This is a genomic window from Thermoflexus sp. (assembly GCF_042408815.1).
Classification (GTDB): Bacteria; Chloroflexota; Anaerolineae; order Thermoflexales; family Thermoflexaceae; genus Thermoflexus.
Genome location: NZ_JBHOQR010000021.1, coordinates 1 through 41,476, shown reverse-complemented (window position 1 = coordinate 41,476; position 41,476 = coordinate 1). Strand labels below are relative to the sequence as shown.

The window sequence follows — 41,476 nt, the reverse complement described above, 5'->3', positions numbered from 1 at the left end:
GTAATCCGGTTCCACTTGGACATAGGCAAAGCCAAGGTTCTGGACCTCACAGATCCGACCATTGCTAAAGCATGGGGTTATGTTCATGATCCGGCTGCTAAAGACCTGCATCAAGCTATTGCCCAGAAAGCCTTGGAAGCGAGCTATGATGTGATCAAGTTTGAGAGCTACCCAGGTGCCAGGAACTATCAACTACGCTGTACTCCGCCGATTCGAGGAGTTGTTGATTCCACAAACGGATAGCCGGAAGCAGAGGGAATGCCCCAACTGCCGACGGCTCCAGGCTAAGATCAAGGAGCTGGAAGCTAAGATCGAAGAGCTGGAGGCCCAGCTGCGCCGCGGGCGTCGCCAGGCGGCTCCCTTCTCCAAGGATGCCCCCCAAGCCCGATCCCAAACCGCCGGGCCGCCGTCCTGGACAAGGGAGGTTCACCCATAAGGAGCCACCTCCCGAGGAGGAGATTCAGCGCACCCTCGAGGTCCCCCTGGAGCGGTGCCCCGATTGTGGTGGGGAGCTTGCGGAGCGCACCTGGCACGAGCAGATCCAGGTCGATCTGCCTCCGGTGGAGCCGGAGGTGGTCCGCTTCCGCACCCAAAGCGGCTACTGCCCCCGCTGCCGCAAGCGGGTGCGGGCCTGCCATCCCCAACAGGTCTCGCGAGCCACCGGGGCCGCAGGCGTGAGCCTGGGCCCGCGGGCCAAGGCCTTGACGGCGGACCTCAAGCATCGTCTGGGGATCCCCTACCGCAAGATCACCGAGCTGTTCGAGACGGCTTTCGGCCTGGAGGTGAGCCCCGGCGGGCTGTGCCAAGCCGACGCCTGCCTGGCCGAGAAACAGGAAAGGAGTGATGTTTCAGGATTGAAACACGATGTTTCAGGATGGATACCGGTTTGAAACACGGTGAAACATGGGATGTGGTAGAATAGGGGTAGCCAATAATCGATACCTGAGAATTTGGCATTTGGCTCGTGGAGCAGCCTTTCCAGGCTGCTGGCAGGCTAGAAAGCCGGAGCAGTTTTATCAAGTACGGATAATTTCAAGTTCCAGTGCCGGCTGATTGGTAGGAACTCTTTTACCAGGAGGTGACAAGATGTTCAAACGAAAAGTGCACATTACCGGCCCTGAGGAGATATGTCAGTCTATCTACTTGTAGCCGGGTCAGGGGATATTGAAGAGTTGAGTGTGGAGGAATACAACAACATTCTCACGTATCTGGGAATTCAAGCACCAAGTTCTCCAACTCCTCTTCAACCTTAGGCCTGAATTTGTACTCTAACTCGATGTCCCTTGAGACTTTGTTGGGCATTGCTCAAACACTGCACTAAGCGGCAAGTACCTCTGTGGGAGTAGTGGGAGGTGGAATCATGGCTTACTACTACGGTAGTGCTTCGTGGTTCTGCTGTGGCCACGCGGGAAGCTGGTCCAGTCGTTGCGCGGACACTGGGCATGGCTCGTGCGGGAACTGCGAGAGCTACCTGGACCACGCCGCCTGGCCCAAGCTTAAGCGACCGGGATATCCCGACTGCAATGTGTCCGACAATTGCCTGCCGCTACCCTGGAAGTACTGCGGCGACACTCTGGTAGTCTACAACCGCTGCAATGGAAAGCAAGTCATTGTAGAAGTTCATGATTGTGGACCTAACACCAATAACTACTGCAACTGGCCCTGTGGGTGTGCCTATCCCAATTGTCCAGCGATCATCGATCTGACCCCCAACGCTTTCTCTAAGATTGCCGACCTGGACGTTGGGCGCATCCCGGTGCGAGTGACAGCGTGAAGGAGGGATGACCATGACACGTGTCACGCGTCGTCAGTTCCTGCAAGGTATCGCCTTAGGCTCTGGGGCCTTGGCTGCCCGGCTAGCTCTTGAACCAGCTCACGTGCTGGCCGGACAAGAGGACCAGGCTATGGGAGACGGGACTATTTTCCTGGAAGGAGAGATCATCACCGTTGACCTGACCCAGGGCACACTGGTAATCAACGAGCGTGGCGAGGTTGCGGTTACCCTACGGGTATCGGGCAGCACCCGGATCTGGAAGGGAGAGGTGACCGACCTGGCTGCGCTGGAGCCGGGGGATTTCCTCTATCTGCGAGCGCTGCCTGAGCCCGATGGCACGTTTACCGCCGCTAAGATTTGGGCCAACATCGCCAATCTGATGGGAACTGTGAACGCCTTGGAGAGCAATGGCTTTGAGTTGCGAATCGATGGTCACGCTCATACAGGCCCTGAACGCCGCATTGTCGTCCGGTTCCACCCGGGTATGGTGGTGAACGACAACCCAGTGGTGACACCGAGCCTACGACCTGGCCAGCCGGTGCAGGTTCTAGGCGTGATGGAACGGGACGGGACATTGAAGGCCACCCGAATGTGGGTAGCAGAGTGAGGATGACAGCCTGTTCTGAAATGGAATATGGGAAGTGAATCATGAGCCAACGAGTAGTAGGGCGAAGGCGTCGTTGAAGTGAGGATCAAGCCGCTCGGGGAGCCGGCACACCAGTACCCCTCTGTTGTCGCTTGATCGAGGCTCTAAAGGTGCTCAAGCGGTCACCGTACTATCGAAGGCTGCGTCGGGAGCTCCAGACCCCCTTTCCAGCCGATGCCTGGCATGATGATAAATGGGCTTTCTTTGTCTTCAACCTGCAAAATGGGGAGGCAAAGGATGGTAAGTCGGACAGCAGTTCGAGGCTTGTCGTTTTCGCCGTGAACTTAGAGAGGCAGCGTTTGGAAGGGGTGAAGGTGGTGGCTATCAACGCTGATCTGGACAGGGCAGAGGTCACGGATCTTCAGGATGGAAACAGACGATTCTTCATTCCACTGCCGACCGGTTGGTGAGAGCGCTTCTTAAAAGAGCAGCTGGTATTCAGGCAATAGCGATTTCGGTAATAAGGAAAGAAGTTGCATCATGGAATATTACTTGCTTTTCGACTCAGAGTGCTCGACCTGCACGGCACTAGCACATGCGATCGAGATCGAGGCCGGCGGTCGGTTGACAGCTCGCAGTCTGCACGAACCCAAGGTCCAGGGGCTACTTAATCGAGGTAGGCCGGGGTGGCGTTGGGAACCCACGCTATTAGAGGCCAACGATGCACAGGTACAGGTTTACACCGGTTTGCGCATGCGTTTGCGCCTGGTGCAGGTTCTGGGGCTCCGGCGGGCGTGGCGGGTGGCGCGGCTGGTGTGTTTATCTTTATCACAGGAAAATCCCCGCGAAGACACGGTGAGACGGCTGCAATACGGCTGCAATACTGGAGTGCTGGCTGGCAAGCCGCACCGTGAGAATAGGAGCACACCCGGTTACCTCAGCGATCAGGATTGCAACTGTACACGTTACACGGGAGGTACTCCAAATGGACCAACGAGTAAGGCAAGATAGCGCTCTTTTGCTGACCTTTCTTCTTCTCACGTTTCTCCTCGCCGCCTGCGGCACATTCGAGGTCAACGCCCGCCTCATGCGGCCGGCAGAGGTCACCGCGACGGCCCAGGCAGCCCTCACGCCGTCCCCTACACCGGCGCCCCGCCTGGGCAAGATCGCCTTTGTGCGCGGGGGTGACCTCTGGGTCCTCGACCTGGACACCGGCCGGGAGCGGCGTCTGACCCAAAGCCTGGGGATTAAACGCCCCGCCTGGTCGCCCAGCGGCCGCTGGATCGCTTTCTTCAAAGACCGCCAACTGTGGATTGTGTCCGTCGAGGAGCAAGCGCCCCGACGCATCTCGGAGGTCGCCGTCACCCAAGCGGTCTGGTCCCCCGTCGAGGACCGGCTGGCTTACGTGACCGCCAATGGCGGGCTGTGGGTGACCGATGTGGGCACAATGACCTCCCAGGAGCTGGTGTCCGCACCGGGCGTGGAGGGGAGCGGCGTGGGACACATCGCCTGGTCCCCCGATGGCCAATGGTTGGCCTTCGAGTGGACAGACGCCCGGCCCGGCGAGCCGCCGACGTATCAGGGCATCCAACGCATCCGGCTGGACCGCACGCACCGGAGCGAGGTCTTCTCCGCCTATCACCCGCCTCGCCAGGCGGACACGGTGGTCCTGGCCGGATGGTCGCCGGACGGTTCCCGGCTGGCCTTCTGGCGGTTCCCGGCGGGTTCGGCCTCCCTGGCCGCCGACGGGGCGCCCCTCCAGGTGGTGTCGGCAGGGGGCGGCACCCCCGTTGAGATCGCCGAAGCGGTGGTGCCGCGCCCCGACTTCGTGGCCTGGTCGCCGAACGGAGCACGGCTGGCCATCGTGGCCGGCAGCGGGCGGGAAACATGGCAGAACAAGCGGCTGATGGTCGCCACCGCGGATGGCCGCCGCCGCTGGTTCCTGACCCCACCCACGGTCGCGGTCCTGGCGCCGGCCTGGTCGCCGGACGGGCAGCGCCTGGCCTACGTGGGGGCCCCTGCTGGTCCCAATGTGGCCGGTGGGGAAGCGGCCCGCGGTCTCCTGGCCGGCCGGCGCATCTGGGTGACGGGGGCCGACGCCCCGGAAGCGCGGCCGTTGACCGATGACGCTGCCTTCCGCGATGAGCGGCCCCTGTGGTCGGCGGAGGGCACGCACATCCTCTTTGCCCGCCTGCAGGGCCAGCAGGCCAGCCTGTGGCTCATGGAGACCGCCACCGGCGCATTGCGGCCCGTGGTCAAGGACCTGGGGCCTTTCCCGGACTCGTCCGGCTTCTACGGCGACCTGGACTGGAGCGAACTCTTTGACTGGTGGACCGGACCGCCCCAACCGAAGGAGGCCGTGCACGTCCCGCCCCCCGCGCTGCCGACGGCACCACCGCCCGCCCCTCCGCCCACGCCGGTGGTTGTGCCATCGCCCACCCCGACACCGCCCCCACCCGCCCTGGGCCCCACCCGACCGTACACCGACACCGTCCTGGGCCTCGCCTTTGACGTGCCGGCGGCCTGGGAGATGGAAGGGGTACCGGGCGCGGAAGCTCACCTCACCGTCCGTGACGAGGCGGGTAACCCCCGGCAGGTCCTCGACCTCTCGGTCCTCAGTCCCGAGAGCCGCACCTTGGACCGGGCGTTGGCCGAGGTGGAGCAGGGGGCCTGGGGGCGGTACCTGCGGGCGGCGGAACCGGTGCGTCTGGGGACCTTTGAGGCATTGCGCCTGACCCTGATGCCAGGGGAAGGCCGGCCAGCAACGGTCTGGCTGGTCATCGCCCCTTCCGGTCGGGGGGTGGCCTTTGTGCCTGGGGAGGACGTGGCGACGGTGGAGGTGGTGCTGAACACCCTGCGCCCTTTGGACATGAGACGTTAGCTGTGGGGCGGATTGACAATCCGCCCCACCCACCTCACACAACCAGGGCGACCCACTGGGTCGCGCCTGCTCAGCCCATGAAACCCTCCGGTGATGCGCTATGTCACCTTACGGGTATAATGAACAACGCACGCGCCATGCAACGCCTGGAGTCATCGCCAGAGGTGCTCATGTCTCCAGACGACCCCGCATCCTGCTGGTGGATGACGAGCCGGACCTGCTGGCGGAGCTGAAGCCGCTGGTGGAGCGGGCCGGTTTCCAGGTGCTCACCGCCGGCGACGGCGAGGAAGCCCTGCAGCGCATCGCCGCGGAACGGCCGGACCTGGTGGTGCTGGACGTGCTCATGCCCCGGCTCGACGGCCGGGAGGTGCTGCGCCGCCTGCGCCAGGCCGGCGACTGGACCCCCGTCATCCTCCTCACCCAGGTAGGCACGCCTATAGAGCGGGCCTTCAGCCTGCAAGAAGGGGCAGACGACTATCTCAACAAACCCTTTGAGCCGATGGAACTGGTGGCCCGCATTCAGGCCGTGCTGCGCCGCGCGCGGCAAGGGGAACTTCCACTGACCGCTCACCGTCGCCTGGTGTGTGGAGACCTGGTGCTGGACCGTCAGGCGCGGCGGGCGCAGCGCGGCGGGAAGGAGCTGCCCCTCACGCCCCGCGCCCTTGCCCTGCTGGAGTTCTTGATGTTGCATCCCGGCGAAGTGCTCTCCCGGGAGCGATTGCTGGACGAGCTGTGGGGCTGGGCCTATCCGGTGGGGACGCGGGCAGTGGATATCCGCGTCGCCGAACTGCGGAAGGTGCTGGGCGATGACCCGGACGCGCCCCGCTACATCGAGACGGTAACGGGCCAGGGGTATCGGTTTATCGGGGAGGTCAAAGGAGAGGTATGAGGCGTTATCTGGCGGTGGGGCTGGCGAGCGGGCCGGCCCTGCTGGGACTGGGGCTGTCCGTGTTGCTGGCGCGAGAGGTGGTACCCAATCTCGTCCTTGTGGGCACCTTTCAGGCCGACCTGGCCGCGCTGGCGGCGGGGACCGGGGTGCTGCTCAGCCTGGGAGGGTGGGGCGTTCTGGGATTGCGGGCTTGGGTGCAGCGGGAGAGGGCCAGGGTCCGGGCGGCAGAGCGGGAGAGGCACGCCACGGCCCACCGTCGTTTCTTGCGGCGACTGGACCACGAACTGAAGAACCCGCTGGCGATCATCCATCTGGGGGTGGCGAACCTCCAGGATCGCCTAGTATCCTCATCGGAAGAGGCGGACTCGCTGGCCCGTGTGGCTGAGCAGGTCCGGCGGCTGGAGACCCTGGTGGCGGAGCTGCGCCGGCTGGCCGAACTGGAAGAGCTGGCGCTCGAAGGGGAACGGGTGGACTTGCAGGTGGTCCTGGAGGAGGCCATCGCCCTGGCGTGCGAGACAGAAGGGGCCACCGCGCGGCAGGTGGACGTCCATGTGCAACATGTGCCCTGGCCGGTGGCGCCAGTGTGGGGGGACCGAGACCTGCTGGTGGTGGCCTTTCGTAACCTGCTGGACAATGCGCTCAAGTTCACCCGCGCCGGCGACCCGGTGGAGGTGCGGGTCAGGGAGGAGGAGCGGTGGGCGGTGGTGGAGGTGGCGGACGGGGGGCCGGGCATACCGGCAGAGGAATTGCCCCACATCTTTGAGGAGCTGTACCGGGGAAGCAACGCCCGGGATATCCCCGGCAGCGGGTTGGGGCTGGCATTGGTGCAGCGCATTGTGGCCCTGCACGGTGGGGAAATACAGGTACGCAGCCGAGAAGGCCAAGGGACGGTGGTCACGGTGCGCTTGCCGCTGGCAGCGGGGGAAAGAGAGGTATTTCAAGATTGATACCCGATGTTTCAGGATAGGTACCAATTACAAGGTGTGGTATGAATTTAGAGCCTGCCGTCGCCGGCCGCGGCACGACATGGTCGGCCAACGGGGAGGGTTCAGTCCTACGCCCCCTCAGGGCCGTGGCGGCGCGCCCGGGGGCCCATCGATGGTAGGGGCGCACAGCCGTGCGCCCCCTACTCGGGAATTTCCCGAACCCCTTCCCAAAATCAGCGAAAGAGGAGTACATCATCGTTCTTTCCACCCCCATTGCAGACTACATGACCCTCGAGGACCTAAAGCGACTTCTGGAAGTGATCGACCGGGAAATGGCCGATTTCCTGCAACATTCCACGCTGCATCCCGGCCCGCGCAAGGTGCCCACGTCACTGGATGAATGAGCCATACACTCGCACTGTGCACTCGGGAAAAGCCGTGAGACGCAAGTTCGTTTTCCTAGTCTTCTGGGTTCTGGGCATGCTCTTCCCCATGGCCTGGTTCACCCGACTATCCGCCACCTACAATCGCGCCTTTCGATACGTTTTCACCCCCACCTGGACTCACGTGGTCATGCACGCTTTTCTCTACGCCGTGCTAGCCTATCTGTTGGGGCAGGTTCTCGGTCCCCGGCTGAGGCTTCATCGTGGCAGGTGGTAGCTCAGGATCATTACTAGTCCTGATCCTGGGCGTGGCACTTTTGCAAGAGGGTGTTCAGTTGTGGTACACGGCTCAGCCCCCTGGAGCAGATGAGATGCTGGACATCGGGGTGGACCTGGTCGGTGGCGGCCTGGGGATGGTGGTGCTGTGGTGGCATGCACGGCGCAGTCGCAGGCGAATGGCTGGGTAGTTGTTGAGTAGACAAAAGGGCATCTATCAACTTGACCTACGATGCGGAACCTGTCCTGGCCGACAAACCGGAGAACCGGCTGGTGGGGGTGAGCGGTGCCGCGAGCGTCAGCTTCACGTATGATGGGGACGGCAAGCTGGTGAAGCGGGTGGTGAACAACCAGCAGACCACGGTGTACGTAGGCGACCTGTACCAGAAGAACACCGGCACGGGGCAGGTGACGAAGTACTACTATCTGGGGGACCGGCGGGTGGCGGTGCGCATCGGGGGCACGGCCTACTGGCTGCTGGTGGACCATCTGGGTTCGACGATGGTGGTGCTGGACGGCAGCGGGAGCAAGGTGGGGGAGAAGTGGTACTACTCGTTTGGGGAGGAGCGGTACACCAGCGGCAGCCTGTTCGTGGAGCGGCGCTTTACGGGACAGCGGTGGGATGGTACCATAGGGTTGTATGACTACCAGGCTCGGTTCTACGACCCCGCCCTGGGCCGCTTCCTGCAACCGGATCCCATCGTGCCCGAGCCGGGGAACCCCCAGGCCCTCAACCGGTATGCATATGTGAATTGGACCCCGATGGGCACGGAAGCCATCCGAGGGATCACTAGGCGCTGGCTCATGGGCCGGCGGGGTAACGGCCCCTTCCCAATAGAGGCTACGATGGGGCAGCCGCCCCTCCGCGATCCCCTAAACCCACATCGATCGCCCGCAAGAGTTTCCACACAAAGTCCTCCGTGCGAGCCACTACCTCCGGATCCACGTTCTCATATACGTCCGACGGCTGATGCCAGTGGGGAAGCACGCCGTCCGGCCGTAAATTGACGAAAGTGAGAACCCGCCAGCCCGCCCGAACAGCCGGCGCCCCATCGGTGTAGGCGCCCCGGAAGTTCGGCCAGCGGTAGGCGCCGAGCTCCGGATGGCGGCGAGCGATCCCATCGGCCAGCGCGAGCAGCTCCGGGTCACTGCGCAGAGGCCACAGCATCGTCTCCTGAACGAGATAACACGGGCCGCTCCCTGGACCGCCCAAGGTGTCCAGGACGATGAAAATGGGGCGCCCGAGGTCTGCATGCTGTCGGACGAAGGCGGCAGCGCCATATGCGCCGACTTCCTCGCAACCCGTGCACAACGCCCATACCTCTGTGCGCTGAAGAGGCTCCCGACGAAGCCGCTCCGCCAGCGCCAGGACCATCCCGGCGCCGGTGGCGTTGTCGTTCGCACCGCACGTGTAAGGCGTGAGGTCCGCCTGGATGGCGATGGCAAAAACCGCGGCGAGCAGCAGCCCTGGCAGCAGCGACGGCAGGCCCCAGTTCGGGTTCCCGGTGATCGCGCCGATCAGGAATAGCCCCCCGACCCCCACCGCCCCAGGAAGCCCTAAGGTCACCAGCATCCGGTAGATCGCCAGTGCTCGAAGGGAGGAAAACGCCCACGGCGTGCGATGGGTGTCCAGATGACCGCACAGGATCACCCGTTGCTGGACCGGCCCGGCCGGCTGCAGGATGGCATAGACGTTCTGGCTTCGCCCCTTGGGAACTAGCCAGCGGAGGGGATTCGGCGTAAAGGTGAGCTCCAGCACCGTGCAGAGGACCAGCAGGAAGAGGCCGAGGGCGGCGATCCATCGGCCGCCGAGGAAGAAAACCGGGAACATCAAGAGCATCCCCCCGGTGGCGATGGCAAAAGGACGCCAGGCCGAGGTGGCGCTTACGAAAGGCTCCACCCGGGGCTCCAGTCCCAGCTCCCGGAACACGCGAACGGCATATTCCGCAGCTTTCCGCTCCGCGTCCGTGGTGCTTCCCCGGGGTCCGATGGTCACCGCTAGATAGGCCACGTGATCCATTGTAGAAGCCATGGGCCCTCCTCGCTTTCGAGGGAAGACCCTCCTATAGAAATCGCTTCTCCTAGGAGTGAGCCGTTCTGGAGGGCCCACGCCCGACCCAGCGCGAAGCCCTGCCTACTGCGCCAGCAGCCATTCCAGCCCCAGCTCTCGAAGCTTCGCGGGCGTAGGTACCCCTTCCCGAGTCCAGCCCGCCAGCTCGTAATAACGATCCAGGGCTCGCTCCATGGCTTCCCGATCCAAGGCCATGCCGGCCGTGGGGCCTGTTCCCTGCAGGGCTTTAAAGAATTTCCTCGGGAGCTGATCCGCCCGGCGATCCAGGCCCTCCCGCACATTGAACCACCGCAGCATATTCAGACGGCGCTCCCCGATCCGCAACAGCTCCTCCAGGGTGAAATCTGTCCAGCCGGTCACCGCGCGGACCATCCGCACTGTCTCCTCAGGCCCGTATAGGGTCCAGGCCGGGCCATACACGAACTGGCACAACCCCGCCGAATCCAGAAATGAATAGAACAGCTGGGTGAGATAAGCGAAGCGGATTTTCTCCTCGCTCAAGCTGTGGGGAGGCTGAGGCTGTGTCAGACCCAGGAGCGCCAGGCGCTGGAGGTAGAGATCCGAAGCGCCCTCCTCATACATAGGATCATGCTCGCTGGATTGATGGTCCGCGCCGAAGGGGTTCACCGCGTAGATCAGGCCGAGGGAGCGCTTGGCGTGGGGCATGTGGGCCGGGGCCTCCTGGTTCTTCACGGTGATCAGGAACTCATGGCCCTTCCCCAGCCGGTCGGCAGCCCGGGCGGAGCCCTCGGCCAGGGCATCACCGATGCCCTCCCGCTTCAAGATCATCTCCAGGAGGCGGAGCATCGCCTCGGCGTCGCCGAAGCGCAGCGGGAAGCCGATCTCTGCCTCGGTGAGGATCCCCTTCTCGAAACACTCCATCGCCCAGGCGATCGTCGCCCCGCAGGAGATGGTGTCCACCCCATACTGGTTGCACATCTGGTTGGCCAGGGCGATCGCATCCAGATCATCGATCCCGCAGTAGGAGCCGAAGGTCGCGATGGTTTCATACTCTGGACCGCCGTAGAACGGATCCACCTTTCGGCCATTCCATTCTGTTTCCACCACCCGCTTGCAGCGGACGACACATGCATAGCAGGTATCGCGTTCTTTCAGGATCGTTTCGGCCATCCGTTCACCGGTGATCTTCTCAAAACCCTCGAATTGCCCGGCGTTGTAGTTATAAGCGGGCAAAGTGCCAGCCATCTGCTGCCAGGCGACCACGCTGGCCGTCCCATAGAGGGCCAGCCCCTGGACGTCGGGGTTGTCCTCGATATGGCGGGCCCCCCACTGAGCCAGCTCCGCCAGCGCCTTCGGATCAGCGATTGCCACCTTGCGACGGCCCCGAACGGCGATGGCCTTCAGGTTCTTGGAGCCCATCACCGCCCCCATCCCGGTGCGGCCGTTGGCCCGATTGGACATGTTCATAATCGCTGCGAAACGAACGAGGCGCTCGCCGGCCGGCCCGATCTGAGCGATTTCGATCTGATCGTCCCCCAGCTCCTCTTGCAGCATCCGCTCTGCCTCGCCGGTGATCCGACCCCACAGGTGAGCGGCATCTCGCAGCTCCGCCTCACCGTCATGGATCCAGAGATAAACAGGCTTCGGAGCGCGGCCTCGGATCACCAGCCCATCGAAGCCCGCGTATTTCAGCTCCGCAGGGAAGAAACCCCCACTCTGGGAATCCCCAATGGCGCCCGTGAGGGGGGATTTGGCGTTCGCCATCAGGCGGGATTGCCCGGAGATCGGCGCCCCAGTGAGGGGACTGAGGAAGAGGGTGAGGATGTTGCGCGGATCAAAGGGGTCGACGCCTGGAGGCATCTCTCTCAGGATGTAGTAAAGCCCCATCGCGCTGCCGCCCATATAGGTGCGATAAAACGATTCCGGCGGCGTCTCCACCCACAGGCGGCCTTCCGTCAGATCCACGTGGAGAACACGGCCCGCATATCCGTAAGCCATGGCCACCCTCCTGGTTTACAGGGTGAAGCATGCGAATCCTGTTCAAAATCCGCGCGATGAAATTTGATGGAAGGGAGGCTCTCGTCGGCGAACCTTTCCCATCAAATCCCGAAGGGCTTCCCGCGCGGACGCGTAGGCCTGTGGATCCCGTTCATGCAAACTCAACGCCTCAAACTCCTCCTCATCCAGAACCAGGACCTCCCCCGTCGGCGTCACGAAGAGATCCAGCGCCAAGTCCCGAATCTCGATCTCGTCCTCTGAGACCTGCGGAGGATATGTGATGTCGCAATACCAACCCTTTAACCGATCGTCCCCATGGCCATGGATCTCATAGATCACAAACCAGCGGCCTGGGAAGAAATACTCGACGAATCGATCCTGGGTTTCCAAACGCACGTAACCCAGATCCAGCGGAGGACGCTCCCAGAAGGCCTCCACCACCAGCGCCTCGGGAGCAGCGCGGGTGAGACGCCCGGCGTAAACCACACGCAACCGGCCATCCGCCGTCAGTCGCCGCACCCGGACGGGCCGAGGAGCATGGGCGCTTAATCCGGGCCCCACCCCCGTTCCTCCACCGCTTGGAAGATGTCCGTATCGCTCACGATGCCAACGGGCTTCCCATCCTGCATCACCACCGCCCGCCGGATGTTGGCGTCCAACATGATCAGGGAGCACTGCCGGATGGTGGTATCCGGGGAAACGGTGATCAGGGGCGCGCTCATCAGATCCCGCACCTTCAATCCTTTCAGGGGCCGATCGGCGGCCACCACCTTCTTCAGGATATCCCGCTTGGTCATGATCCCCCACGTCCCATGAGGTCCCTCCGGCTCCACCACCACGCTGGAGATGCCCTTCTGAACCATCAGATGCAACGCGTCCTCCACGGGCATATCTGGAGGGACGGTCACCACGGGGGAGGTCATGATCTCGGCGACGGTATAGGGTTTGGGCTTGCGCTCCATCGCCACCCCTTTCGAGCGAAATGGTTCGCATAAAATTATTATAAGCGCCTTCAGCGGAAGGCGGTCGGAAGAGCCGATGGGCTTGCGGAAACGCCCCCCCGAAGCGATCTTGCGACGGCGTGGAGAAAACTCCCTGAAGCTCGAACCCAACAACATAAAGCCATGGGTCCAGAGGGGCATCATGCGATTGCGGATCCGAGCAGCGACTCGATTGAAAGGCACCATGCCCGTCCCAGGAGACAAATCCCTCTCCCACCGGGCACTGCTGTTTGGAGCCCTGGCCGATGGGATCTCTGACCTGAAGGGCTGGCTTCCGGCCGCCGATTGCGAGGCAACCCTCCGTTGTGTCCGCGCTCTGGGGATCCACGTGGAGCGGCCCGCCTGGGAGCACCTGATCGTTCACGGCGGTGGCTTGAAGGGATTCCGACCGGCCCCTGCCCCCCTGGATTGCGGCGGCTCCGGGACCACGATGCGGCTCCTGATGGGGATGCTCGCCGGTTTCCCCTTCCCCAGCACGCTGGTGGGGAACCCCCAGCTCTCTCGGCGCCCGATGGAGCGGGTGGCCCGGCCATTGCGCCAGATGGGCGCGGAGGTCATCACCACGGAGGGGCACGCCCCCGTCTATGTGCGCGGTGGCTCGCTCCAGGGCATCCGCTATGAGCTCCCCATGGCCAGCGCTCAGGTGAAATCGGCTATCCTCCTGGCCGGGCTTTACGCGGATCGCCCAACGATGGTCATCGAGCCCGCTCCCTCACGGGATCACACAGAACGCTTGCTTGGGGCGATGGGCGCTTCCATCCGACGAGATGGGAACGCCGTCACCATTGAGCCGGCGGAGCGATTGCGGCCGGTTTCCATGACCATCCCCGGCGATCCGTCCTCCGCGGCCTTCCTCATCGCGGCCGCCCTGCTGGTTCCGGGCTCATGGGTGCAGATCCCTGGGGTCCTGCTCAACCCCACGCGTCTGGGATGGGTGGACGCGTGGCAGGCAATGGGCGCGCCAATCCGGGCGATCCCAGAGGGCGAAGCCGGCGGGGAACCAGTGGGGCACCTGCAGGCCACGGCGGCCAGCTGTCTGCAAGCGATCGAAATCGCAGGGGCCATGGTTCCTCGGATGATCGATGAGTTCCCCATCTTCGCCGTGGTCGCCACCCAGGCGGAGGGCATCACCCAGGTCCGCGATGCGGCGGAATTGCGCGTTAAGGAGAGCGATCGCATCGCCGCCATCGCCGCGGAGCTGCGCCGTATGGGCGCGCGGATCGAGGAACATCCGGATGGCTTTACCGTCTATGGGCCTACGCCTTTGCGCGGGGCCGTTGTCCACAGCCATGGGGATCATCGCCTGGCCATGGCCCTCACGGTCGCCGGGTTGATCGCCGATGGGGAAACCCTCGTGGAGGATGCGGCTTGCATCGCCGACAGCTTCCCGGGTTTCGTGGAAACCATGCAGGCCCTCGGCGCGGAGATCGAGGTAGAGACCGTTTACGAATGAGGGTGCGAGCGCCCGGGAAGAGGAGTTATGACTCCTGAAACAGGCTCGCAGGGGCAGTCGGTGGAACCAGGATTCGAAGGGATCGGGGGACGACCTCGAAGGCCATGGGGGTATAGCCAATGGGTTCCCCATCCACCTGGACCGGGACGACCGGGCGGGTCTCGACGACCACACGACGTCCGACGAAGAATTTGACCGCCGGATCCTGGAGATGGCGCCCCCCGAAGACATTGAAGAAATGGCGGACCGCCCACGGCAGCCCCATCCCTCGAAACACGCAAATGTTGAGATAGCCATCGTCCAGCATGGCCTGGGGGGCGATGCGCACCAGGCCTCCATATAGCTGGGCATTCGCTACCAGAACCACCAGGGTGCGCCCCTTCACCCGGCGGCGGCCATCCACGATGACCGTGGCCCGCATGGCCGGGAAATCCCTGGCGATCATGGCAGCGGCAATCAGGTAAGCCAGGGCCCCCAAACGCTTGGTGTTCCGGGTCCGGGGTTCCATATGCTGCGCCACCTGGGCGTCCAGACCGATGCCCGCCCACAGAAGGAAGTAACGACCGTTGGCCCTCCCCACGTCAATTGTATGTTCCCGCGCGGCCTCCAGGAGATGCGCAGCCACCTGAATCCGAAGCGGATGGACGAGAGGGTAAACCGGGAGGCCCAGCTGCCGAGCCCATACATTGCCGGTTCCCACCGGCAGGACGCCCAGAGCGGCCGGCATTCCGACCAGGCCGTTCGCCACCTCGTTGACGGTGCCATCTCCCCCCGCGGCGATCACCCATTCGAATCCCTCCAGGGCGGCCTCGTGGGCCAGATCGGTAGCCATTCCTGGACGCTCCGTGATCCGCAGGAGGACCGACCATCCGCGCTCCTCCTGCCATTTACGGGCCACCGCCTGGACCTCCCCAAGCATCTCCCGGGGGCCAGCGGTCGGATTGTAGATGATCATGACGCGTCTGGAGCGATCCATAGCCGTTGTGCCGGAATCCCAGGTGAAGTGGGCCTGATCCGCCTGAAGGGATGTTCCCGTTTGGAGGCCATCCGTGGCGGCCCTCCAACCTCGAACGATCGAGCGCTCAGCGGGGGTGGGAAGATCGTCCCTTTCGCCGTCCGAAGGCCTGGGGGGATTTCCCCGGCCCAGGAGCGACCTCCTCCCCCTCCTCGGTTGCGATCCACTCCCGCTCGACCAGCCGGCGAAGCCTGGCCTCCGGTGGGGTTTCCGCCAGCTCGATCATCCGCAATTGTTCGCGGAGTTCGAAGATCTGATCCCGTAGGGCAGCCGCCTTTTCGAACTCCAGGGCCTGAGCGGCCCGCTTCATCTCCTTCTCCAGCGCCCGGATGAGGCGCTGCAACTCGTCCTTCGACATCGTCCATCGTTGTTCGGGCGCCCCCTTCTCCTCAGCCACCATCTCCCGCACCCGATCCGTGAGATCCCGCACGGCCTTCACAATCGAACGGGGCTCGATGCCGTGGGCCCGGTTATACGCTTCCTGGATCCCCCGCCTGCGATTGGTTTCCTCGATCGCCCGGCGCATGGAATCGGTGATCGTATCCGCATAGAGGATGGCCGTCCCGTTCACATGCCGGGCCGCCCGCCCGATGGTCTGGATCAGCGCCGTCTCGCTGCGCAGGAAGCCCTCCTTGTCGGCATCCAGGACGGCCACCAAGGAGACCTCGGGGAGATCCAGCCCTTCACGCAACAGATTGATCCCCACGACCACATCGTAAACCCCCAGCCGGAGATCCCGCAGGATCTCCACCCGCTCCAGGGTCTCGATGTCCGCATGGAGATAATGGGTGCGGATCCCCATCTCGTTCAGGTAATCCGAGATCTCCTCCGCCAGGCGCTTCGTGAGGGTGGTGACCAGCGCCCGTTCGCCCCGGGCGATGCGTTTGCGGATCTCACCGATGAGATCCTCGATCTGTCCTTTGGTCGGCCGCACCTCCACCACCGGATCCAGAATGCCGGTCGGGCGGATCAGCTGCTCGACCACCTGCTCGGACTTCTCCAGCTCATAGGGCCCGGGGGTGGCGGACATGAAGATCACCTGACGGACCCGCTGTTCGAATTCCTCAAAGGTGAGCGGCCGGTTGTCCAACGCCGAGGGAAGACGGAACCCGTATTCCACCAGCGTCTCCTTCCGGGAGCGATCGCCGTGATACATCCCACGCAACTGTGGGATAGTCATATGGGATTCATCAATGACCACCAGAAAATCATCCGGGAAGTAGTCCAGAAGAGTCCATGGCGGCTCGCCGGGCGCCCGCCCATCCAGATGACGGGAGTAGTTCTCAATGCCGTGACAGTAGCCCACCTCGCGGAGCATCTCCAGGTCATACAGGGTACGCTGGCGGAGCCGTTCCGCTTCCAGGAGCTTCCCCTGGGATCGAAGCTCCTCCAGCCGCTCATGCAACTCCTGTTCGATAGAGGCGATCGCCCGCCGCAGCTTCTCCTCAGGGGTCACGAAGTGCTTGGCCGGGTAGATCTCCATGGTTTCATGAAGGCGGAGGATCTCCCCGGTAAGCGGATCGAACTCCACGAGGCGCTCGATCTCATCCCCCCAGAACTCAATCCGAATCGCCGTATCCTGATAAGCGGGAAAGACATCCACCGTATCCCCGCGGACCCGGAAAGTTCCCCGCCGGAAATCCCCATCGTTGCGCGCATACTGGATGTCCACGAGGTGGCGCAACAGGTTATCGCGGCGGCGGACCTGGCCACGCTGAAGGCGGATGACCACCTGGCCCCAATCGTGGGGGTTGCCGATGCCGTAGATGCAAGAAACGGAGGCGACGATGATCACATCCCGCCGGGTGAACAGGGCTTGGGTGGCCGCCAAGCGCAGGCGCTCAATCTCCTCATTGATGCTGGTCTCCTTCTCGATGTAGGTGTCGGTCTGGGGGATATACGCCTCGGGCTGATAGTAATCATAGTAGCTGACGAAATATTCCACTGCGTTGTGAGGGAAAAACTCACGGAACTCCGCGTAGAGCTGCGCGGCCAGGGTCTTGTTGTGGCTGATGACCAGCGTGGGCTTCTGGATGCGGGCGATGACATGGGCGATGGTGAAGGTCTTCCCCGTCCCCGTCGCCCCCAGCAACGTTTGATAACGATAGCCCTTCCGCAGACCCTCGACAAGCTTCTCGATGGCCTGCGGTTGATCCCCGGTGGGTTCAAAGGGCGCCACCAACTGAAAGCGCTCCATGTCGGATCCCTTCCCTTCCCGGCTGAACCGCGGGCTGCATTTCAGCCCGTCGAATGCACCGCATGACAGGTCGCCATGAGTTGGGGCTTGCGCCGCCGGGCTTCCGTCCCGGGAAGCGGGATGGCCCTTCCCCCAGGCCCCCACGAGGAGACGGACGACGGAATTTCTGCCTTCATTAGTTTAGTTTAATGCAGTGGGATGATTGAGGGCCCGATCGCCGCGCCCGGATCCCGGCTGCAAGGAGAGAACACCGAGGTCCTGCGGGCAGGCCTGTCTTGGCCAGAGCTCACCCGATGAAGGGGCGATGATGGGCAGCGATCGCCCTTCGGATCTCCTGGGCCATCGCCCGTGCTCGTTCCGGGGCATCCCCGATATGGGTGTGGATCGCCATCAGGCGCCGGAGGGTTTCGGGAGCGAGCCAGCGGGTGATCTCCGGATCCGCGATCAGGCGCTCCGGCAATGGGTTGGGGGCCCCGGACCGCACGGCCTCCCACGCAGCCATGGCATGATCCCGCAGGCGAGCGTGGAGGGCCTGGCGATCCGCACCCGCACGGGCCGCCGCCATGAGGACCGGCTCCAGAGCGGCGAAGGGGGCGAACCGCTCCAGATTGCGCCGCAACGCTTCCACGTGGATTTCCATGCCTCGAAGGATATGGAGCGTGAGCCGGAGGATCTCATCGGCGGCCAGGAAAGCCTCCGGCAACAGGATCCGCCGGATCGCCGAATCGTCCAGAGTGCGTTCCAGGAGGGAATGGGCGGCGGTTTCCCACATCATCGAGGGAAGCGACCCCAGATAGCGAGCCAGGGCATTGATCCGCTCGGCGAGGATCGGATTACGCTTGAAGGGCATCGCCGAGGAGCCCACCTGACGGGCGCCGAAGGGCTCCGACCATTCGCCGAAGGGGGGCGATTGCAGGAGGCGGAGGTCAAACGCCATTTTGTAAAGCGACATGGCCAGCCCCGCGAGGGCTACCAGCACCCGCCAGTCTTGTTTGCGCGGATAGATCTGACCGGTCACCCGGAACGGCTCCAGGCCCAGCTCCGCCATCGCCCGCTCTTCCATCTGGGAAGGCGTCATACCGGTCCCATCCAGCAACGCCGCGTAGGAGGCGCCGGTTCCCACTGCCCCTTTGAAGCCCTTCCCCCGGATCGCGAGCCGACAGCGGGAGATCTCCTCCCAATCCATCAAGAGATCTTGGCCATAGAGGGCCAGGCGATAACCCACGGTCGTGGGCTCGGCCGGCTGGAGATGAGTCCAGGCCATGCAAGGAACTTCGGCCCATCGCTCGATGGCGTCCGCTAGTGCTTCCAGGACCTCCTGCAGGCGATCGCCGATCAGATCCAGAGCTTCCCGAATCCGAATCGCATCGGCATTGTCCTCGATGTCTGCCGATGTAGCGCCCAGGTGGAGCACAGGGCCACCCTGGGGGGCCTGCTCGGCAAACGTGAGGAGCTCGGCCATGAGATCATGCCCGATCTCCCGCTCGATCTGCTCTGCCCGCTCCAAGTCGATGGCCCCGGCATGGGCCTCCAGGTCGGCCACCTGCTCCGGGCGGACAAGGCCGGCGGCCATCTGCGCACGGGCCAGCGCGATCCACACCTGACGCCACAGCCGCCGGCGGTAGGCCTCCGACCAGATCCGGCGCATCGCCGGGCTTCCATATCGCCAGGTGAAGGGGGAAAGAAAGGTCTCGTGGGTAAACATCCCGAGCTCCATCCTAAGGGAGAATCTGGATCTTCCCTCACACGCTATCGCGATAGCCAGAGCGGGACATCCGCCGTTCGGCTTTGATCCCCGAGGCCCCATTCCCCCTAGAGTCCAGCGCGCAGCACGCGCTTACCGCAACGCGCCGTCTTCGATCTCCAGGATCTGGTCCCGGGCAGGGCCCACAGAGACATAGCGCACGGGAGCGCCGGCCAGCTCCGACAGGCGACGCAAATACCCTCGCGCCGCCTCCGGGAGATCCTGCCACCGCCGCGCGGTGGAGGTAGGGCCGGACCATCCCGGCATGCGCTCGTAGACCGGAGTCACCTGCTCCAGAACCGGCGTGTCGGGGACGTGGGTGAGGATCTCCCCGGATGGGAGGCGATATCCCACACAGAGGGGGATTTCTTCCAGCCCATCTAAGACATCCAGCTTGGTGATGGCCAGAGCCGTGAAGCCGTTCAGCCAGGCGGCGTGCCGCAACGCCACCCCATCGGGCCAGCCGCACCGGCGAGGGCGTCCGGTCGTCGCCCCGAACTCCCATCCTTCCGGAGGGCCGCCCCGCCGCAGACGTTCGGCCAGCTCCCCGTGCACCTCGGTCACGAGAGGGCCCTCCCCCACGGCAGTGGCAAAGGCTTTCACCACCCCAATCACCTCCCGGATCGCATGGGGTGGGATCCCCGCCCCAACCGCCGCGTAGCCAGCCAGGGTGTTCGACGAGGTCACATAGGGATATACGCCCCAGTCCAGATCCCGCATCGCTCCCAGCTGCCCCTCCAGGAGGATCCGGGCATCCCGCCGGATGGCGTCCTGGAGCACCGGGATGGTGTCGATGATCCGATCCCTCAGGCGCTCTCGCCACATCTCACACCGGTCGATCAGCTCCCCCAGAGGAGGGGGGTCCCCCTTCAACGCGATTATGCGCGCGGAGATCGCCGCATATGCCTCCTGCAGGCGCCGGTGGAGCCAGTCCTGATGGAGGAGATCGCCCATCCGCAAGCCGATCCGGGCGGCCTTATCGCTGTAAGCCGGGCCGATGCCCCGGCGCGTGGTGCCCAGGGGGCGATCGCCCCGACCGCGCTCCTCCAGTTCATCCCGCTGGCGATGGTAAGGGAAGACCAGATGCGCCCGATCGGAGATCCACACGCGAGAGGTATCCACGCCGGCGGCCTCGAGCTCCGCCAACTCCTGAAGCAATGTATCGGGATTCACCGCGGTCCCTGCACCGATGATGCATGTGGTTCCCCGCTGGAAAACTCCGGAGGGCACGAGATGGAGGCGGAACGTTCCGTATTCGTTCACCACTGTGTGGCCCGCGTTATCACCCCCCTGCACCCGCATCACGATCTCCGCGTCGCGGCTCAGGTGATCGACGATATGGCCCTTTCCCTCATCTCCCCACAACGCGCCGACCACGGCGATCACAGGCATAACCCTGCCTCCAGCCGAAGCGAGTCCAATATTCCGGATAGGGTCTGCACCGCGGGGGAGGGCCTTCGACATCCCATCCCCCGGATTTTCGCGCTTACATGCCCTGCGGGTCCTCCCGCGCGCCGAGGTCGATCACCTTCCCTTCTCGCTCGGCCGATTCCGCGCGAGGGGCCTCCAACATCGGGAATTCCGGCTCCGCCCCGGGCATCACTGATTGGCCCCGGAAGTACCCGCCTTCATCGATCACCAGAGAGCCCGCGCTGATATCCCCCCAGACCTTTCCGGTGGAAAGGATCTCCACCCGGCCAGAGGCATGGATCTTCCCAATGAGCATGCCGGCCACCGAGACATTGGTCGCCCGCACTTCCGCTCGAACCCGCGCGCTCTCGCCGATGATCAGATTGCCGCTGATCTCCATGGAGCCCTCGAACACGCCTTCCACCCGAATGGTCCCATCGCCCTGTAGCAGACCTTTCACCACGCAGGTCGGGCCCAGCACGGTCTCCACCGGTGTGCCCGGGCTGACTGGCCTGGGAGCTATGGGCGCTTTCTCCGGCTTCGATCGTCCGAACATTGTTCGCCTCCTCACGAATGGATATACTCTACTATAGAGAAAACCGTTCGGGTCTGTCAAAGCGTTGATCAAGAGGGTTTAAGGCGGTCGAGCGGGCGGCTTCGTTCCGTGCCCTGCCATTCCCAAAGCGCGATGGGATCAACCGGGATCGCCCATGAGTGCGCGCCCTTCTTTACTTCTCGCTCCCCGAAGGAATACCCCCTATCGGGCATGGCCCGAGATCGGACCTGCCTGCGGGGCAGTGTGTCGGCTGAAGCCAGCGGTCCAAAAGGAGGGCGCGATGTATAGCGTGCTGATCCTGGCCGGCGGCCAGAGCCGCCGGATGGGAAGGAACAAAGCCTTCCTGGACTGGAGGGGACGCCCGCTGATCGCCGATCTGATCGATCGCTTCCGCCCGATCTCCGACGATGTGATCTTGATCGCCCCCGACCTTAAACCCTTTCAGGGCCTCAACGCTCGCCTCGTCCCCGATCCCTGGCCACCCGTTGGCCCTCTGGGAGGGCTGTGGTCCGGTCTGTTGAGCGCGCGCCATGAATGGGCTTTCGCCATGGCGTGCGATATGCCCCTGGTGGATCCACAGGTGGTGGAATGGATGTTCGAGCAGCGCAGGGAAGCCGACGCCGTCGTCCTGCTGGATGACCAAGGGCGCCCGGAGCCGCTGCACGCACTGTATCGGGCCTCCTGCCTCAACGCCATCGCCTCTGCCCTGGCCTGCGGGCAACGGGCGATGCTGGCCTTTTACCCGGCGATCCGGGTGCGCTATCTTCCCCCCGCCATCTGGCACGCGGTGGACCCGGAGGGCCGTTCGTGGCGCAACATCAATACCCCGGAGGACTGGAAACGGCTCCAGGAAGAGCTTCCTGAGGACTGACCCCTTTCATGGGGGCGGGATAACCCTCCATGGCTCCTGGGACCCCCGGGGGGGACGGCGTTCGGCGGCCCTGGAAGCCCCTCGGAGCAGGAGAGTTATGCCGGCGATCCCTGGGCGCATCGCATCCGGGCATAAGCCAGGGCCCCGAGCAGCCCGACATGGTCTCCCAGGGCAGTCCGGACAATGGGCGTCACATAAGCCAGCGTCATCGCGCGCTCCCGAGCATATGTCCGGATCTTCTCCAGAAACCAGTCCCCGGCTTTCATCACGCCGCCGCCCAGGATGATCAGGGTTGGGTTGAAGATGTGCCAGAAGGTGGCGATCCCCACGCCCAGATAGAACGCCGCTCGATCCATAATGGCTCCGGCTATCGGATCTCCCCGGGCGGCGGCCTCCGCAACATCCTTTGCCGTGACCCCAGAAGGATCCGGCCAGGGGACAGGGTCGCCCCGCGCCCACGCCTCCTGGGCCATGCGGGCGATGGCCGTCCCAGAGGCCACGGCCTCCAGACACCCGATCTGCCCACAACCGCAGCGCGGCCCCTCTTTCGCTTCCACCACGATGTGCCCCAATTCCGCTCCCAACCCGTGGGCGCCCTCGAGCAACACGCCGTGGGTAATGACTCCTCCCCCAATGCCGGTGCTGATCGTCAGATATACCATGTGCTTATGGCCGCGACCCGCCCCATATTGCCATTCCCCCAGCGCAGCCAGGTTGGCATCGTTGCCGACAAAACAGGGCACGTGGAACTGGTCCCGAAGGCGATCGGCCAAGGGGACATTCTCCCACCCCAAATTGGGCGCGGTGAGCACCACCCCGGTGTGTGGATCGAGGGGACCAGGAACGCCTACCCCCATCGCCTCCACCGGCTCATCCGCTGGCCAGACCTCCTGGATCGCGTGGATAATCCGGGCGATCACCGCCTCCACGCCCTCTTCCGCCCGGGTGGGGTATCCCACCCGAGCTAGGATTTGTCCCTCCGCATTGCAGCGAGCAACCCGGATGTTCGTCCCCCCGAGATCCACAGCAATGTAAACCATGATGGCCTCCGTTCGCGTGAGTCTTGAACAGATCCGGAGCGCCCGGGAAAACCCGCAACGCGGCCTCTCAACCCTTCGGCGCCTCCCAATGAAGCAACCGCCGACGTTGGGGAGGGAGGTAACAGCGGCCTCCGCCCGGGATGGCCGGCGCGGCCAGAGCTCGTATGCCCTCGGCGGTCACTTCGCAAACTTGATTCGGCCGGGGATCCTCCAGATAGCGCCGCATGGCCTCATAGCCCGCCTCCAGCATCTGCGCCGTCCGGGAGAAATCCAGAAAAGAGATCTCCCGAAAAGCGGTCAGGCAGATGTGATGCACCGTCGCATGGGATTGCAGTGCATCATACAGGTCGTCCAGGATCTGCTCGCTCAGCAGGGTTTGATAGGCGGTCATGGCGATCTCCGCCAGCCCACGCCGCGGGGGAAGCACCTGAGGACTGAAACTCAGATCGAGGATGTAAAGCTCCTCCGCCCCCTTCTCCAGGGCGATGGTGATCGGCACCACCGCAACCACCCCGCCGTCCACCAGCTGCATGTTCCGGAAACGCACCGGCGGATGGATCACCGGGACGCTCGCGCTGGCCAGGACCGCTTCCAGCAACGGCGCGGAGGGATCGTCGCCGAAAAGGATCAGGCGCTGGGTGCGCAAATCCGCGGCTGTGACATAGCAGGGCCGCTGGAGATCCCCGAACGTGCGGACACCGGAGGGGAGATGGGCCTGCAGAACCCGCCGCAATCCTGATCCATCGAACAGGCTATCCTGGCGGGTGAGCAGGCGCCATAGAACCGTGAGCCGATTGCCCGGATAGATGTCTTTCCGGCGGACGCTCCGCCACGCCGCGGCCAGGCGTTCCACCCCTTCGATGGTGGGATCCGCCGCCAGAGCGGCGGCGTTAATGGCCCCGGCGGAGGTCCCCACCAGGAGATCGGGATCGATCCCCCACTCCAGCAGCGCCTTCAACGCACCGACCTGAAGCGGACCGCGGTTCCCGCCCCCGCTCAGCACGAAGGCCCGTCGCGCCATGCCGGCCTCGCCTCATCCTAGGGGTTGTTCCTGGGAAGAGCCCCTTTTCCCCATTATAGGAGCCTGTCCCTGTAACAACGGATCGACGACTTCATACCAGCGCCGGGCCGCAGCCTCCCACGTGAACCGGCGGGCCCGTTCCAGGCCCGCCATCCGCAACCGGGCCTGCCGCTCGGGATCCTCCAGCACGGCACGCAGCCCCCGCACGATGTCCTCCACCGATTCTGGATCCACCAGCACCCCCGCCTCGCCGACCACCTCCGGCAAGGAGGAGGTTCGCGAGACCACCACCGGTGCCCCGCACGCCATCGCCTCCAGGGCCGGCAATCCAAAGCCCTCATAGCGGGAAACCAGCGCAAAGGCCGCGGCAGCGGAATAGAGGGCCGGCAGGTCCTCGTCCGCTACAAAGCCCAGCCAGTGGATGCGATCCGCCAGCCCGGAGCGTCGGATCGCCTCGAAGGTCCCTTCGGCTTTCCAGCCCTGTTCCCCCACCATCACCAGATGACCTTGCGGGAAGATCCCTTCGCGGACCAGGATCGCGAAGGCCTCAATGAGGCGCGGGTAGTTCTTGCGGGGCTGCACGGTGCCCACCGTGAGCACGAACGGCCACGGCCCCAGCCCATAGCGCGCCCGCACCCGCGCTTGCTGCTCCGGGTCCTCAACGGGGCGGAAGCGCGGTTCAACCCCGCTATAAAGCACCGTGATCCGCTCCGGCGGCACCCCCCAGAGGCGAATGAGATCCCGGCGGGTGGATTCCGAATCGGCCAGAATGTGGGTCGCCCGCCGCACCGCACGCGGCACATTTCGCCGGAGATACACCACCAGCGGCTCGGGAAGCGTCTCCGGCATGATCTCGAAGGAGAGATCGTGCACGGTCAGCAGGGTAGGCCGACCCGGAAGGGTGGGAGGAAGGAGAAAATCCGGGGAGTAGATCAGGTCCGCCAGCCCAGCGAAGAGCTCTACAGGGATGGGCAGCGAAAGTCGATGCCAGAGCCAGACCATCCCCCGCTCCGGCAGCGGGGCCGCCCGCAGGCGCACCGGGGCGCCCTGCGCCCAGATCGGGGGGAAACGAGCCGGACCTGCATAAAACAGCGTATACCGATGTTGGGGGAACATGCGCAGGATGGCGCGGGTCAGCTCTCGGGCATACCGCCCGATCCCCGCCCCCTGGCGAATCGCCGCCGTGATGTCGATCAGGATGCGCGCCATGATGTGCCCCTATCTCCCCCCGCTTCAGACGGGGGTTGCGCGGTTAGGCTGGCATGACCCCGGAGGCCCCATCGGCTGGGCCGGGACGGGATGCCCAATCCGGATGCCCCCGGGCCACCAAATTATAATTAGGACTTACCGGTTGGGCTCAAACTCATGGATGCGGGATGATCCCTTCCCATCCGTTTCCGGGCCCCAGGGGGCATCTTCCGACGTCCCCCGGGGGAAAGCCATGGACCCTTTAGAGGTGCACCCGCTTATGAACGCGATCCGACCCCGCCGCTCGGAGATCCATGCCATTCTGGTAACCTTCGCGCTGGCGGCTCTGCTGATCGCCGCCTTCCATCTGCGGACGATCGGGTTGAACTGGGATGAGAACCAGCACCTGCATCCGGATGAGCGCTTCCTCACGATGGTAACGGAGGCCCTCAGCTGGCCCCGCAGCCTGAGCGAGTATTTCGACTCGGCCCGATCCCCGCTCAACCCCTATAACCGCGGCTACACCTTCTTCGTCTATGGGGACCTCCCGATCATCCTAACCCGGGGGGCTGGGGAGATCCTGGACGACCTCTGCCAGGCGCGGCGGATTCCATGCCCCTTCCCGGAAGGACATGTGTTGAGCTACAACGAGATCACGCTCCTCGGCCGCGCCCTCTCGGCACTGCTGGATACCGGGACGGTGCTTCTTACTTTCCTGCTTGGCATAGAACAGATGGGAGTGGGCGGAGCATTGCTGGCCGCCGCCCTGATGGCCTTCAGTGTGATGAACCTCCAGCAGGCCCACTTCTATACCACCGATACCTGGGCTACCTTCTTCAGCACCGCCACTCTGCTGGGGATGGTTCGCATGGTTCGGCGCCCAGGGCTCCCGACGGCCCTCCTCACCGGAATCGCAGCCGGGGCGGCGCTGGCCTCCCGCATCAACCTCTGGCCGCTCTTCGCTTTAATGGCCTTCGCCGCGCTCATCGCCAGCGGATCCGGCCGGACCCGCTGGAGGACCTGGGGCATCGCCGGCCTCGCCACCCTGCTGACCTTCCGCCTGGGCATGCCCTACGCCTTCGCCGGATGGATCACCCCCGATCCCCGCTGGCTGGCAAATATGCGGGAGATCCAGGCGCTGATCAGCGGGGCCGTCGATTACCCGCCCGGCCATCAATGGACCGATCGCGCGCCGATTTTCTTCCCTCTTAAAAACATGGCGCTGTGGGGAATGGGCCTCCCCTTCGGCCTGACGGCATGGCTCGGATGGCTCGGCCTGGGGCTGTCCTTGCGGCGTCGATGGCATGCCGGATCGTTGCGCTGGGATCCCGGGGCACTGGGATGGCTGTTGCTTTGGATCTGGACAGGGGGCTATTTCCTGTATATGGGGACTCAGTGGGTCAAATCCATGCGCTATTTCCTACCGATTTATCCCACGCTGGCCCTGACAGCGGCCTGGGGCCTGCTGCAGCTCCAGGGGATCCTTCGCCCGGCTGGTCGATGGTTGGCCCGAATCGGGATCGCCGGGACCCTCCTCGGCACGGCCCTATGGGCCATGGCATTCGCGGGGATCTACCAGCAGCCGGTCTCCCGGGTGGCCGCCTCCCGCTGGCTGTATGCCCACGTCCCCAGCGCGATCACCCTCCGATCGGCCGATCCGACAGCCCCCCTGTATCCCCTCTCTCTTCCCAATCGGATCCAAGTGGATGGCGAACGGACCCTCGCGACGGAAATCACCCCTTCCCTCACCGTCTCGAGCATTGAGATCCCCCACCTGCGCACCTTGGGCGATCCCCCGGGCATCCTTCGCCTGACTCTGGAAACCCCGGACGGACAGGAACGGCTGCGAGTCGACCTGTCCATCCCGGCCACGGCCCAACATCCCGATGGCGATCCGGTCCAAGTCGTATTGCCCCAGCCGATCGTTCTGCCCTCCGGCCCTTATATCGTGCGCCTGCGGGTCGATGGCGCGCCGGCCATGATAGCCTCCTCGGTCATTGCCAACGAGCACTGGGATGATGGCCTGCCGCTGCGGCTGGAGGGCCGGGATGCTTTCGCGATGTATCAGGGCATGGAGCTGACATGGTATGACGATGACACGGAGGAAAAGCGGGCGCGGGCGCTGGAGTGGCTGAAGCGGGCGGACTGGATTATCCTCTCTAGCCAGCGCTTGGTCTGGTCGATCCCCCGCCTGCCGCTCCGCTACCCCATGACCACCGCCTATTACCGCGCCCTGTTCGAGGGACGGCTGGGCTTTGAGCTCGCCGCGGCCTTCCACGTCAAACCTCGCCTGGGGCCGCTGGAGATCGACGATATCGGCGGTCGGATCGGTTTCCAGCTCCCGCCTCTCGGGGTCGAGGAGCCCTTCTGGGGAGCCGAGGAGGCTTTCAGTGTTTACGATCATCCGCCGGTCTGGATCTTCCGCAAGCAGTCGGATTTCTCCATCGAGAGGGCCCGTCAGGTTCTGGAATCGGTGGACCTGAGCCAGGTGGTCTGGCAAACGCCGCGCCAGTATACCCAGGCTCGTAACCTCCTGATGCTGGATCCGGCGGCCTGGGCGCGCCAGCAAGCCGCCTCGACTTACCGGGAGATCTTCCCACCCAAGAATCCCCTCAACCGCTGGCCGCTGCTTGGAGTCATCGTCTGGCTGCTCTTTTTCCTCCTGCTCGGATGGTGGGCGTGGCCCCTTGTTGCCTGGGCCTTCCCGGCTCTCGCGGATCGGGGCTATGCGCTGGCCCATCTCCTCGGCCCGCTGCTGTTGGCTTTCCCCCCGTGGCTGCTGGCCAGCATCGGAGCCATGGATTTCACACGGACGGCGATCCTCCTCACGCTGATCCTCGGCCTGGCCGCCGATGTCCTCCTGTGGCGGCGGGCTCAGCCCGCCATCCGGGAAGCGCTGCGGAATCCCCTCTGGCGGATGGAAACGGGGGTGTTCCTGGGAACCTTCGCCCTGTGGCTGTTGATCCGGTTCGCCCATCCAGATCTCTGGCATCCGGTAATGGGCGGCGAGAAGCCCATGAACCTCTCCTATCTTCTGGCGACGATCCGCTCGCTGCGCTTTCCACCCTATGATCCGTGGTTCGCCGGAGGCTATATCAACTATTATTATTTCGGCTACGTCCTCATCGGCGCGCCAGTAAAGCTCCTGGGGTTCGATGTCCGCTACGCCTACAACGCGGCGATCCCCACCCTGGCGGCCCTGACGGCCATGGGGGCCTTCGCCGTGGGCGCCCATGGGGCAACGGCCTGGTGGCCCCGCTCACGGGGGAAACCGATCGCCGCCGGCTTGCTCGCCGCGCTGTTCGCTGTGGGCGTGGGGAATCTGGGGGAATTGAAATTGCTGTCGGACCTGTTCGGGGAGGTGGGCGCGGAGGCCACCGGGTCGGCATCGATCTCCTTCCAGGAGACCCTGAAGGGGGTCTGGGAGGTCTTGACCGGCCATGCCACCCTGCCCGCCCGGATTGAGTGGTGGTACTGGAACCCGACCCGCCTCATCCCCGATCGCGATGTCACGCCGATCACCGAGTTCCCCTATTTCACCTTCCTGTATGCCGATCTCCATGCTCATATGCTGGCCTTCCCATTGCAGCTCGCTGCCCTGCTCATGGGGCTGGCCTGGCTGCGGAGGTCTCGCTGGGGGGAACCTTCGGGGATCGTTGCGCTCACGCTGGGGGCGCTTCTGGTGGGCGCGCTGCGACCGACCAACACCTGGGATTACCCCACTCATATCCTGCTGGGCCTCGCCGCCCTGACGTTGAACGCGTGGGAACGCCGGGATTTCCGCTCGTGGGCCGGGATCGAGGGATGGATAGCCCGATGCCTCGCCTTCGTCGGATTAGGCGCGCTCTTGTTCTACCCCTACCTCGCCCACTATGCGACCGCTTACACATCCTTCGAGATATGGAAAGGGGACCGCACACCCCTGGGCATTTATCTCCTGTTGCACGGTTTATTCCTCCTGCCGATTTCCCTTTTGCTACTGCGGGAGAGCCGGCGGCTGCTCCGGTGGATCCTCGCGGGATGGGAGGCCGATCCCCTGGGAACCGCGGGGTGGGTCGCGGCAGGGGCCATCGGCCTGGGTCTCTGGGTGCTAGGGGCACGGCTGGCTCCCGTGGCCGGGATCGCCGTCCCCATGATCCTGATCGGCGCCGCCCTGGCCCTACGCCCCTACCAGATCCCAGAGCGGCGGCTCCTCTGGCTCTGGGTGGCAGGGGCCGCCGCCCTCACCCTGGGCGTTGAGCTCCTCGTGCTCCGGGGAGACATCGGCCGGATGAATACTGTTTTTAAGTTCTATCTCCAGGTATGGTTCCTCTGGGCCATCGCGGCGGCCATGGGCGTGATCGCCGTGGAGGATGCAGCATGCCGATGGCCTGCATTCCTCTGCTCCCTGTGGCGCGGCGCCTTCGGGGTTCTGTTGCTCTCCGCCCTGCTCTACCCGATCCTGGCTACCCGCGCTCGCCTGTATGATCGCTGGGATACCTCTGTGGGCCCAACTCTGGATGGCTTCGCCTTCATGGAAAATGCGATCGCAGATGAAATGGGGGTGCGCTATCCGGTGCGCCAAGAGTGGGAGGCATTGCAATTCCTCCAGGCGTATAGCGAGGGAACCCCTGTGGTCATGGAATCGATTCGCTCGCCTGCCTATCGAGGGTTGCGCAGTCGAGCCGCGATGTTCGTTGGGCTTCCCGTGGTCTTCGGCTGGGACTGGCATCAGCGGCAGCAGCGGAGCATTGTGCCCGAATCGTTCATCCAGCGCCGCGAGGCGGATGTCAACCGGTTTTACGAGACCCCGGATCCAGAGGAGGCGATGGCCATCCTACGCCGTTACGGGGTGCGCTATGTGATGGATGGCTACGCCGAACGCCTCTACTACCCACCCCAGGGATTCCAGAAGTTCCCTGCTCTGATTGCGCGCGGGGACCTCAGGGTGGTGTTCGATAATGGGGGCGTGCGGATTTACGAGGTGGCCCGCTGAGAGACCGGTTCCCCGAGGCTGGACCGATCACCCTCGGCGGCCGGCCCAGCCCCAGAACTATGCGCTATCCAGGGGAATCGCCAGGCCGGGCAACACGTCCTCCACCGCCCGATCCGGTGCTCCCCCAATGAGCCCCGAAGGCAACTTCCCCTCCGGCAACCGTTCCGCCCCGATGAACGCCACATCCGGCGCCCGCCCCCGCTCGGGATCCTGCGGTAGGCGCACAATCAACCCCACATTTCCCCCAACCCCGCGGCCGAGCGGATGCCGCCCGATCTCCAGGGTCAGCTCCCCATGAATCCCCCCAACCGGCGCCATCTCGATGACCTCCCCATCGATGAGCCCCCGCCCCGGATTCCAACGAAGTCGGAAAATCCCCCCTCTCCTCCGACTACGATGACCGCATCGCCTGCGCCTGTTGATCGATCAGGATCCGCCGATAGCTTTCATACCGGCGGCGGCTGATCTTCCCGCGCGCGACCGCCCGGCGGATGGCGCAGCCGGGCTCCTCGAGATGCAGACAATCCGAGAACTCGCAACGGCCAATATAGGGGCGCATCTCCGGGAAGCAAGCCGCCAGGTCCTCCGGCCGGATCCCCCATACCCCGATGTCCCGCAGGCCAGGCGTATCGGCCAGATATCCCCCATCGAAGGGGATCAGCTCGCTGCGGGTGGTGGTGTGGCGCCCCATCCCGGTCCGAGGATTGATAGACCCGATCTGAAGCGCCAGGCCCGGCTGGAGAGCGTTCAGGAGGCTGGATTTTCCGACCCCCGAAGGGCCAATAAAAGCCGTGATCTTCCCCTGAAGCCGTTCCCGCAGCGCGTCCAGGCCCGCCCGGGTGATCGCGCTGGTATACAGAACTGGATAACCCAGCGCTTCATATTCGGCAAATAAAGAACGGAACGACTCGGGATCCTCCACAAGATCCATTTTGTTGATACACAAAATGGCCGAAAGGCCGTTCGCTTCCGCCACAGCCAGATAACGATCGATCTGAAACCGGTCGGGCTCTGGAATGGCGGAGAACACGGCCACGATCTGATCCAGATTGGCCGCGATGACATGGGCTTTGCTGGGATCCAGGGGCTCCCGACGCACCAGCGCGGTGCGCCGGGGAAGGATGGCCACGATGGCACCCTCCCGGGGCGTGACCCGCTCGAATTCCACGCGATCGCCGATCACCGGGCGCTGGGGTCCCTCCGCCTGATGACGCAATCGTCCCCGCAACACACATCGCACCACCCCATCCGGTCCCTGCACATCATAGGCCGCGCCCAGCACCCGGATCACCAATCCTTCCTCCCGCCCGCTCATCCCCGGTTCACCTCCTTTGCCGGAGAGCTGGGCTCTCCGGATCAGGAGATCTATACATCTATACATCTTACCTGAACTCTCCCGCTCCGTGCCCTGTGCTGATCTAAGGCTATTCGAGGATCTCACCCATCCCGACAGGGGGTGGAGGAAGGAGGCCCGCAGCCGCCCCCTCCTGGAGAACCTTCCAGCATCTCTGTGGGGATCCGGGAAGAGCAGAGCCCGCTCTCTCCTAATAAAATGAAAAGCAGGCGAATCCTTGATGGAATCGGCAAGGGAGGATTCCGGTCCATGTGGGATCTCTATCGTGAGGTGATCAAAGCCTGTGAGGAAAACCGCCCGGTGGCCCTGTGCACCGTCATCCGGGCCCGTGGATCCGTTCCCCGCCATGAGGCGGCCAAGATGCTGGTCTATCCGGATGGCCAGATCCGGGGAACCATCGGCGGTGGGGAGATGGAAGCCCGAGTGATCCAGGAGGCCCTCCAGGCACTTCAGGAGGGCCATCCCCGGGTGGTCCGCTATATGCTCTCGGATCCCAAACAGGGCGATCCGGGCGTCTGTGGAGGGGAGGTAGAGATCTTCATTGAGCCCCTGCTTCCTCCCCCAACGATCCTGATCATCGGGGCAGGGCATGTGGGTCGAGCCCTGGCCCACCTCGCCAAATGGATGGGCTTCCGGGTGCTGGTCAGCGACGATCGGCCGGAGTTCTGCACGCCCGAATGGATCCCGGATGCGGATGGCTTCCTGATTGGGCCGCCGGAGGAAGCGCTCCCCGGAGCTCCCATCCATGCCCGGACCTATGTGGTGCTCACCACCCGCAACCATCCCCTGGACGTGCGGATCCTCCCGCTGATCCTGGACACCCCGGCGCCTTACATTGGGGTAATCGGCTCAAAGCGGCGCTGGCTGCTCACGGCGAAGGTTTTACGGGAAAAAGGGATTCCCCTTGAACAGCTGGCCCGGGTCCGGTCACCGGTGGGCCTGGAGCTTAATGCAGAGACCCCCGAGGAGATCGCCGTATCGATCATGGCGGAAATCATTGCGATCCGCCGGGGAGGAAGCGGGATGCCGATGGCCGTCGATCTTCAGCAGGCGCTCCGGGAGCTCGCATGAAAAAACAGGCGGTTGAGCCACGGGGGAGCCTGAGGGCAGGCGTCGAAGGCGCCTGCCCCCTCCTTTCACTCCTGCAGGAATTCCCGTAGCCGTCGCGCGTAGATGGGATGACGCAAGCGAGCCAGGGCCTGCGCTTCGATCTGGCGCACCCGTTCCCGAGTCACCCCCAGCTTGCGCCCCACCTCCTCCAGGGTATACATCCGTCCGTCCACCAGGCCATAACGCAGCTTCAAAATGCGCACCTCGCGAGGGGAAAGGGTGGCCAGGATTTCATGCAGGATCTCCCGAAGCATCTGCTGGCTCACCGCTTCAGCGGGCGAGGCCGCCTCCCGATCCTCAATGAAATCCCCCAGCACGCTCTCCTCTTCATCATCCGTTGGCGTCTCCAGAGATATGGGCTGGCGGGCCATCTGCAACAGCTGCTCGACCCGGGAAGGCGGGATGGCCATCGCCTCCGCCAGCTCCTCCACCGTCGGATCGCGGCCGAGCTCCTGCACCAGCTGTTGCTGCAGGCGCAACAGCCGGTTGATCTGATCCCCCATGTGAACCGGAACCCGGATCGTCCGGGATTGATCGGCGATGGCCCGGGTGACCGCCTGACGAATCCACCACGTCGCATAGGTGGAGAATTTGTGACCCCGCCGCCAGTCAAACTTCTTGACCGCCCGGATCAAGCCGATGTTGCCCTCCTGGATCAGATCGGAAAGGGGCAGGCCCCGTCCGATGTATTTTTTGGCCACGCTGATCACCAGGCGGGTGTTGGCCAGGATCAGGTGATCCTGAGCGGCTCGCCCATCCGCTGCGATCTCTTCCAGGCGACGTCGCTCTTCCGGGGAGAGGTTCCCTTGGGCCAGACGGCGCTCTGCCTGGCGGCCCCGCTCAATCCGTTGTGCAAGGGCAACCTCTTCCTCCGGCGTAAGCAGGGGGATCCGCCCGACTTCCTTCAGGTAGAGGGCAAGGGTGTCATCGGACTCCAACGCCTCTTCCAGATCCTCTTCCCCCCAGGCCTCCTCTCCATTCTCCTCCAGCTCCAGGCCCGGGCCCTCTTCCTCCGGAGCATCCGTGACTTCCACGCCGGCCTCCAGGAGAGCGGCAAAAATCTCATCCAGGCGGTCCACATCGTTCTCCGCCTCCGGAAAAACCTGCAGGATCTCCTCGAAGGTGACATATCCCCGGGATCGCCCGAGAGCGAGGAGCTGATCCAGCGCTGGGAGGTTGGAAGTCTGCATGTCCTCCACCATAGTCAGGAATCCCTCCTTAAGGATTCAAAACATCCCATCCGCGAACAGCTGAGCCCAGCGTTTCCATCAGGATATCCGCAGGTCAAGGAGTCGGAGTCGCCCCTGGTGTCGGCGAGGGCCCTGCCGTGGGAGTCGGCGTCGCCGTTGGCGTCGGCGTGATGGTGGGCGTGGGCGTAGGAGTCACCAGCGGCGGCTGGGTGACCAGCTTCTTCGCCTCATCGATCGCAAAGGTCCCCACCACATACACGGCGGGATCCCCCTCCCGGCGCACGTAATAGCCACCTCCGATCGGCGTTGGGGCGCCGACGGTTACCGTGAAGACCCGATCCGTCGCGCTGATCACAATGGTATAAGTGGGTGTCACCAATCCATAAGCGGAAAGATCCGCGACATCCGAGATGACCTGCTGCACGAAGAGTGTGGCCCACCCTTCCGCTAAGGTGTCGATAGTGTCCTGGCGGACCAGATGACGTGTGGGAACGGTCAGAAACCACTGCCCGCTGGTATCCCGTTCGACCTCCGCCTCGGCATGGTTGGCATGATCGATCACTCGGATTCTTCGAATGGCGGCGCTGTTCACGTCCAGCAGATTGCGGGACGCCCCTGGAGTAGGGGTCGGACGAGCGGTGATCTTCGGTTCTAAGTATACAAAGAGCGCCAGAACCAGAAAAGCGAGGACCAAGCCCAGCGTGCCCCATCGTTTCATCTCCGATCACCTCCGATGGAAAACGCGGCTTCTGGGGTGGGGCGGCAAGGGACGCCCTCAGCGACGTTGCCACCATACCAGGGCGCCGACCGCTAGCACGGTTAACGGCATCATCACCACCGTCAGCATAAAGACGGTGCGGATTTGGGCTGGCGTGGCGCTCAGGGCGCGAACGGTGGAGGCCGGCGACTGACGCAACCCGATCAGAGCTTCGGATTCGGACAGCCAATTCACCGCGTTCACAAAAAGATCCAGGTTCGCAAACGGCAGATTGGCCCCCACGTTCTGATTAGCGGCGAAATCCGCATCCCCAAAGAGAACTAACCGCCCTTTCCCATTCACCTGCTCCACCGTGAGGGCCAGGGCCAGCGGGCCGGGCTTCTTCCCCGCTGGCGAGGGAAGGCGCCCCTGATTCAGCGCCTGGCGCACCCCCGCCAGATCCGTCTCGCTCCAGCTCTGGCCGCTGGTCTCCACCAGACGGACGACCCGGAATCGATCCGGCTGGCTGCGGACCTCTTCGATGGATCGGGCGGCTGGGAAGGCGGTGGCGATGCCCCGCAGCTTCTCGGTGATCGGGCTGAAGCCATAGCGGCTGGAAAGCGGCGTCAGGGGATCCGTAAACATCGAGCTCACCGGATCGATGATCACATCTTCCCGGAAAGCGACCCCCCAATCCTCCAGAACCCGATTGATGGACTCAGCCACCCCTGCCCCTGAGATCTGCAGGGAAGGATCGAGGGCGATGAGCATGCGCCCCCCGGCATTGAGATAGCTCTTTAGCGTCTCCACCTCCCGATCCAGCAACGGCCGCACAGGCCCAGCAAGGATGATCACCGCCGCGTCAGCAGGAACGGTCGAGGTCACGGCCAGATTCAGGGACTCCACCTGATAACCTTCCCGCTCCAGCGCCCGACGGACCTGCGCGTAACCGTTGTCTCCCTCTTCGTTCACGTCCCGCTCCCCATGGCCGGTGAGGAAATAGATTTTCGGCTGAGTGGGGCGGATCAGCTTCACCAGCGCCGCGGTGAACTCCTGCTCGTTATAAAGCGTGACCTCCTGGCGGCGATCCTTCATGACAAAAAGGATAGTGCCATCCCGGGTGACCCCCCACTGCCGGGCCAGGGAGGCCTGGGCCACCGGGTCGATGAACCGGTAGGAGAACTTCCCATTGCTGTAATGCCGATACTGATCCAGCAGATCTTCCGCATCCTGGCGGGCGAACTGGAAATTCTGGGAGAAGAAGGCCATGGCTTCCACGGGCTCCGGAAGGCTCTGTAAGATCTGCAGGGTCTGCGGGGAAAGAGAGAAGCGTTTTTCCGCGGTCAGATCCCAGCGCTGGGCGTGGCGGACGGCCAAAATGTTCAGCAGCGCCATAATACCGATGAAGGCGGCGCTGGCCAGCACCGCGTTCGCCCCGAAGGCAAAGGGGCGCCCCCCGATCCAGGCACGGACCTGCTCAGGGGCGAGATACACAGCGATCCCGCTGAGCAGGATCGCCAGAATCAGAGTGATCACGGCGGGTGCGCCGAATCGCCCCTCGATCCCCCATGCCACCCCCGCGGCGACGAGCGCCAGCAGGGCCAGCCCCCACAGCGCCCGGAGGATCGATTCCGACGGCCGGGCCAGGTTCATCGCCACCTCCGCGAGTTCAGGATCTGAACTGTGAGCAAAAGGAAAGCCGCGCTCACGCTCAGGTAATACACCACATCGCTGGTGTCGATCAGGCCGCGGCGGAAGTTCATGAGATGATTCCGCAGATCGATATGGTTCAGGATCTGCTGCAGCGTGGGATTGGTGATCCCATCCGCGGGAAGGCTGGCCACCGCCAGCAGGATCACCAACCCGATCCCCACCACGGCCGCCACCACCTGGTTCTGAGAGAGGGAGGAAGAGAACAGGCCAATGGAAAGCAGGGCTGCCCCGAACAGAAACATCCCCAGATAGCCGGAGAGGATGGGCCCCATGTCTGGGTTGCCCCCCATCCAGAAGAGCAAAAGAGGATATACGCCGGTAACGATCAGAAGACCCAGGTAAAACCCCAGCGCCGCTAGATACTTCCCCAGCACTACTTCCCAGTCCCGAACGGGCGCTGTCAGCAACAGCTCCAGGGTCCCCAGCCGCTGTTCTTCCGCCAGCAGGCGCATGGTCAGCACCGGGGCCACGAAGAGCAGGATGGTGGTCATGACCCCAAAGATATAACGCATGGTCGGCTCGGAACGGCTGAGGATCGTGAAGATCACGTCGGTGTAGAAGAAGAAACCCATCATAGCCAGAAAAGCTGCCCCGACCAGATAGGCGATCGGGGAGACGAAATAGGCTCCCAGCTCGCGACGGGCGATCGCCCACAGTTTCCGCATGGAAACAACCTCCTCAATCCTGAGCGGTGACCTGGAGGAAGAGGGCTTCCAAAGTGAGGCCAACCGGGCGAAGCTCCAGCAGCCGCCAGCCCTGGCGCACCACCGCTTCCGCGATGGCCGGGCTGGGATCCTCGCGGGCAGTATTTGCCACTTCGACCTCATACACGCCCGACTCCAGCCGCTCCACGCGGCGTACCCCCGGCAGCGCGCTTAAGACCTCGGGGATCTTCTGGTCGCCTCCCTCCACTCGGAGGAAAACCCGATCCGGCCGCCGGCTGCGCAGCGCCTCGCCCAGGGTCATATCCGCCCGGATCCGCCCCCGGTGGATGATCAGGACACGATCGCAGATCTGCTGGACCTCCGCCAGAATGTGAGTGGAAAGCAGAATGGTGTGGGTTTTCCCCAGCTCCTGGATCAGATCGCGGACTTCTCTCACCTGCCGGGGATCCAGGCCGATGGTGGGCTCATCCAGGATCAGAACATCCGGGTTATGCAGGATGGCCTGAGCCAACCCCACCCGCTGGCGATATCCCTTGGAGAGCTTGCCGATCAGAACATCGGCTCGATCCTCCAGACCGGTGAGGGCCATGGCGCGCTCCACCGCGGCTTTCCGGTTCGGGAGGCCGCGGATCTCCGCCATGAAACTCAGATAAGCGCGAACGCTCATCTCGGGATACAGCGGCACCGTCTCCGGAAGATATCCGATGTGCCGACGAGCCTCCAGAGATTGGAGCACAGTGTCGTAGCCGGCGATGCGCGCGCGGCCTCGGGTGGGCGGCATGTAGCCGGTAAGGATGCGCATGGTCGTCGTCTTCCCCGCCCCGTTCGGGCCCAGGAAGCCAACGATCTGGCCTCGCTCCACCCGGAACGTCACATCCTCGATGGCCACCACTCGATTGCCATAGATTTTGGTCAATCCCTCCGCTTCGATCATAAGACCTCACCCCAGCCTGAGATGCGCTGCGCGACGTAAGCTCCGACAGCCACGGAATCAGGATGCCTCTTCATCAGGGATGATCCGCGCCGGCACGATGGTATGTCACCTGCCGATTGAGGTCAAGCAGGCAGAATGCCGACGGCGGGCGGAACCCGAGGGCCAGTCCGCCCTCTGAGAGGGACATGGGCAAAGCCTCGCCCTTCCAACCCGGTGGGTTTTTATACATCACAATTCAATATAGGCAACTCGAAGAAAGCCTGTCAAATCCCTCAACCATCGAAATCCTCCCTCCACATCTCCATCTCCAGCCACTCGATGACTTTCCGCCTCCGATTCAGACGGACTTCCACCCATCGCCATCCGGTCTCCGTCTGCATCCGCTCAGGCAGGAAACACATCTTGCGGAAGAACTCATGGGCCGCGGAGGCCGCAGGGCCTTCCTCTTTCCCAAACTGGCATCCAGAGTGGATGTCGATGCGCGCCCCTGTAGGCAAAGAGACGGGCCAGGCCGATGATCCCCAGCGCGTCCCGCTTATCCGCGTCGAACAGCGCGCGGGCCTCCAGCGTGCAGGCGGCCCGGGTCTCCCGAAACCGATGGGCTTCGATCTCCCCCTCACATCACCCGCATCCCATCCCATCCCACCTCCACCGGACCCCGGAAAGCTTCCCGGGCGCGCGCCTTCCATTCCCCCGGATCGATTTCGGGCGGCACATGCACCAGAATGAGCCGTCGGACACCGGCCTCCCGCGCCACCCAACCCGCGCCCTCCGGAGGGGTATGCCCGGGATATGAGCCTGTCGCCTCGTGAATCAGGACGTCGGCCTCGCGGGCCAGGCGGATGATCTCCGGGCATGGCGCCGTATCTGCGGAATAGACGGCCACCCCATCCGGGAGCTCGATCCGCAGGGCCAGTGTGGGGACGCTGTGGGAAACAGGGGCAGCCGTCAAACGGATCCCCCCGCTTTCTTCCACCACGGCTCCATGCTCCAGCGGGATCGGCCGCCAGTTCACGGGAAACATACCGCTCCAGGAGCGCCACTCGAACAGCTCAAGCAACGCCTGGGCCCGTTCCACCGTATCTTCCGGCCCAGCGATCCAGAGGGGATGCGCTCGCTTTTGCAGCCATAATCCCATCAGAAGTACAGGCAGCGCACTGAGATGATCGGGATGACGATGGGAGAGGAAAACCCCCTCCAAGCGCCCTGGATCCAGGCCCATGCGGCTCAGGCGATGGAGCGGCGATCCCCCCGCCTCGATCAGAATCAGGCGGCCGGCATGCTCCACGACCAGCGCGACATAATCCCGTTGGGAATCCGGCACAGCACCTGAGGTCCCCAGAAGCCAGAGCGCCATCGATTCACACTCCATTCCCAGCACAGGTCGGCCAAGGATAGGGATCCTGAGGGCCGGGAGGAACACACCGCTGAGGGTGGGGGGTGAGCTCATCCCGCGAAACGTGAAAAGCGTCCCCGAAGAAGTATCACGGCCCAATGGAGGAACCGTGGCGAATCCAGGCCCTGGGATCGAGGGGCGATCCGCGAAGCCATGCGCCCCGCCGGCCCTCGCCCATCCGGACCTACCGCTGGCGCTTCCTCCGGCTCTCCTTACGATCGTTCCGTCCCCTTCCCCTCTCCAAAGCAGCCGGGGCGATCAAACGAATCATGGTCTCGTTGCTCTTCAAGTTGACCACCGCCGTCCCGGGCCGTGCCCGGCCGGCCCGGGGAAGATCCTTCACCTTCACCGCTTTCACTGTCCCCCGGCTGCCTACCACCCACAGGGTTTCATCCTCCTCCACCGCGGCAACTCCAACTACCGGCCCGGTTTTCTCGGAAACCATTGCCGTCTGCACGCCCACTCCATATCGGCCCTGGCGGGGGTATTCCCTCGCCGCCGTGCGCTTCATAAAGCCGTGAGCCGTTCCGATGACAATAGCCCCTTGAGGCTTCACCAGGGCCGCCCCGATCACCTGATCCTTCTCTCCGAGCTTGAGGCCCAGTACCCCAGCGGCACTCAGGCCCATCACCCGCACCTCCTCCTCGGCGAAGCGGATCGCCTGGCCTGCGGCGGTGGCCATCAGGATTTCACCCTCTCCATAGGTGGTGAAAGCCGACACGAGAGCATCCTCCTTCGCGATTCCCATCGCCGGGAAGGCGCCGGGTCGGTTCAGGTCCGCCCAGGCCACGCGTTTGCACATGGCATTCCGGGTCACGAGGAACACATAGGGGCCTGCTCCGTTGGCATCGATCCGCCCCGGCATCGGCAGTGCGGCCACCACGGTTTCCCCCTCCGGGAGGGCAACCAGGTCCGGGATGGGAATCCCCTCCTCGCCCTCCGGGATCCGATGCACGGCCACCGCCGCCGCCGTCCCTCGGTCCGTGAAAAGCACCACGGCGCCACGAGTGCTCCCCCGCACCAGCGCCACCGGTTGATCTCCATGGGACCATGCCGGCCCACCCCGAAGCGGTGTTCGGAGGATCCGGCCGCCAGCGGTGATCGTCACCCAGACCGGCTGATTCGGCATCAGATCTTCGACCGTAAGGGCCCCCCGCGCCCGGTCCGCAATGAACGTCCGCCGCGCGTCTCCGTATTTCGCCTTGAGCTCCTGGAGTTCCCCCCGGATCACCCCTAAGATCTTTTTCGGGTGAGCCAGCAAATCCTCCAGCTCCCGGATCCGGCGCTGCTTCTCTTTGTATTCAGCTTCGATCTTCTCCCGCTCCAGCCGCGCCAGCCGCCGCAGGGGCATCTCCAGGATAGCCAGCGCCTGAGCCTCCGTCAGCCGATAGCGCCGCATCAGACCTGCTTTGGCTTCCTCGGCGTCCTTCGAGCGCCGGATCAGGGCGATCACCTCATCCAGGTGCGCTAGGGCGGTCAGTAACCCCTCCAGGATATGCGCGCGCTCCCGGGCCCGGGCCAGCTCGTATTCGCTGCGACGCCGGATCACCTGCTGGCGGTGCTCCACGAAGAGCTGAAGGGCTTTCTTCAGAGGCAGCAGGCGCGGCTCCCCATCCACCAGAGCCAGCATCTGCACGCCGAAGGTGGTCTGGAGGGGCGTGTGTTTGTAAAGGGCCGTTAGCACCTCGCGGGGATCCGCAGTCCGGGCCACCTCGATCACCAGCCGCATCCCCCGTCGGTCGGACTCATCTCGCAAATCGGTGATCCCCTCGATCCGTCCCTCCCGGACCAGCTCGGCGATCCGCTCGATGAGGGCGGCCTTGTTCACCAGATAGGGCAGCTCCGTCACCACGATCCGCACCTTCCCCCGCTCCGCCTCTTCGATATGGGCGCGGGCCTGAACCACGAACTGCCCCTTCCCCACCGCGTAAGCGGTCCGCACCGCATCGGTCTCGCCATCATCGGCATAGCGGAACACCACCCCGCCGGTCGGGAAATCCGGGCCCTTGATGAAAGCCATCAGATCATCCACCGTGATGCGATCCAGGCGGCCCCAGTTATCGATCATGTAGCACAGGGCATCGCAGACCTCGCTCAGGTTGTGGGGGGGGATGCTGGTGGCCATCCCCACCGCGATCCCCGAGGCCCCGTTGATCAGCAGCTGCGGCGCCTTCGCCGGCAGCACCACCGGCTCCTTCAAC

Annotated in this window: 32 protein-coding genes and 2 pseudogenes; 12 read left to right on the top strand and 22 right to left on the bottom strand. The window is 64.1% G+C overall.

All coding sequences use genetic code 11. The features are described 5' to 3' along the window. The 8 genes and pseudogenes from ACFMO3_RS06735 to ACFMO3_RS06700 all read left to right on the top strand — a co-directional run. A partial coding sequence (locus ACFMO3_RS06735) for a hypothetical protein (protein ID WP_376789653.1) occupies positions 1–243 on the top strand: 243 nt, incomplete at its 5' end. A 128-nt stretch (positions 244–371) separates the two neighbouring features. After that, positions 372–890 (top strand): IS66 family transposase zinc-finger binding domain-containing protein, encoded by a 519-nt coding sequence (locus tag ACFMO3_RS06730; RefSeq protein WP_376789652.1) that lies wholly within the window; start codon positions 372–374, stop codon positions 888–890. Between the two features lie 897 nt (positions 891–1,787). Next, positions 1,788–2,381, top strand: coding sequence for a DUF5666 domain-containing protein (locus ACFMO3_RS06725; protein WP_376789651.1), 594 nt, complete (start codon positions 1,788–1,790; stop codon positions 2,379–2,381). Between the two features lie 964 nt (positions 2,382–3,345). Next, positions 3,346–5,241, top strand: coding sequence for a hypothetical protein (locus ACFMO3_RS06720; protein WP_376789650.1), 1,896 nt, complete (start codon positions 3,346–3,348; stop codon positions 5,239–5,241). Between the two features lie 100 nt (positions 5,242–5,341). Further along, positions 5,342–6,130 (top strand): response regulator transcription factor, encoded by a 789-nt coding sequence (locus ACFMO3_RS06715; RefSeq protein WP_376789649.1) that lies wholly within the window; start codon positions 5,342–5,344, stop codon positions 6,128–6,130. Continuing rightward, the gene (locus ACFMO3_RS06710; protein WP_376789648.1) at positions 6,127–7,077 is read left to right on the top strand and encodes a sensor histidine kinase; all 951 of its coding nucleotides are present in this window, start codon (positions 6,127–6,129) and stop codon (positions 7,075–7,077) included. Before ACFMO3_RS06715 ends, ACFMO3_RS06710 begins: the two co-directional genes overlap by 4 nt. Before the next feature lie 417 nt (positions 7,078–7,494). Beyond that, complete coding sequence (locus ACFMO3_RS06705) at positions 7,495–7,716, top strand: hypothetical protein (RefSeq protein WP_376789647.1); 222 nt, start codon at positions 7,495–7,497, stop codon at positions 7,714–7,716. A 500-nt stretch (positions 7,717–8,216) separates the two neighbouring features. Next, positions 8,217–8,468, top strand: a pseudogene (locus ACFMO3_RS06700) (RHS repeat-associated core domain-containing protein); the annotation flags it as partial. Between the two features lie 88 nt (positions 8,469–8,556). Here ACFMO3_RS06700 and ACFMO3_RS06695 read toward each other — a convergent pair. From ACFMO3_RS06695 to ACFMO3_RS06680, 4 genes are all read right to left on the bottom strand, one after another. Continuing rightward, positions 8,557–9,747 (bottom strand): M28 family peptidase, encoded by a 1,191-nt coding sequence (locus tag ACFMO3_RS06695; protein WP_376789646.1) that lies wholly within the window; start codon positions 9,745–9,747, stop codon positions 8,557–8,559. Positions 9,748–9,849: 102 nt separating this feature from the next. After that, complete coding sequence (locus ACFMO3_RS06690; protein WP_376789645.1) at positions 9,850–11,745, bottom strand: aldehyde ferredoxin oxidoreductase family protein; 1,896 nt, start codon at positions 11,743–11,745, stop codon at positions 9,850–9,852. 42 nt (positions 11,746–11,787) lie between these two features. Continuing rightward, a complete protein-coding gene (locus tag ACFMO3_RS06685; RefSeq protein WP_376789644.1) occupies positions 11,788–12,306 on the bottom strand; it encodes a DUF402 domain-containing protein in 519 nt (172 codons plus the stop codon). Further along, positions 12,291–12,707: a CBS domain-containing protein gene (locus ACFMO3_RS06680; protein WP_322801560.1), complete on the bottom strand. Its 417-nt coding sequence runs from the start codon at positions 12,705–12,707 to the stop codon at positions 12,291–12,293. Before ACFMO3_RS06680 ends, ACFMO3_RS06685 begins: the two co-directional genes overlap by 16 nt. A 181-nt stretch (positions 12,708–12,888) precedes the next feature. On the opposite strand from ACFMO3_RS06680, the gene aroA reads away from it, so the two are divergent. After that, complete coding sequence (gene aroA, locus ACFMO3_RS06675; RefSeq protein ID WP_376789643.1) at positions 12,889–14,199, top strand: 3-phosphoshikimate 1-carboxyvinyltransferase; 1,311 nt, start codon at positions 12,889–12,891, stop codon at positions 14,197–14,199. Between the two features lie 25 nt (positions 14,200–14,224). Here the strand turns inward: aroA and ACFMO3_RS06670 are convergent, their stop codons facing one another. The 5 genes and pseudogenes from ACFMO3_RS06670 to ACFMO3_RS06650 form a co-directional block, all read right to left on the bottom strand. Continuing rightward, complete coding sequence (locus ACFMO3_RS06670; RefSeq protein WP_376789642.1) at positions 14,225–15,154, bottom strand: diacylglycerol/lipid kinase family protein; 930 nt, start codon at positions 15,152–15,154, stop codon at positions 14,225–14,227. 298 nt (positions 15,155–15,452) lie between these two features. Continuing rightward, positions 15,453–17,411: pseudogene (gene uvrB / locus ACFMO3_RS06665) on the bottom strand (excinuclease ABC subunit UvrB); the annotation flags it as partial. A gap of 286 nt (positions 17,412–17,697) precedes the next feature. Continuing rightward, positions 17,698–19,116: an adenylosuccinate lyase gene (purB, locus tag ACFMO3_RS06660; RefSeq protein ID WP_376789641.1), complete on the bottom strand. Its 1,419-nt coding sequence runs from the start codon at positions 19,114–19,116 to the stop codon at positions 17,698–17,700. A gap of 132 nt (positions 19,117–19,248) precedes the next feature. Next, positions 19,249–20,547 (bottom strand): adenylosuccinate synthase, encoded by a 1,299-nt coding sequence (locus ACFMO3_RS06655; RefSeq protein ID WP_376789640.1) that lies wholly within the window; start codon positions 20,545–20,547, stop codon positions 19,249–19,251. Between the two features lie 94 nt (positions 20,548–20,641). Beyond that, the gene (locus tag ACFMO3_RS06650) at positions 20,642–21,121 is read right to left on the bottom strand and encodes a polymer-forming cytoskeletal protein (RefSeq protein WP_376789639.1); all 480 of its coding nucleotides are present in this window, start codon (positions 21,119–21,121) and stop codon (positions 20,642–20,644) included. Positions 21,122–21,401: 280 nt separating this feature from the next. On the opposite strand from ACFMO3_RS06650, the gene ACFMO3_RS06645 reads away from it, so the two are divergent. Next, positions 21,402–21,992: a molybdenum cofactor guanylyltransferase gene (locus tag ACFMO3_RS06645; RefSeq protein WP_376789638.1), complete on the top strand. Its 591-nt coding sequence runs from the start codon at positions 21,402–21,404 to the stop codon at positions 21,990–21,992. Between the two features lie 95 nt (positions 21,993–22,087). On the opposite strand, the gene ACFMO3_RS06640 is transcribed toward ACFMO3_RS06645, so the two are convergent. The 3 genes from ACFMO3_RS06640 to ACFMO3_RS06630 form a co-directional block, all read right to left on the bottom strand. Then, on the bottom strand, positions 22,088–23,032 hold the full coding sequence (locus ACFMO3_RS06640) for an ROK family protein (RefSeq protein WP_376789637.1): 945 nt from the start codon (positions 23,030–23,032) through the stop codon (positions 22,088–22,090). Between the two features lie 67 nt (positions 23,033–23,099). After that, a complete protein-coding gene (locus ACFMO3_RS06635) occupies positions 23,100–24,053 on the bottom strand; it encodes a patatin-like phospholipase family protein (protein WP_376789636.1) in 954 nt (317 codons plus the stop codon). 12 nt (positions 24,054–24,065) lie between these two features. Beyond that, positions 24,066–25,262: a glycosyltransferase family 4 protein gene (locus tag ACFMO3_RS06630; protein ID WP_376789635.1), complete on the bottom strand. Its 1,197-nt coding sequence runs from the start codon at positions 25,260–25,262 to the stop codon at positions 24,066–24,068. A gap of 259 nt (positions 25,263–25,521) precedes the next feature. Here ACFMO3_RS06630 and ACFMO3_RS06625 point away from each other — a divergent pair, with 259 nt between their 5' ends. Then, a complete protein-coding gene (locus ACFMO3_RS06625) occupies positions 25,522–30,216 on the top strand; it encodes a DUF2298 domain-containing protein (RefSeq protein ID WP_376789634.1) in 4,695 nt (1,564 codons plus the stop codon). A 57-nt stretch (positions 30,217–30,273) separates the two neighbouring features. Here ACFMO3_RS06625 and ACFMO3_RS06620 read toward each other — a convergent pair whose 3' ends face one another. Both ACFMO3_RS06620 and rsgA read right to left on the bottom strand, forming a co-directional pair. Beyond that, the gene (locus tag ACFMO3_RS06620; RefSeq protein ID WP_376789654.1) at positions 30,274–30,555 is read right to left on the bottom strand and encodes a Uma2 family endonuclease; all 282 of its coding nucleotides are present in this window, start codon (positions 30,553–30,555) and stop codon (positions 30,274–30,276) included. Positions 30,556–30,607: 52 nt separating this feature from the next. After that, on the bottom strand, positions 30,608–31,531 hold the full coding sequence (gene rsgA, locus ACFMO3_RS06615; protein WP_376789633.1) for a ribosome small subunit-dependent GTPase A: 924 nt from the start codon (positions 31,529–31,531) through the stop codon (positions 30,608–30,610). Positions 31,532–31,819: 288 nt separating this feature from the next. Here rsgA and ACFMO3_RS06610 point away from each other — a divergent pair, with 288 nt between their 5' ends. Further along, positions 31,820–32,641, top strand: a complete 822-nt coding sequence (locus tag ACFMO3_RS06610; RefSeq protein WP_376789632.1) for an XdhC family protein — start codon at positions 31,820–31,822, stop codon at positions 32,639–32,641. Between the two features lie 65 nt (positions 32,642–32,706). Here ACFMO3_RS06610 and ACFMO3_RS06605 read toward each other — a convergent pair whose 3' ends face one another. From ACFMO3_RS06605 to ACFMO3_RS06570, 8 genes are all read right to left on the bottom strand, one after another. Continuing rightward, positions 32,707–33,882: a sigma-70 family RNA polymerase sigma factor gene (locus ACFMO3_RS06605; protein WP_376789631.1), complete on the bottom strand. Its 1,176-nt coding sequence runs from the start codon at positions 33,880–33,882 to the stop codon at positions 32,707–32,709. Between the two features lie 82 nt (positions 33,883–33,964). Further along, a complete protein-coding gene (locus ACFMO3_RS06600; RefSeq protein ID WP_376789630.1) occupies positions 33,965–34,588 on the bottom strand; it encodes a DUF4340 domain-containing protein in 624 nt (207 codons plus the stop codon). A 57-nt stretch (positions 34,589–34,645) separates the two neighbouring features. Beyond that, entirely contained in the window at positions 34,646–36,220 is a 1,575-nt protein-coding gene (locus ACFMO3_RS06595) for a GldG family protein (RefSeq protein WP_376789629.1), read from the bottom strand. Further along, the gene (locus ACFMO3_RS06590) at positions 36,217–36,945 is read right to left on the bottom strand and encodes an ABC transporter permease subunit (RefSeq protein WP_376789628.1); all 729 of its coding nucleotides are present in this window, start codon (positions 36,943–36,945) and stop codon (positions 36,217–36,219) included. The genes ACFMO3_RS06595 and ACFMO3_RS06590 overlap by 4 nt, the downstream gene beginning before the upstream one ends. 13 nt (positions 36,946–36,958) lie before the next feature. Continuing rightward, positions 36,959–37,879 (bottom strand): ABC transporter ATP-binding protein, encoded by a 921-nt coding sequence (locus ACFMO3_RS06585; protein ID WP_376789627.1) that lies wholly within the window; start codon positions 37,877–37,879, stop codon positions 36,959–36,961. A 272-nt stretch (positions 37,880–38,151) separates the two neighbouring features. Beyond that, the gene (locus ACFMO3_RS06580) at positions 38,152–38,280 is read right to left on the bottom strand and encodes a hypothetical protein (protein ID WP_376789626.1); all 129 of its coding nucleotides are present in this window, start codon (positions 38,278–38,280) and stop codon (positions 38,152–38,154) included. 215 nt (positions 38,281–38,495) lie between these two features. After that, positions 38,496–39,236 (bottom strand): MBL fold metallo-hydrolase, encoded by a 741-nt coding sequence (locus ACFMO3_RS06575; protein ID WP_376789625.1) that lies wholly within the window; start codon positions 39,234–39,236, stop codon positions 38,496–38,498. 223 nt (positions 39,237–39,459) lie between these two features. Then, positions 39,460–41,476 (bottom strand): DNA topoisomerase (ATP-hydrolyzing) subunit A (locus ACFMO3_RS06570; protein ID WP_376789624.1); only part of this gene is annotated, 2,017 nt, incomplete at its 5' end.

Excerpts from the sequence above, each read along its gene's own strand:
- ACFMO3_RS06590 (WP_376789628.1), bottom strand. The coding sequence starts at position 36,945 with ATGCGGAAACTGTGGGCGATCGCCCGTCGCGAGCTGGGAGCCTATTTC.
- ACFMO3_RS06585 (WP_376789627.1), bottom strand. The coding sequence starts at position 37,879 with ATGATCGAAGCGGAGGGATTGACCAAAATCTATGGCAATCGAGTGGTG.
- ACFMO3_RS06680 (WP_322801560.1), bottom strand. The coding sequence starts at position 12,707 with ATGGAGCGCAAGCCCAAACCCTATACCGTCGCCGAGATCATGACCTCC.
- ACFMO3_RS06645 (WP_376789638.1), top strand. The coding sequence starts at position 21,402 with ATGTATAGCGTGCTGATCCTGGCCGGCGGCCAGAGCCGCCGGATGGGA.
- ACFMO3_RS06690 (WP_376789645.1), bottom strand. The coding sequence starts at position 11,745 with ATGGCTTACGGATATGCGGGCCGTGTTCTCCACGTGGATCTGACGGAA.
- ACFMO3_RS06595 (WP_376789629.1), bottom strand. The coding sequence starts at position 36,220 with ATGAACCTGGCCCGGCCGTCGGAATCGATCCTCCGGGCGCTGTGGGGG.
- ACFMO3_RS06600 (WP_376789630.1), bottom strand. The coding sequence starts at position 34,588 with ATGAAACGATGGGGCACGCTGGGCTTGGTCCTCGCTTTTCTGGTTCTG.
- ACFMO3_RS06650 (WP_376789639.1), bottom strand. The coding sequence starts at position 21,121 with ATGTTCGGACGATCGAAGCCGGAGAAAGCGCCCATAGCTCCCAGGCCA.
- ACFMO3_RS06605 (WP_376789631.1), bottom strand. The coding sequence starts at position 33,882 with ATGGTGGAGGACATGCAGACTTCCAACCTCCCAGCGCTGGATCAGCTC.
- ACFMO3_RS06695 (WP_376789646.1), bottom strand. The coding sequence starts at position 9,747 with ATGGCTTCTACAATGGATCACGTGGCCTATCTAGCGGTGACCATCGGA.
- ACFMO3_RS06670 (WP_376789642.1), bottom strand. The coding sequence starts at position 15,154 with ATGATCATCTACAATCCGACCGCTGGCCCCCGGGAGATGCTTGGGGAG.
- ACFMO3_RS06575 (WP_376789625.1), bottom strand. The coding sequence starts at position 39,236 with ATGGCGCTCTGGCTTCTGGGGACCTCAGGTGCTGTGCCGGATTCCCAA.
- ACFMO3_RS06725 (WP_376789651.1), top strand. The coding sequence starts at position 1,788 with ATGACACGTGTCACGCGTCGTCAGTTCCTGCAAGGTATCGCCTTAGGC.
- rsgA (WP_376789633.1), bottom strand. The coding sequence starts at position 31,531 with ATGAGCGGGCGGGAGGAAGGATTGGTGATCCGGGTGCTGGGCGCGGCC.
- ACFMO3_RS06655 (WP_376789640.1), bottom strand. The coding sequence starts at position 20,547 with ATGCCTGTGATCGCCGTGGTCGGCGCGTTGTGGGGAGATGAGGGAAAG.
- ACFMO3_RS06580 (WP_376789626.1), bottom strand. The coding sequence starts at position 38,280 with ATGTGTTTCCTGCCTGAGCGGATGCAGACGGAGACCGGATGGCGATGG.
- ACFMO3_RS06635 (WP_376789636.1), bottom strand. The coding sequence starts at position 24,053 with ATGGCGCGACGGGCCTTCGTGCTGAGCGGGGGCGGGAACCGCGGTCCG.
- ACFMO3_RS06625 (WP_376789634.1), top strand. The coding sequence starts at position 25,522 with ATGAACGCGATCCGACCCCGCCGCTCGGAGATCCATGCCATTCTGGTA.
- ACFMO3_RS06640 (WP_376789637.1), bottom strand. The coding sequence starts at position 23,032 with ATGGTTTACATTGCTGTGGATCTCGGGGGGACGAACATCCGGGTTGCT.
- purB (WP_376789641.1), bottom strand. The coding sequence starts at position 19,116 with ATGTTTACCCACGAGACCTTTCTTTCCCCCTTCACCTGGCGATATGGA.
- ACFMO3_RS06715 (WP_376789649.1), top strand. The coding sequence starts at position 5,342 with ATGTCACCTTACGGGTATAATGAACAACGCACGCGCCATGCAACGCCT.
- ACFMO3_RS06630 (WP_376789635.1), bottom strand. The coding sequence starts at position 25,262 with ATGGCGCGCATCCTGATCGACATCACGGCGGCGATTCGCCAGGGGGCG.
- aroA (WP_376789643.1), top strand. The coding sequence starts at position 12,889 with ATGCGATTGCGGATCCGAGCAGCGACTCGATTGAAAGGCACCATGCCC.
- ACFMO3_RS06610 (WP_376789632.1), top strand. The coding sequence starts at position 31,820 with ATGTGGGATCTCTATCGTGAGGTGATCAAAGCCTGTGAGGAAAACCGC.
- ACFMO3_RS06720 (WP_376789650.1), top strand. The coding sequence starts at position 3,346 with ATGGACCAACGAGTAAGGCAAGATAGCGCTCTTTTGCTGACCTTTCTT.
- ACFMO3_RS06730 (WP_376789652.1), top strand. The coding sequence starts at position 372 with ATGCCCCCCAAGCCCGATCCCAAACCGCCGGGCCGCCGTCCTGGACAA.
- ACFMO3_RS06710 (WP_376789648.1), top strand. The coding sequence starts at position 6,127 with ATGAGGCGTTATCTGGCGGTGGGGCTGGCGAGCGGGCCGGCCCTGCTG.